The sequence below is a fragment of the Streptomyces sp. NPDC001507 genome (assembly GCF_042894765.1).
Lineage (GTDB): Bacteria > Actinomycetota > Actinomycetes > Streptomycetales > Streptomycetaceae > Streptomyces.
This window is the reverse complement of the sequence record NZ_JBIAVV010000002.1, coordinates 228472-283579: the sequence shown is the minus strand read 5'-3', so window position 1 is coordinate 283579 and position 55108 is coordinate 228472. Positions and strand designations below refer to the sequence as shown.

The 55108-nt window shown below is 72.8% G+C and carries 54 protein-coding genes and 2 riboswitches (1 of these 56 cut by a window edge); of the genes, 28 read left to right on the top strand and 26 right to left on the bottom strand.

Going from position 1 to position 55108, the window contains the following annotated elements:
- The 3 genes from ACFY0K_RS07480 to ACFY0K_RS07470 all read left to right on the top strand — a co-directional run.
- Nucleotides 1-148: the final stretch of an FAD-dependent monooxygenase gene (locus ACFY0K_RS07480; protein WP_390639042.1), read on the top strand. Its footprint begins 1454 nt before the window's first position; 148 of the gene's 1602 nt are visible here — the last part of the coding sequence; its start codon lies beyond the left edge, outside the window; the stop codon is at nt 146-148.
- A 136-nt stretch (nt 149-284) separates the two neighbouring features.
- Complete coding sequence (locus ACFY0K_RS07475) at nt 285-1037, top strand: MerR family transcriptional regulator (RefSeq protein ID WP_390639041.1); 753 nt, start codon at nt 285-287, stop codon at nt 1035-1037.
- Nucleotides 1034-1708 (top strand): hypothetical protein, encoded by a 675-nt coding sequence (locus ACFY0K_RS07470; RefSeq protein WP_390639040.1) that lies wholly within the window; start codon nt 1034-1036, stop codon nt 1706-1708. The genes ACFY0K_RS07475 and ACFY0K_RS07470 overlap by 4 nt, the downstream gene beginning before the upstream one ends.
- On the opposite strand, the gene ACFY0K_RS07465 is transcribed toward ACFY0K_RS07470, so the two are convergent.
- Nucleotides 1599-3035, bottom strand: a complete 1437-nt coding sequence (locus tag ACFY0K_RS07465) for an RNB domain-containing ribonuclease (protein ID WP_390639039.1) — start codon at nt 3033-3035, stop codon at nt 1599-1601. The genes ACFY0K_RS07470 and ACFY0K_RS07465 overlap by 110 nt on opposite strands.
- A 99-nt stretch (nt 3036-3134) precedes the next feature.
- On the opposite strand from ACFY0K_RS07465, the gene yaaA reads away from it, so the two are divergent.
- Both yaaA and eda read left to right on the top strand, forming a co-directional pair.
- A complete protein-coding gene (yaaA, locus tag ACFY0K_RS07460; protein ID WP_351954717.1) occupies nt 3135-3917 on the top strand; it encodes a peroxide stress protein YaaA in 783 nt (260 codons plus the stop codon).
- A 74-nt stretch (nt 3918-3991) separates the two neighbouring features.
- Nucleotides 3992-4612 (top strand): bifunctional 4-hydroxy-2-oxoglutarate aldolase/2-dehydro-3-deoxy-phosphogluconate aldolase, encoded by a 621-nt coding sequence (eda, locus tag ACFY0K_RS07455; protein WP_390639038.1) that lies wholly within the window; start codon nt 3992-3994, stop codon nt 4610-4612.
- A 13-nt stretch (nt 4613-4625) separates the two neighbouring features.
- Here eda and ACFY0K_RS07450 read toward each other — a convergent pair whose 3' ends face one another.
- From ACFY0K_RS07450 to ACFY0K_RS07440, 3 genes are read right to left on the bottom strand one after another with little or no spacing between them, the layout of a single operon-like run.
- Nucleotides 4626-5951 (bottom strand): bifunctional RNase H/acid phosphatase, encoded by a 1326-nt coding sequence (locus ACFY0K_RS07450; RefSeq protein WP_390639037.1) that lies wholly within the window; start codon nt 5949-5951, stop codon nt 4626-4628.
- Nucleotides 5952-5970: 19 nt separating this feature from the next.
- Nucleotides 5971-6714 (bottom strand): zinc ribbon domain-containing protein, encoded by a 744-nt coding sequence (locus ACFY0K_RS07445; protein ID WP_390639456.1) that lies wholly within the window; start codon nt 6712-6714, stop codon nt 5971-5973.
- The gene (locus ACFY0K_RS07440) at nt 6711-7550 is read right to left on the bottom strand and encodes a Nif3-like dinuclear metal center hexameric protein (protein ID WP_390639036.1); all 840 of its coding nucleotides are present in this window, start codon (nt 7548-7550) and stop codon (nt 6711-6713) included. The genes ACFY0K_RS07445 and ACFY0K_RS07440 overlap by 4 nt, the downstream gene beginning before the upstream one ends.
- 188 nt (nt 7551-7738) lie before the next feature.
- Here ACFY0K_RS07440 and ACFY0K_RS07435 point away from each other — a divergent pair, with 188 nt between their 5' ends.
- The gene (locus ACFY0K_RS07435; RefSeq protein WP_390639035.1) at nt 7739-8953 is read left to right on the top strand and encodes a hypothetical protein; all 1215 of its coding nucleotides are present in this window, start codon (nt 7739-7741) and stop codon (nt 8951-8953) included.
- A 96-nt stretch (nt 8954-9049) separates the two neighbouring features.
- Nucleotides 9050-9202, top strand: coding sequence for a hypothetical protein (locus ACFY0K_RS07430; RefSeq protein ID WP_093503641.1), 153 nt, complete (start codon nt 9050-9052; stop codon nt 9200-9202).
- A 149-nt stretch (nt 9203-9351) separates the two neighbouring features.
- Here ACFY0K_RS07430 and ACFY0K_RS07425 read toward each other — a convergent pair whose 3' ends face one another.
- From ACFY0K_RS07425 to ACFY0K_RS07410, 4 genes are all read right to left on the bottom strand, one after another.
- Complete coding sequence (locus ACFY0K_RS07425; protein ID WP_351954723.1) at nt 9352-10467, bottom strand: SpoIIE family protein phosphatase; 1116 nt, start codon at nt 10465-10467, stop codon at nt 9352-9354.
- Between the two features lie 129 nt (nt 10468-10596).
- Nucleotides 10597-11541, bottom strand: coding sequence for a 3-oxoacyl-ACP reductase (locus ACFY0K_RS07420; protein WP_390639034.1), 945 nt, complete (start codon nt 11539-11541; stop codon nt 10597-10599).
- An 11-nt stretch (nt 11542-11552) separates the two neighbouring features.
- On the bottom strand, nt 11553-12629 hold the full coding sequence (locus ACFY0K_RS07415) for a Zn-dependent alcohol dehydrogenase (protein WP_390639033.1): 1077 nt from the start codon (nt 12627-12629) through the stop codon (nt 11553-11555).
- A 29-nt stretch (nt 12630-12658) separates the two neighbouring features.
- The gene (locus ACFY0K_RS07410) at nt 12659-13516 is read right to left on the bottom strand and encodes a MaoC/PaaZ C-terminal domain-containing protein (protein ID WP_390639032.1); all 858 of its coding nucleotides are present in this window, start codon (nt 13514-13516) and stop codon (nt 12659-12661) included.
- A gap of 320 nt (nt 13517-13836) precedes the next feature.
- On the opposite strand from ACFY0K_RS07410, the gene ACFY0K_RS07405 reads away from it, so the two are divergent.
- A complete protein-coding gene (locus tag ACFY0K_RS07405) occupies nt 13837-15108 on the top strand; it encodes a sensor histidine kinase (RefSeq protein ID WP_390639031.1) in 1272 nt (423 codons plus the stop codon).
- Here the strand turns inward: ACFY0K_RS07405 and ACFY0K_RS07400 are convergent.
- Nucleotides 15086-16657 carry an alpha-L-arabinofuranosidase B gene (locus tag ACFY0K_RS07400; RefSeq protein ID WP_390639030.1) on the bottom strand — a complete coding sequence of 524 codons (1572 nt, stop codon included), beginning with the start codon at nt 16655-16657 and terminating at the stop codon, nt 15086-15088. The genes ACFY0K_RS07405 and ACFY0K_RS07400 overlap by 23 nt on opposite strands.
- A 262-nt stretch (nt 16658-16919) precedes the next feature.
- Here ACFY0K_RS07400 and ACFY0K_RS07395 point away from each other — a divergent pair, with 262 nt between their 5' ends.
- Nucleotides 16920-17552: a response regulator transcription factor gene (locus tag ACFY0K_RS07395; RefSeq protein WP_351490902.1), complete on the top strand. Its 633-nt coding sequence runs from the start codon at nt 16920-16922 to the stop codon at nt 17550-17552.
- Nucleotides 17553-17586: 34 nt separating this feature from the next.
- Here ACFY0K_RS07395 and ACFY0K_RS07390 read toward each other — a convergent pair whose 3' ends face one another.
- The 4 genes from ACFY0K_RS07390 to ACFY0K_RS07375 all read right to left on the bottom strand — a co-directional run bounded on the left by ACFY0K_RS07390 (nt 17587) and on the right by ACFY0K_RS07375 (nt 21724).
- The gene (locus ACFY0K_RS07390; protein WP_390639029.1) at nt 17587-18399 is read right to left on the bottom strand and encodes a hypothetical protein; all 813 of its coding nucleotides are present in this window, start codon (nt 18397-18399) and stop codon (nt 17587-17589) included.
- Nucleotides 18399-18938: a SigE family RNA polymerase sigma factor gene (locus ACFY0K_RS07385; protein WP_390639028.1), complete on the bottom strand. Its 540-nt coding sequence runs from the start codon at nt 18936-18938 to the stop codon at nt 18399-18401. Before ACFY0K_RS07385 ends, ACFY0K_RS07390 begins: the two co-directional genes overlap by 1 nt.
- Nucleotides 18939-19012: 74 nt before the next feature.
- Nucleotides 19013-20461 carry an MFS transporter gene (locus ACFY0K_RS07380; protein ID WP_390639027.1) on the bottom strand — a complete coding sequence of 483 codons (1449 nt, stop codon included), beginning with the start codon at nt 20459-20461 and terminating at the stop codon, nt 19013-19015.
- Nucleotides 20462-20524: 63 nt separating this feature from the next.
- Nucleotides 20525-21724, bottom strand: a complete 1200-nt coding sequence (locus tag ACFY0K_RS07375; protein ID WP_390639026.1) for a lipid-transfer protein — start codon at nt 21722-21724, stop codon at nt 20525-20527.
- Between the two features lie 193 nt (nt 21725-21917).
- Between ACFY0K_RS07375 and ACFY0K_RS07370 the strand changes: the two genes are divergently transcribed.
- Nucleotides 21918-23672 (top strand): MFS transporter, encoded by a 1755-nt coding sequence (locus tag ACFY0K_RS07370; RefSeq protein WP_390639025.1) that lies wholly within the window; start codon nt 21918-21920, stop codon nt 23670-23672.
- Nucleotides 23673-24065: 393 nt separating this feature from the next.
- On the opposite strand, the gene ACFY0K_RS07365 is transcribed toward ACFY0K_RS07370, so the two are convergent.
- Entirely contained in the window at nt 24066-25133 is a 1068-nt protein-coding gene (locus ACFY0K_RS07365; RefSeq protein ID WP_390639024.1) for an aldo/keto reductase, read from the bottom strand.
- A gap of 181 nt (nt 25134-25314) precedes the next feature.
- Here ACFY0K_RS07365 and ACFY0K_RS07360 point away from each other — a divergent pair, with 181 nt between their 5' ends.
- From ACFY0K_RS07360 to ACFY0K_RS07345, 4 genes are all read left to right on the top strand, one after another.
- On the top strand, nt 25315-25968 hold the full coding sequence (locus tag ACFY0K_RS07360) for a class I SAM-dependent methyltransferase (protein WP_390639023.1): 654 nt from the start codon (nt 25315-25317) through the stop codon (nt 25966-25968).
- 22 nt (nt 25969-25990) lie between these two features.
- The gene (locus ACFY0K_RS07355) at nt 25991-26920 is read left to right on the top strand and encodes an N-acetylmuramoyl-L-alanine amidase (protein WP_390639022.1); all 930 of its coding nucleotides are present in this window, start codon (nt 25991-25993) and stop codon (nt 26918-26920) included.
- Nucleotides 26921-27064: 144 nt separating this feature from the next.
- The gene (locus ACFY0K_RS07350) at nt 27065-27871 is read left to right on the top strand and encodes a hypothetical protein (protein WP_351954737.1); all 807 of its coding nucleotides are present in this window, start codon (nt 27065-27067) and stop codon (nt 27869-27871) included.
- A 95-nt stretch (nt 27872-27966) separates the two neighbouring features.
- The gene (locus ACFY0K_RS07345) at nt 27967-28977 is read left to right on the top strand and encodes an LLM class F420-dependent oxidoreductase (RefSeq protein WP_390639021.1); all 1011 of its coding nucleotides are present in this window, start codon (nt 27967-27969) and stop codon (nt 28975-28977) included.
- Nucleotides 28978-29216: 239 nt separating this feature from the next.
- On the opposite strand, the gene ACFY0K_RS07340 is transcribed toward ACFY0K_RS07345, so the two are convergent.
- Nucleotides 29217-29780: a hypothetical protein gene (locus tag ACFY0K_RS07340; protein WP_390639020.1), complete on the bottom strand. Its 564-nt coding sequence runs from the start codon at nt 29778-29780 to the stop codon at nt 29217-29219.
- Between the two features lie 136 nt (nt 29781-29916).
- Here ACFY0K_RS07340 and ACFY0K_RS07335 point away from each other — a divergent pair, with 136 nt between their 5' ends.
- Nucleotides 29917-30204 (top strand): hypothetical protein, encoded by a 288-nt coding sequence (locus ACFY0K_RS07335; RefSeq protein ID WP_351954740.1) that lies wholly within the window; start codon nt 29917-29919, stop codon nt 30202-30204.
- Nucleotides 30205-30295: 91 nt separating this feature from the next.
- Here ACFY0K_RS07335 and ACFY0K_RS07330 read toward each other — a convergent pair whose 3' ends face one another.
- From ACFY0K_RS07330 to ACFY0K_RS07320, 3 genes are read right to left on the bottom strand one after another with little or no spacing between them, the layout of a single operon-like run.
- On the bottom strand, nt 30296-31366 hold the full coding sequence (locus ACFY0K_RS07330) for a prenyltransferase/squalene oxidase repeat-containing protein (RefSeq protein ID WP_390639019.1): 1071 nt from the start codon (nt 31364-31366) through the stop codon (nt 30296-30298).
- A complete protein-coding gene (locus tag ACFY0K_RS07325) occupies nt 31363-32115 on the bottom strand; it encodes a class I SAM-dependent methyltransferase (protein WP_093503605.1) in 753 nt (250 codons plus the stop codon). Before ACFY0K_RS07325 ends, ACFY0K_RS07330 begins: the two co-directional genes overlap by 4 nt.
- Complete coding sequence (locus ACFY0K_RS07320) at nt 32109-33518, bottom strand: glycosyltransferase family 4 protein (protein WP_390639018.1); 1410 nt, start codon at nt 33516-33518, stop codon at nt 32109-32111. The genes ACFY0K_RS07325 and ACFY0K_RS07320 overlap by 7 nt, the downstream gene beginning before the upstream one ends.
- 220 nt (nt 33519-33738) lie before the next feature.
- On the opposite strand from ACFY0K_RS07320, the gene ACFY0K_RS07315 reads away from it, so the two are divergent.
- Both ACFY0K_RS07315 and ACFY0K_RS07310 read left to right on the top strand, forming a co-directional pair.
- Nucleotides 33739-34368, top strand: coding sequence for a TetR family transcriptional regulator (locus ACFY0K_RS07315; protein ID WP_390639017.1), 630 nt, complete (start codon nt 33739-33741; stop codon nt 34366-34368).
- Between the two features lie 18 nt (nt 34369-34386).
- A riboswitch (TPP riboswitch) is annotated at nt 34387-34568 on the bottom strand.
- A gap of 141 nt (nt 34569-34709) precedes the next feature.
- A complete protein-coding gene (locus ACFY0K_RS07310; RefSeq protein ID WP_390639016.1) occupies nt 34710-35339 on the top strand; it encodes a 1,4-alpha-glucan branching protein in 630 nt (209 codons plus the stop codon).
- Here ACFY0K_RS07310 and ACFY0K_RS07305 read toward each other — a convergent pair.
- The 3 genes from ACFY0K_RS07305 to ACFY0K_RS07295 form a co-directional block, all read right to left on the bottom strand.
- Nucleotides 35336-35569, bottom strand: coding sequence for a ferredoxin (locus ACFY0K_RS07305; protein ID WP_351954746.1), 234 nt, complete (start codon nt 35567-35569; stop codon nt 35336-35338). The genes ACFY0K_RS07310 and ACFY0K_RS07305 overlap by 4 nt on opposite strands.
- A gap of 9 nt (nt 35570-35578) precedes the next feature.
- On the bottom strand, nt 35579-37036 hold the full coding sequence (locus tag ACFY0K_RS07300; protein WP_390639015.1) for an aldehyde dehydrogenase: 1458 nt from the start codon (nt 37034-37036) through the stop codon (nt 35579-35581).
- Between the two features lie 453 nt (nt 37037-37489).
- The gene (locus ACFY0K_RS07295) at nt 37490-38134 is read right to left on the bottom strand and encodes a hypothetical protein (RefSeq protein ID WP_390639014.1); all 645 of its coding nucleotides are present in this window, start codon (nt 38132-38134) and stop codon (nt 37490-37492) included.
- A gap of 144 nt (nt 38135-38278) precedes the next feature.
- Here ACFY0K_RS07295 and ACFY0K_RS07290 point away from each other — a divergent pair, with 144 nt between their 5' ends.
- Nucleotides 38279-39655, top strand: coding sequence for an IS1380 family transposase (locus ACFY0K_RS07290; protein WP_390639013.1), 1377 nt, complete (start codon nt 38279-38281; stop codon nt 39653-39655).
- Nucleotides 39656-39815: 160 nt separating this feature from the next.
- On the opposite strand, the gene ACFY0K_RS07285 is transcribed toward ACFY0K_RS07290, so the two are convergent.
- The 4 genes from ACFY0K_RS07285 to ACFY0K_RS07270 form a co-directional block, all read right to left on the bottom strand.
- On the bottom strand, nt 39816-39998 hold the full coding sequence (locus ACFY0K_RS07285) for a hypothetical protein (RefSeq protein ID WP_382734942.1): 183 nt from the start codon (nt 39996-39998) through the stop codon (nt 39816-39818).
- A gap of 15 nt (nt 39999-40013) precedes the next feature.
- Nucleotides 40014-40802 (bottom strand): hypothetical protein, encoded by a 789-nt coding sequence (locus ACFY0K_RS07280; RefSeq protein WP_390639012.1) that lies wholly within the window; start codon nt 40800-40802, stop codon nt 40014-40016.
- A 306-nt stretch (nt 40803-41108) separates the two neighbouring features.
- The gene (locus tag ACFY0K_RS07275; RefSeq protein WP_390639011.1) at nt 41109-43304 is read right to left on the bottom strand and encodes a prolyl oligopeptidase family serine peptidase; all 2196 of its coding nucleotides are present in this window, start codon (nt 43302-43304) and stop codon (nt 41109-41111) included.
- Nucleotides 43301-43873, bottom strand: coding sequence for a GNAT family protein (locus ACFY0K_RS07270; RefSeq protein ID WP_351954749.1), 573 nt, complete (start codon nt 43871-43873; stop codon nt 43301-43303). The genes ACFY0K_RS07275 and ACFY0K_RS07270 overlap by 4 nt, the downstream gene beginning before the upstream one ends.
- Nucleotides 43874-44022: 149 nt before the next feature.
- Between ACFY0K_RS07270 and ACFY0K_RS07265 the strand changes: the two genes are divergently transcribed.
- Together ACFY0K_RS07265 and ACFY0K_RS07260 are read left to right on the top strand one after the other, a co-directional pair.
- Nucleotides 44023-45093 (top strand): MBL fold metallo-hydrolase, encoded by a 1071-nt coding sequence (locus ACFY0K_RS07265; RefSeq protein ID WP_390639010.1) that lies wholly within the window; start codon nt 44023-44025, stop codon nt 45091-45093.
- A gap of 40 nt (nt 45094-45133) precedes the next feature.
- Nucleotides 45134-45610, top strand: coding sequence for a nuclear transport factor 2 family protein (locus ACFY0K_RS07260; RefSeq protein ID WP_390639009.1), 477 nt, complete (start codon nt 45134-45136; stop codon nt 45608-45610).
- 18 nt (nt 45611-45628) lie between these two features.
- Here ACFY0K_RS07260 and ACFY0K_RS07255 read toward each other — a convergent pair whose 3' ends face one another.
- Complete coding sequence (locus ACFY0K_RS07255; protein WP_351954752.1) at nt 45629-46210, bottom strand: XRE family transcriptional regulator; 582 nt, start codon at nt 46208-46210, stop codon at nt 45629-45631.
- A gap of 266 nt (nt 46211-46476) precedes the next feature.
- On the opposite strand from ACFY0K_RS07255, the gene ACFY0K_RS07250 reads away from it, so the two are divergent.
- The 8 genes from ACFY0K_RS07250 (at nt 46477) to ACFY0K_RS07215 (ending at nt 54888) form a co-directional block, all read left to right on the top strand.
- Nucleotides 46477-47517 carry a hypothetical protein gene (locus ACFY0K_RS07250; RefSeq protein ID WP_390639008.1) on the top strand — a complete coding sequence of 347 codons (1041 nt, stop codon included), beginning with the start codon at nt 46477-46479 and terminating at the stop codon, nt 47515-47517.
- A 156-nt stretch (nt 47518-47673) separates the two neighbouring features.
- Nucleotides 47674-48054 carry an antibiotic biosynthesis monooxygenase family protein gene (locus ACFY0K_RS07245; RefSeq protein ID WP_390639007.1) on the top strand — a complete coding sequence of 127 codons (381 nt, stop codon included), beginning with the start codon at nt 47674-47676 and terminating at the stop codon, nt 48052-48054.
- Between the two features lie 259 nt (nt 48055-48313).
- Nucleotides 48314-48443, top strand: a riboswitch (cobalamin riboswitch).
- A gap of 107 nt (nt 48444-48550) precedes the next feature.
- Nucleotides 48551-49768, top strand: coding sequence for a prenyltransferase/squalene oxidase repeat-containing protein (locus ACFY0K_RS07240; RefSeq protein ID WP_390639006.1), 1218 nt, complete (start codon nt 48551-48553; stop codon nt 49766-49768).
- Between the two features lie 2 nt (nt 49769-49770).
- The gene (locus tag ACFY0K_RS07235; RefSeq protein ID WP_390639455.1) at nt 49771-50403 is read left to right on the top strand and encodes an SCO2322 family protein; all 633 of its coding nucleotides are present in this window, start codon (nt 49771-49773) and stop codon (nt 50401-50403) included.
- Between the two features lie 193 nt (nt 50404-50596).
- A complete protein-coding gene (locus ACFY0K_RS07230; RefSeq protein ID WP_390639005.1) occupies nt 50597-51688 on the top strand; it encodes an energy-coupling factor transporter transmembrane component T in 1092 nt (363 codons plus the stop codon).
- A complete protein-coding gene (locus ACFY0K_RS07225) occupies nt 51685-53295 on the top strand; it encodes an ABC transporter ATP-binding protein (RefSeq protein WP_390639004.1) in 1611 nt (536 codons plus the stop codon). Before ACFY0K_RS07230 ends, ACFY0K_RS07225 begins: the two co-directional genes overlap by 4 nt.
- A gap of 23 nt (nt 53296-53318) precedes the next feature.
- Entirely contained in the window at nt 53319-54137 is an 819-nt protein-coding gene (locus ACFY0K_RS07220; protein ID WP_390639003.1) for an ECF transporter S component, read from the top strand.
- Between the two features lie 337 nt (nt 54138-54474).
- A complete protein-coding gene (locus ACFY0K_RS07215) occupies nt 54475-54888 on the top strand; it encodes a transglycosylase SLT domain-containing protein (RefSeq protein WP_351954760.1) in 414 nt (137 codons plus the stop codon).
- Nucleotides 54889-55108 lie beyond the last annotated feature (220 nt).

Genomic DNA, 55108 nt, shown 5'->3' with positions numbered 1-55108 from the left:
GGACGTCGTCACCGCGGGCTGCCCGGGACGGCCGGAGCTGACCGGTCTCCTGGTACGGCCCGACGGGTTCGTGGCCTGGGCCGCGGACGGGGACGACCGGGGAGACGACCTCGACGACGCCCTGACCCGCTGGTTCGTCGCCGCGTGAGCCCGCGGGAGCCCGCAGCCCGGCGGGAGCCCACAGCCACGCGGGAGCCCGCAGCCACGCGGGAGCCCACAGCCCCGCGGGAGCCCGCAGCCCGGCGGCTTGACCCTGCCGCGACGTCAACGTCTCTACTGGTCCCATGCGGATCGGAGAACTCGCCGCCGCCGTCGGCGTCACCACGCGCGCGGTGCGGCACTACCACCACCAGGGCCTGCTGCCCGAGCCCGAGCGGCTCTCCAACGGGTACCGCGACTACACGCTCCGGCACGCCGTCGTCCTCGCCCGCATCCGGCGGCTGACGGAGCTCGGGCTCGGGCTCGCCGAGGTGCGGGACGTGCTCGCGGACGACGCCGGCAAGGACCTCGTGGAGGTGCTCACCGAGCTCGACGCGGACCTCGCCCGGCAGGAGGCGGAGATCCGTGGGCGGCGGCAGCGGCTGCGGGCCCTGCTGGACGCGGGCGAGCTGCCCGCCGAGGGGCCCGTCTCGCCCGAACTGGCCGCCCTGTTCGCCGAGACGGCCCCGCGGTTCGCGGGCTCCCCGATGGCCGCCAGGGACCGTGAGGTGTTCGCCCTGCTGGACACGGTGGCCGACCCGGCGGCCCGGAAGCGGCTGATGTCCCTGGCCGCCGCCGTCGCCGGGTCGCCGCGGGCCACGGCCCGCGCGAACGAGGCCTACGCGCTGCTCGACGCGCTCGCCGACGCGGACCCCGGCGACCCGCGGGTGGCCGAGGCCGCCCGGGTCCTGGCAGCGGCCATCCCCCGGGACGTGGTCCCCGCCGGAGCCGTCGACCACGAGGACGGCTTCCTGCGCGCCCTGTACGCCGACCTCGCCCCGGCCCAGGCCGCGGCGATCCGGCGGGCGCTGGACATCGTCAGCGGACAACGGCCGTGAGGGCGGCGTACGCCGTGCTCCGGCACGAGGCGCGGCTGCTGGCGAGCCTGGTGCTGTGGGCCGCACGGCGGACCAGCGGGGCGGGGGTGCGCTTCGGGTACGCCCGGGGGCAGGGCGCCATGACGGCCGGGCTCGCGTTCGTCTGCGTGGTCGAGACCATCGGCATGTCCGTCCTGCTGCGTGGCTGGCCGGCCGTGCACCTCGTCGTCCTCGTCCTGGACGTGTACACGGTCCTCTTCGTCGTCGGCCTGCACGCAGCCGCCGTCGTCCACCCGCACCTGCTGACCCCGGACGCGCTGCACGTCCGCGGCGGTGTGCGGCTCGACCTGCGCATCCCGCTGGACGCGATCACGGCCGTACGGCGCGAGACGCGCTACCGGCACGAGAAGAGGGCCGGCGAGCTCGACGTGCCCATCGGCTCGCAGACCTCGGTGACCCTCGAACTGGCCGGGCCCGTCGCCCACTTCGGCCTGCTGGGCGGCCGGCAGGAGGTGCGCGTCGTCCGGTTCCACGCCGACGACGCCACCGGCCTCGTACGACAGCTCACCTCGGCACGGCAGCTCACGCGGGCGCGAACCGTACCTTCGTCGTCCCCGGGTCGGCCTCCGTCAGCCGCACCGGCAGCCGCTCGCCCAGCGGGAGAGGACCGGCGGCCTCGATCCGGCCTATGACGGCGGGCTGCTGCAACAACACCTTGCCCACGGTCGGCCGGCGCGCCTCGACCTCCACCACGCACCCGTCGAAGACCTCCCCGACCCGGTCCTTGAGCAGGGCCGCCTCCACGATGTCGACGCACTCCCGCTCCACCGTGCCCGAGCGCCGCGCGCCTTCGGCCATCTGCTTGGGGAGCGTGTCCAGCGCCATCAGCACCCAGTCCGGCGGTTCCTCGCCGGCGGCCGCCGCCAGGCACAGCTCCGAGGCGTAGCGGTCGGCCAGGCGGCGCAGTGGCGCGGTGCAGTGGGCGTAGGGGGCGGCGACGGCCGCGTGGGTGGTGTTCGAGGGGAGGACACCGTCCCGGAAGACGGTGTAACCGGCGCCGCGCAGCAGCGTCGTGCACTCCTGGAGGAAGGCCGCGTGGCGGGGGCGGCGCGGGTTCAGGGAGCGGATCAGCTCGGCGTACGAGACGTGGTGCGGCCACTCGATCCGCAGTGCGTGCGCGGTGCGGCGCAGGCGGGCCACCGCGCCGTCAGGGGCGGTCGGGAGGGTGCGCAGGACGCCGGTGCCGTAACCGAGCATCAGATCGGCCGCGGCCATGCCGGTGAGCAGGGAGATCTGGGCGTTCCAGGCGTCGGCGGGCAGCGGGGCGCGGTAGGTCAGCTCGTAGGTGTGGTCGTACTCGACGATCTCCTGTTCCGGCACGTTGAGGGAGATGCCGCCGCGCGCCACCTCCAGGCGTTCGCGGGCCTCGCCGATCTCCCTGAGCAGGGCGACGGGCTCCTCCGCGGTCCCCTCGTCGATCCGCTTCTGCACGCCCGCGTAGTCGAGCTTGGCCCGGCTGCGGACGAGGGCCCGGCGGACGTCGGCGGTCACGGTCCGGCCCTCCCCGTCCAGGTCGACGGTCCAGAGCACGGCCGGGGTGGGCCGGCCGGGCAGCAGGCTGGCCGCCCCCTCGCTGAGCACGGGCGGGTGCAGGGGGACCTTCTCGTCCGGGAAGTAGAGCGTGTTGACGCGGTGGTGCGCCTCGGAGTCCAGAGCGCCGCCGGGTACGACGAAGGCGGCGACGTCGGCGATGGCGTACCGGACGCGGTAGCCGCCGTCGTGCCGGGAGAGGTGCATCGCCTGGTCCAGGTCGTTCGCGGTGGGCGGGTCGACCGTGAAGAAGGGGATGTCCGTCGCGTCGTGGCCGGGTACGGCCGGGAACCTGGCGGTGCTCTCGGCCTCCGCGAGGACCTCGGACCGGAAGGTCTCGGGGACGCCGAGGTCGGCCCGGAGCGCGGCGAGCGCGGCCCGGAGGGGAGCCTCTGGGGCACCCTTGACGCGGATGTGGCGGCTGGGCATAGGACGAGCGTAGTCACATCGCACCGCTCCGGCGCTTTACGCTGGCGCGAAGCGTTGATGACGAACGCCGATGAACGTCGTTGGTGAAGAGGAGTACCCGTGCTGGTCCTGCTGCCGCCCTCGGAAGGCAAGGCGTCCTCGGGGCGTGGGGCTCCGCTGAAGCCGGAGTCGCTGTCCCTGCCGGGGCTCGCGGCCGCGCGCGAGGCGGTGCTCGGCGAGCTGGTCGACCTGTGCGCCGGGGACGAGGAGAAGGCCCGCGAGGTGCTCGGGCTGAGCGAGGGGCTGCGCGGCGAGGTCGCGAAGAACGCGGCGCTGCGGACCGCGGGCACCCGGCCGGCCGGGGAGATCTACACCGGGGTGCTGTACGACGCCCTCGGCCTGGCCTCCCTGGACGCGGCCGCGAAGCGGCGGGCCGCGCGGTCGCTGCTGGTCTTCTCGGGGCTGTGGGGCGCGGTCCGGGTGACGGACCGGATCCCGTCGTACCGCTGCTCGATGGGGGTGAAGCTGCCGGGGCTCGGCGCGCTGGGCACACACTGGCGGGGGCCGATGGCCGAGGTGCTGCCGGAGGCGGCCGGGACGGGGCTGGTGCTGGACCTGCGGTCGGCGGCGTACGCGGCCGCGTGGAAGCCGAAGGGCGAGGTGGCCGGGCGGACGGCGACCGTGCGGGTGCTGCACGCGCCGACGCGGAAGGTGGTCAGCCACTTCAACAAGGCGACGAAGGGGCGGATGGTACGGAGCCTGCTGGCCGCCGGGATCGCGCCGGCCGGTCCGGCCGAGCTGGTGGAGGCGTTGCGGGAGCTGGGGTACGAGGTGGAGGCGGAGGCGCCCGTGAAGGCGGGGCAGGCTTGGGCGCTGGACGTGCTGGTGACCGAGGTGCACTGAGTCACCCGTGCGCGTTGTTGCAGCATGTGCAATGTCCTTTGCGCGCTCTGCATCGCCTGGGCAGGATGTTCGTCATGCCCACCTCCGTGCTGGATCTCGCGCCCGTCGTGCCCGTCGTCGTGATCGAGGACGCCGCCGCTGCCGTGCCGCTGGCGCGGGCACTGGTGAAGGGCGGGCTGCCCGTCATCGAGGTGACGCTGCGGACGCCGGCCGCGCTCGACGCGATCCGGGCCGTCGCCGCCGCGATGCCGGAGGCGGTGATCGGTGCGGGGACCGTGCTGACGCCGGAGCAGGTGACGGAGTGCGTGGCCGCCGGCGCGCGGTTCCTGGTCAGTCCCGGGTGGACGGACGGGCTGCTGACGGCGATGGCCGCGTCCGGGGTGCCGTACCTGCCGGGGGTGTCGACCGCCACGGAGGTGGTGGCGCTGCTCGAACGCGGGGTGCAGGAGATGAAGTTCTTCCCGGCGCAGGCCGCGGGCGGCACGGCCTACCTCAGGTCGCTCGCCGGTCCGCTGCCGCAGGCCCGCTTCTGCCCCACCGGCGGGATCGGCCCGGCCAACGCCCCGGAGTACCTCGCCCTGCCCAACGTCGGCTGCGTCGGCGGCACCTGGATGGTCCCGGCGGACGCGGTCGCCACCGGGGACTGGGACCGGGTCCGGGAACTGGCCCGGACCGCGGCGGGGCTCAGGGCCTGATCCGGGTCCTGGCTCAGGGACGCAGGTGGGACGTGTCGTTGAAGAGCCGTACGCTCGCGTTGCCGTCCGCGTAGTACGCCACCGCCGACAGCGAGGCCGCCGACAGTTCCATCCGGAACAGCGACTGGAGCGGGGCGCCGAGGGCGAGTTGCACGAACGTCTTGATCGGCGTGACGTGCGTGACGAGCAGGACCGTGCGGCCCGCGTAGGCCGCGATCAGCTTGTCGCGGGTGGCCGCGATGCGCGCCGCCGTCTCGGCGAAGCTCTCGCCGCCGCCGGTGGGGTGCGCCGACGGGTCGGCGAGCCAGGTGGTCAGGTCGTCGGGGTAGCGCTCGCGGACCTCGCCGAAGGTGAGGCCCTCCCAGGCGCCGAAGTCCGTCTCCTTGATCCCCTCCTCGATCGTGACGTCGAGGCCGAGGCGCTCGGCGACGGCCGCGGCAGTCTGCCGGGTGCGGGTGAGGGGGGAGGCGAGGATCGTCTCGATGGTGCCGCGGCGGGCGAGGGCGTCGGCGGCGCGCTGCGCCTGCTCCAGGCCGACGGGAGACAGTTCCGGGTCGGTGCCGCCGCTGCCGGAGAAGCGTTTCTGGGGGGTGAGGGGGGTTTCGCCGTGGCGGAGCAGGACGAAGGTGGCCGGGGCGCCGAGGTCGGGGGTGGAGCTCCAGCCGGGGGTCGCTACGTGGCTCGCGGCGCGGGTGTCGGCGGTGGTCTTGTCGGCCGTCGTCACAGTGCCGGCCGGTGGGGGCTGGTCGCGCAGTTCCCCGCGCCCCTTACGGGGCGCTGCCAGTGCCGCACGTGCCTTCGCGGCGCCCGCCACCGCATTCCCGGTCACGCCCGGCCGCTCAGCCCCGGGCCCCTTTCGGGGCGCTGCACTCGCCGCGGCTCGAACGTCGAGCTCCGCCGTGGACGCTGCAGCCGACCACTGCTCGCCCCGCTTCCCCGCGTCCATCGCCTCGTTCGCCAAGCGGTCGGCGTGTTTGTTCTCGGCTCTCGGGATCCACTCGTACGTGACCTGGCCCGGCGGGAAGACCCGGGCCGCCTCCGCCGCCAGGGGCTTCATGTCGGGGTGCTTGATCTTCCAGCGGCCGGACATCTGCTCGATGACCAGCTTGGAGTCCATGCGGACGTGGACGGTCGCGGCGGGGTCGAGGTCCCGGGCCGCGCGCAGGCCCGCCAGCAGGCCGCGGTACTCGGCGACGTTGTTGGTGACGACGCCGAGGTACTCGGCCGCCTCCGCGAGCGTCTCGCCGGTCGCCGCGTCGACGACCACCGCGCCGTAACCGGCCGGCCCCGGGTTGCCCCGGGAGCCGCCGTCCGCCTCGACGATGAACTCCCTTGCCACGTACGCCCCTTAAATGTTCCTACAGACCCGACTCGGACGTGCGCACCAGGATGCGGCGGCAGTTCTCGCAGCGCACCACGGTGTCCGGCGCGGCCTTGCGGACCTCGGCCAGCTCGGTGATGGCGAGCTCCTGGCGGCAGCCCTGGCAGGTGCGGGCGTACAGCTTGGCCGCGCCGATGCCGCCCTGCTGCTCGCGCAGCTTGTCGTAGAGCTTGAGGAGGTCGGCGGGGACGGAGGCGGCGATGACCTCGCGCTCCTTGGTGACCGTGGCCGCCTCGGCGTCGATGTCCCCGGACGCGGCGTTGCGGCGGGCGGTCGCCTCGTCGATCCGGCCCTGGACGGCGCCGACCCGCTCGGTCAGCTCGGCGACCCGCTCCTGCGCGGACTCGCGGCGCTCCATGACCTCCAGGACGACGTCCTCCAGATCGCCCTGGCGCTTGGCGAGGGAGACGATCTCCTTCTGGAGGTTCTCCAGGTCCTTCGGGGAGGTGACCGCGCCGGAGTCGAGGCGCTGCTGGTCGCGGGCGGCGCGCTGGCGCACCTGGTCCACGTCCTGCTCGGCCTTGGTCTGCTCGCGGGCGGTGTCGCTCTCCTCGGTCTGCGCGGCCACGAGCAGGTCGCGCAGCTGGGTCAGGTCTTTGGTCAGCGACTCGATCTCGGCGTGCTCGGGCAGCGACTTCCGCTTGTGCGCCAGCTGCTGGAGGCGTACGTCCAGGGCCTGGACGTCAAGGAGTCGGATCTGGTCGGCGGGCGCTGCGTTCAGTTGGGGGCTCCAAGGGACGGTGAGTGGCTGGTCCAGGGGTCGGTGACCGTCTTGGAGACGTGCACGCGGAGGTCCCAGCTGTGGCGGTCGGAGATTTCGTCGAGCTGGGTGGCGGCCAGCTCGCACCAGGGCCATTCGGTGGCCCAGTGCGCCGCGTCGAGCAGCGCGAGGGGGCTGTGGGCCACCGCCTCCGACGCCGGGTGGTGGCGCAGGTCGGCGGTGAGGAAGGCGTCCACGCCGGCGGCGCGTACGACGTCGAAGAGGCTGTCGCCGGAGCCGCCGCTGACGGCGACCGTGCGGACGAGGGCCTCGGGGTCGCCGGCGACGCGGATGCCCTGCGCGGTGGCGGGGAGCCGGGCGGCGGCCCGGTCGGCGAGCTCGCGGACGGTCACCGGGTGGTCCAGCTCGCAGACGCGGCCGAGGCCCCGGCGGCCCTCCGGATCGGTGGGGTCCGGGGCCAGGGGGCGTACGACGCGCAGGTCCAGGGCGCCCGCGAGGGCGTCGGAGACGCCCGGGTCGGCGGTGTCGGCGTTGGTGTGGGCGACGTGCAGCGCGATGTCGTTCTTGATCAGGGTGTGCACGACCCGGCCCTTGAAGTGGGAGGCCGCGACCGTCGTCGTCCCGCGCAGGTAGAGCGGGTGGTGGGTGACCAGCAGGTCGGCGCCGAGCTTCACCGCCTCGTCGACGATGTCCTGGACCGGGTCGACGGCGAAGAGGACCCGCGTGACCTCCTGGCCGGGGTCGCCCACGACCGTACCGACCGCGTCCCAGGACTCGGCCCGCTCGGCGGGCCACAGGTTCTCCAGCGCGGCGATGACTTCTGACAGACGGGGCACGGGGAAAAGGCTACCTGCCTGTTCCGCGGGGCCGTACCTGCTCGCCCGCCGGAGGCAACCCGCAGCACACCCGCCCCCGTTTCCTCAGGCGAATCGTCGAGTGTGCACACGTATGTGTGAAGCCGTCGGCAGCCGGTGCCCCGCCTGTGCGTGCGAAAACTAGCTTCGTGGCCGGAGGTGACCGAACGATGACGGCCTGTGCGATCGAACCCTCGGCAGCGGACGAGGAAGACAGCGCGCCGGGGGCGGGCTGCACCATCACGGTGGACGGGGCGTACGCGGCCCGGCTGGCTCAGCAGGATGGTTCCTGCTTCCCGGAGCGGTGGACGCTGGACGGCCCCGAGCCGTACGCCGTACCGCTGCCCGGCAACCAGCCGGAGGAGCCGGGCACGGAGGTGCAGCCGCTGGGTGACGGGCGGGTGCTCATCCGCCGGCTGGTGGACGGGCGGCACCACTTCGCCCTCCTGTATCCGACCGGTCCCGGCACCGGTGAGCTGCCGCTGGGCGCGGTGGAGTGCCCGGACGAGGGGGCCGTGCTGCGGCTGCTGCCGCCGGCGCCGGGGGGTGTGCTCGCTTACGCGCTCGCCGTGGGACCGCGTTCCTCCGCCGTCTGGCTGGTGGCGGGCGGGGCCTTCGGTCCTGAGCAGGTCGCGGTGGTGCCGGGGCGGTGTGCGGGCGGGGTCTGGCTGGACCGGGCCGGGCGGATGCTGGCCCTGGACCGGGAGCTGGGCGGGCGGACCAAGGCGGTCGTGGTCGATCTGGAGCGCGGCGGCGAGGTGTCGCCGCTGCTGCAGATCGCGGCGGACAGCGACGACCGGCTGCTGCTCGCCGACCCGGACAGCGGGCTGATCCTGGTCGGCTCGGACGCGCCCAGCCCCGGGCAGGAACGGTTGGGCTGGGGTGTCCTCGGCTCCACGCTGCCGGTGCGCTTCCCGGAGAGCCTGCGGGTGCCGGAGTGCCCGGACTGCGTGGTGACGCCGTTCGCCGCCCAGCCGGGGCAGGTGCTGGTGCCGGAGAGCTGCGGGGTGGCGCTGCGGATCGACGGTCCGCTCGGCAGCTGGGTGGGGGTCTGGCGGCCCAGAGCCCGCAGGATGTGCCATCTCCCGGCGCCCGAGGGGTGGTTGACGGGTGCCGGGGTGTGGACGCAGGACGGGGTGCTGCGGCTGCCGTACGCCACGGGGGAGGTCCCGTGCGGCGTGGCGGCGGTGGCGGTGCCCTGGGGGGAGACGGGGGAGTACGGGGGGCCGGGGGACGCGGGCCCGGCGGATCCGGTGCGGGACGGCACGGCTGCCGGGGCGTCGGGTACGCCCGGGGAGCCGGCGGAACCGGATCCTCCGGTACCTGTCGTGGCCCGGCCGGTACCCCTCCAACAGGCGCCACTTGCACGGCTTGTAACGAACTAGTAGCGGTCGGCGTGGCCGCCTGGATTCGCCCCGTGGTGGGCCGGTTAGACTCGCCGCGCTGTAAGAAAGATCATGTTGACGGGGTGAATTCTTCCGATGAGCGACGCCAGCACGTCCCAGCACCTGTCCGCCGAGGCCCAGGAGACGGACGGCCACGGCAAGCACCGTGGCCACGTCTCGGCCCAGGACAGCGAGACGGCCCCCAGCGGCCGGCACCGCAAGCCGGAGCCGGCCGAGGTGGCAGCCTGACGGTAGGTGAGGGAGAGGGGCCCACCGGGTGACCGGTGGGCCCCTTTTCCGTGCCGTCTACCGTGCCGTCGCGGCGGCAGCCGGTGCGGCTTCCGTGCCGTCGCGGCGGCAACCGGTTCGGCGCGGGGCGTGCGGGGGCCGGGCCGGGCTCACAGGCCCAGGATGACCAGGGCGGTGTCGTCGGTGGCGTCACCGGGCGGGAGCAGGTCGGCGAGCACGGCGTCGGCGAGGGCCTCGCATCGGAGGGCGCGGTTGCGGACCAGGGAGTCGGCGAGCCGGGCGAGGCCCTTGTCGATGTCCTCGCCGCGGCGTTCGATCAGGCCGTCGGTGTAGAGCACTAGGACGGAGTCCTCGCGGAAGGACATGACGGCCTGGGTCCGGGGGCCGTGCTGGGGGCGGGCGGCCAGCGGCGGGTCGGTCGCCTGGTCCAGGAACTCGACGGTCCCGTCCGGCCGGAGAACCGCCGGTGGGGGGTGGCCGGCGCTGCTGTAGGTGATGGTGTCGTTCTCCCAGTCGACGAATGCCGTCGCCACGGTGGTGTTCTCGGCGCCGTCGACGGTGCGGGCGTACTGCCCGAGGACCTCAAGGGCGCGGGCGGGGCCCTCGGGGACGAGGGAGGCGGCGGTGAGGGCGCTGCGCAGTTGCCCCATGACGCAGGCCGCGGGCAGACCGTGGCCGACGACGTCGCCGACGGCCACGGCGATGCGGTCGCCGGGCAGGTCGATCAGGTCGTACCAGTCGCCGGCCACGTTGAGCGCCTCGGCGGCGGGCCGGTAGCGGACGGCCGCCGGGTGCCGGCCGATCTGGCGCGGGGCGGGCAGCATGGCTTCCTGCAGGGTCAGCGCGACCTCACGGGCACGGATGAGTTCGGTGACGTCCTCCAGCCGGTGCAGCAGCAGCGTCACCTGCCCGTCGTCCCCGAACACGGGAATGTTGGTCACGTTGAAGTACCGCTCGTGCCACACCCCGGGCTGGTCCGGGTCCTCCCTGTCGAAGCGCTGCAGCGCAACGACGCTGCGCTCGCCGGTGTCCGCCGCCCGGCGCAGGGACGCCAGAACCCTGAGCAGGAGAGGCTCGGCGGACTCGTTCTCGATCTCGATGCTGTCCTCGGGCAGGAAGCGCCCGATCATCTGCTCCCGGGGCAGGCCGCGCAGGCGCTCGAACTCGGCGTTGGCGTCGGCGTAGATCAGCTGTGGGGTCACCAGCGCCGCGGCCCCGGGAAGGGCCTGGAACACCGCCGCGTAGTCGACCGCCGGACCAGCCATGATCTTCCTTGCTCACCCCGCTGCTCGCTCGTCTTTTCACGGTACGAGGTCTTTTCACGATACGAGCAGGTGGTCGCGGCTCGCACCACGAGGCCGCGGCGCCGCCCACGGCGCCGCGGCCGGCCGGTGTCACCCGCGCTTCAGCCCCAGCACCTCCGCCGCCGCGAACGTCTCCCCCGCCGGTCGCTGCGCGTAGTGCGGTGTGAGCGCGGCGTCGAGTTCGGCGTAGTCGAAGGTGTCCTGCTTGCTGTCGAACCTGGCCTGCACGCGCGGGCGTTCCACGACGGCGACCATGCCGCCGTGGACCACGAGCAGCTGGCCGTTGATCCGTCCGGCGGCCGGGGAGGCCAGGTAGCCGACGAGCGGGGCGACGTGCTCGGGGGCGAGGGGGTCGAGGCCCTCGGCGGGCTGTTCGAAGCCGGCGAAGACGTCCTCGGTCATCCGGGTGCGGGCGCGCGGGCAGATCACGTTGGCGGTGACGCCGTACTTGGCGAGGGCGAGGGCCGTGGAGGTGGTCAGGCCGACGATGCCGCCCTTCGCGGCCGCGTAGTTGGGCTGGCCCGCGGAGCCGGCGAGGAAGGCCTCGGAGGAGGTGTTCACGATCCGGCCGTAGACCTTCTCGCCGCCCGCCGCCTTGGAACGGTCCCGCCAGTGCGCGGCCGCGAAACGGGTGGTGTTGAAGTGACCCTTGAGGTGGACCCTGATCACCGAGTCCCACTCGTCCTCGGTCATGGAGAAGACCATGCGGTCGCGCAGGATCCCGGCGTTGTTGACGAGGATGTCCAGCTTTCCGTAACGGGTTGTCGCAAGCGTGAGAAGGTCTCGCGCCTGCGAGAAGTCGGCGACGTCTCCGGTGTGGGCGACGGCCTCGCCGCCCGTCGCACGGATCTCCTCCGCGACCTGCTCGGCGGGTGCCGAGGAGCCCTCCCCCGAACCGTCCCGGCCCGGCCGGCCGAAGTCGTTGACGACGACGGCCGCGCCCAGCCGGGCCAGCTCCAGCGCCTCGGCCCGGCCGAGGCCCCGGCCGGCCCCCGTGACGACGGCGGCCAGCCCTTCCAGCGGCCTCTCCGGCATACGGCGGCCCCTCAGATCTCTATGCAGGTGCGCAGGGCGGTGCCCGTGCGCATCTGGTCCAGGGCCTCGTTGATCCCGGCCAGCGGCACCCGGTGGGTGATCAGGCCCTCCAGGTCAATCCGTCCCGCCCGCCACAGGGCGATCGTCCGCTCGTAGGAGCGGACCACGTCTCCGCCGCCGTACATGGACGGCAGGATCCGCTTCTCGTCGAAGAACAGCTCGAACATGTTGAGCTGGAGGAAGTCGTCCATGGCGCCCGCGCCGACGACCACGAGGGTGCCGCCGCGCCGGGTGTTCTCGTACGCGGTCCGGGCGGTGGCGGACCTGCCGACGACCTCGAAGACGTAGTCGAAGCCCTCGCCCGCGGTGACCTCCTGCTTGACGCCCGGCAGTTCGTCCGGCGAGACCGCCCGCGTCGCCCCGAACCCGAGCGCCGACTCGCGCCGCGACTCGACCGGGTCGACGGCGACGATCTCGGCCGCGCCCTTGAGCCGCGCCCCCTGGATCGCCGAGATCCCGACGCCTCCGCAGCCGATGACGGCGACCGACGAACCGGCCTCCAGATCGGCCGTGTTGAGGGCCGCACCGAGCCCGGTGGTCACTCCGCAGCCGATCAGCGCGGCGATGTCGAAGGGCACGTCGTCCGGGATCGGCACCGCGCACCCGGCGTCGACCACGACCTCCTCGGTGAAGGTGCCGGTGCCCGCGAAGCCGAAGACGTCCTGGCCGGGGCGCCGGAAGTTGGGGGTGCCTGCGTTCATGAAGCCGGCGAGGCACAGCTCGGTCTGGCCGCGCCTGCAGGCGGGGCAGGCGCCGCAGGCCGGGAGCCAGCAGACCACCACCCGGTCGCCGGGCTTCACCCGGGTGACGCCCTCCCCCACCTCCAGGACCTCGCCCGCGCCCTCGTGGCCCGGTACGAACGGTCCCGGCTGCGGCAGCACCCCGCTCATCGCCGACAGGTCCGAGTGGCACAGCCCCGTGGCGCGCACCCGGATGCGGACCCTGCCGGGCCCGAATCCCACCGCCTCGACGTCGTCGAGGACGTCCAGTTTCTCCTGGCCGATCTCGTGCAGTACGGCTGCGCGCATGCTGCGGCTCCCCTCAACTGCCTACTGGATCAAAGGTGTCCGACGATCGTGTCGGCGAGGACGGGCGCGTCCTCGCGCTCTGCGGCGCTCACGGCGACCCGGACCCGCCCGTCGCCCCGCCACATCCGGATGCGCAGGGTCTCCCCCGGGTACACCACCCCGGCGAACCGCGTCGTGTACGACCGCACCCGGCTCACGTCCCCGCCGAGCAGTGTGTCCACGACCGCCTTGAGCGTCATGCCGTAGGTGCACAGCCCGTGCAGGATGGGCCGGTCGAAGCCGGCGAGCTTGGCGAACTCGGGGTCGGCGTGCAGTGGGTTGTAGTCGCCGGAGAGGCGGTAGAGCAGGGCCTGGTCCTCGCGGACCGGGCGCTCGACGGTCCGGTCCGGCTCGCCGGCCGGTGGGTCGAGCCGGGTCGAGGGGCCGCGGTCGCCGCCCCAGCCGCCCTCCCCCCGTACGAAGATCTGGGCGTCGTTGGTCCACAGCGGGCCGTCGGCGTCCGCGACGTCGGTGCGCATCACCAGGACGGCCGCCTTGCCCTTGTCGTACACCGCGGCGATACGGCTCGTGGCGGTGGCGGTGCCCGCGGGCGGGATCGGGCGGTGCAGGGTGAGGGACTGGCCGCCGTGCAGCACCTTGGCGAGGTCGACGTCGATGCCGGGCATGGACAGTCCGCCGATCACCCCGGGTGAACCGGCGCCCGCGACGGTGGCGAAGCTGGGCAGGACGTGCAGCCGGGTCTCCAGGGTGTAGCGCAGTTCGTCGGGGTCCGTGGCGGGGCGGCCCGCGCCGATGCCGAGGTGGTAGAGCTGGACGTCCCGGCGCTCCCAGCGGATCTCCCCGGACCTGGGTTCGGCGGCGAGGGCCTTGGCGGCGTCGATGGGCATACGGCTCCTGAGGTGTCTCAAGACCCCGGCACGGCCGTCCGCACCGTCGGCCGCACCGAGGTCGTCCACGGGTGCAGATCTAGAACGCGTTCCATTCCAGCGCACCTTGTATAGCCCAGCCCTCCGCACTTGTGAAGGCTCCTGACGTCGCGTCAGATGCAGCGGTGCCGGACCATGACATTTGTCCTGCCCACGGCCGTACATCCGCCTCTGCCGAACCGGCGCCGCCTTCCGTAGGGTCGTAGCGCCGGACAGTACGGCCGGACGGAACAGAACACAACGAACAGGTACGGATCCACACCGATCGGGGGAAGAGTGACATGGCGTGGTGGCAGCAGGTGAAGTGTCAGGCGGACGGGTGGCGGACGGCCCGTGCCCAGTGGCGGGAGGAGATGGCCCGCTTCAAGGAGCAGCAGAAGGCCGCGCGGAAGAACGGGGAGGTGCCCGACCACGCGGGGCCGCCGCCCTCCGGGTTCGCCCTGCTCCCGTGGCTGCTGATGGGGCTGGGCTCGCTCTCCAACCTGCTCCAGGGCAAGACGGCCAACCCGTGGATCGGCGGGATCGGCCTGCTCGCCTTCAACTCGCTGTACATCTACGTGACCTTCCGCTCCTTCCGCAAAGAGGCCAGGGAGGCCGTCTCCACCCGTGTCGCCCTGCTGCTGATGGGCCTGCTGACCACCGGCCTGGCCCTCGGCTACGGCGGCAACTGGCTGATGTTCTTCCCGCTGCTCGGCCTCGCCACGGGCGCGGCGCTGCGCGGCCCCTGGCTGGGCCGGACCGGCATCCTGCTGGCCTGCTTCGCGGGCGCGGCCTCCTGGTACCGGGACGGCTCCGACGCCATCACCATCGCCTACGGCACCTTCCTGTCGACGATGATCACCGCCGCGATCCTCTCCCTCTCCGAGGCCGTGCGGGAGCTGCGCGCGGCCCGCGAGGAGCTGGCCCGGCGGGCGGTGGAGAAGGAGCGGCTGCGCTTCTCGCGGGATCTGCACGACCTGCTCGGCCACACCCTCTCCGTGATCGTCGTGAAGTCGGAGGCGGCCCGGCGCGTCGCGCCCCGGGACCTGGACGCGGCGCTGACCCAGATCTCCGACATCGAGTCGGTCGGCAGGCAGGCGCTGACCGAGATCCGCGAGGCGGTGACCGGCTACCGGGAGGGCAGCCTGGCCGCCGATCTCGTCCGGGCCCGGTCGGCCCTGACGGCGGCCGGCGTCGAGCCGGTGGTCCGGCAGTCGGGGGCGCCGCTCGTCCCGCAGACCGAGACGCTGCTCGGCTGGGTGGTGCGCGAGGCGGTCACCAACGTGGTCCGGCACAGCGACGCCACGCGCTGCGAGATCGCCGTCGACAGCGCCGCCGGGCGGGCCCGGCTGACGGTCGCCGACAACGGCTCGGGCGCGGTGTCCGCCGAGCCCTGCCGGGAGGGCATCGGCGGCACCGGCCTGCAGGGTCTGACCGAGCGCCTCGCGGCGGCGGGCGGCTCCCTCACGGCCGGCCCGGCGCCGCGCGGCGGCTTCACGGTCACCGCGGAACTTCCCACCGAGGCGCTGGAACTGCTGGCCCCGGCGGCCGCTACGGCGCCCAGGGCGAGCTGACGGCCCAGCTGACGTCGTCGGTCCAGGACGTGGCGCTGTCCCAGGCGTTCGAGCCGCCGTCGCTCGCTATGTAGAGGTCGTAGTTGTAGTGGCGCAGGTATTTCGTCGGATAGTTGTACGAGGCGAAGGACGTGCCCGTGCCGCTCTTCCCGGTCGTCGGACAGAAGGTCGCGTCCTGCCGATACGTCGTGGTGCCGTCCATGGGCTGCCGGTAGATCTTGTAGTTGTAGTGGCGCAGGTAGTCGCCGGGGTAGTTCCGGGACTCGAAGGAGACGCAGGAGCTGCTCGCGAGGCCGGGGCGGACGATCCAGGTGGCGTCGTTCTTGTCGAGGGCGGAGCTGCTGGAGGTGATGGCCGACAGCACGCCGGCGTTGTTCTGGTGGCGGACGTAGTCGGTGGTGCAGCAGGACGTGGTGGCCTTGAGGGAGATCTCCGAGGCGGAGTTGAGGCTGCCGGTGGAGCCGGTCGCGCCGCCGTAGCCGACGGAGACGATGTTGGACTGGACGGCGTCGTCGGCGGCGTCGGTCGGGATGCCTGAGGTCATCACGCCCTCGAAGAACGAGCCGATGGAGCCGTTGCTGTTGTCGCCGCCGGTGCCGAGGACGATCGCGCCCTCCTGGTGCATCGGCGAGTAACCGCTGCTGGTACTGGGCTCACCGCCGGAATAGGTGGTGGTGAGACCGCCTGATTGTGCGTTTCCCCATTTCAGTGCGAAATGGTCCTGTCCGTTGTTCTTCAGCAGCGCGGTGACGAACGGTATCGCGCCGGTGCCGGTGTTGGAGGAGTTGGTGCTGTAGCCGAGGTTGGACTCGAACAGCCCGTTCTCCAGGTCCGCCTGGACCCAGGGGCCGGAGCCGTAGCAGGGCGAGAACCAGCACTCGGTGCCGAAGTTGATGGCGTCCATGTGGCCGTTGCCGGTGTCCTTGTTGTTGGTCTCGGCGTTGCCGTAGTCGAAGCAGCAGCTGCCGTTGACATGGGTGCCGGAGGTGACCATGTACATCCCCTCGGCGGCGCCGTTGGTGGCGACTCCCGAGGTGGAGTTGTCCCGGTAGCCCATGCCGGCCGAGATCTCCAGGCCGTACACCTGGTGCCCGCCCACGGTCACCGGCAGCGCGTCCGCCGGGGCCCCGACATCGGCCGCGCCGGCCCCGCCGGCGCCCTCGACGGTGAGGTCGTTGTGCTTGCCGGACTGGTCGTAGATCCTGGTGACGATGCAGGTCGTACCGGCGCAGAAGGAGTTCTGCGCGGCCGCGTTGGCGTAGCCGCCGGTGGCCAGCAGCCCTATGCCGGCCGTGGCGCCGTCCGAGGCGCGCTGCACCTGGTAGAGGGAGCCGCCGTACGACGAGTACAGCGCCCGGACCATGCTGTGCGCGGCGACGCACGGGGTGCCGGCGGCGGCGTAGACGTCACACGGCAGCGAACCGGCGGCGGACGCCTCGGGGGCGCCGGCCCCGACGACGAGCGCGGCGACGGTGGCGAACGCGGCGAGCACGGACAGGACGGCTCTGCGGACGCGCGGCGGACAGGAGCGCAGGGCTCGTACAGGCACTGAGAACACGGTGCACCTCTTCCTGGTTCCTCGTAGGGCGGTGCGGGTTCCTGACGTCCGGTATCCCGAACGTCGTTCGATCGAAATACCGAACTTATTCAGCTGTCGAAATACCGACCATTCGCCGGCCATTCAGGGAATTGCAGAGGTGATTGTTTGAGCATGGTCAACCGCCGTCAAGACCTGCGGCGCGGAACAATGGCCATTCTTTAATTGCCGGGCGCGACGCTACGCTTGGGCTGTGTACGAGCCTGCGAACGAGATGCCCCGGGACCACCGGCCCGCGAAGTCCATCAGGGTGCTGCTCGCCGAGGACCAGGGGATGATGCGCGGGGCTCTCGCCTTACTGCTCGGGATGGAGCCGGACATCGAGGTCGTCGCCCAGGTCGGGACGGGCGACGCGATCGTGGACGCCGCGCTCGTCCACCGGCCCGACGTGGCCCTCCTCGACATCGAACTGCCGGGCATGAGCGGCCTGGACGCGGCGGCGGAGCTGCGTGAACAGGCGCCGGACTGCCGGGTGCTGATCCTGACCACCTTCGGCCGGCCCGGCTATCTGCGCCGGGCGATGGAGGCCGGGGCGGCCGGGTTCCTCGTCAAGGACGGGCCGGTGGAGGAACTGGCCCGGGCGATCCGGCGGGTGCTCACCGGGGAGACCGTGGTCGACCCGGCGCTCGCCACCGCCGCGCTCAGCGCCGGGCCGAACCCGCTCACCGCCCGCGAGTGCGACGTGCTGAAGGCGTCGGTGGACGGCGCGACCGTCGCCGACATCGCGGCGAAGCTGCATCTGTCGGAGTCGACGGTCCGCAACTACCTCTCCGCCGCGATCGGCAAGACCGGCACCCGCAACCGGGCGGAGGCGGTACGGGAGGCCCGGCAGCAGGGGTGGCTGTGACCTCCCGGGCGTCCCGGCGAACCGGCCGAGTGCCTTACCTCGTCACCTCCGCCGACTTGTAGACCGTGCCCTGCGGAGCGACGCAGACGAACCAGTTCGCCGCCGGGAAACCGTCGACCGTACGGATCGCGTTGCCGTCGTCGTGTGCCGAGAAGCCCACGAGGGGGTGGGCCACGCCGGTCCGGCCGTCCTTCCAGTCGCAGGTGACCTCCTGGGCGGTCCTGGCGACCATGCCGATCACCAGCCGCCCCGAGCTCGCGGGGTCGGACGAGAACCGGGTCGCGATGGCCTCCATGTCCGTGCCTGCGTAGGACTCCGGTGTGCGGACGGTGTTGAACATGACCTGCTGGGCGTGCTCCTCCCCCCAGCCCCGGGTCGCGAAGTAGGAGATCTTGCCGATCAGATCGGCAGCCTTGCGCACGTCCGCCGGCTTCAGTCCCAATGCGTCCATGCGGTCGAACTGCCGGTCCGCCTCAGCCTCGTTGCGCGGCGCTCCCCACACCTGGACGCTGACGCTCCACTCCTTGCCCCGGTAGGTCCCTCGGGACAGCTCGGTCCGCTGCGGCTCGTAGACGTGCCGCGCCTCGGGAGATGCCGGGGGTGCCGCCACCTCCGCCCGATGCTCCCCGGGCAGCCCGGTGACCGCCAGTGTCCCCCCCGCCGATCCCGCCAGCACCGCGACCGCCGTGGCCGTCGCCACCGCCCACCGCCGGGCCCTGCGTCGGCGGCCGCCGCGCATGACCGCCTGCACCGGGGCTATGCCGATCTCGACCTCGTCCGCGGCGTCCGCGAGGAGGAGGGCGATGTCCGTCTGTGTCATGTCGTGGTTCTCTCGGTCCGCGCTCATCAGTTACGCCCTCCCTGCGTCGCCATGTCGGCCAGTCCCGGTATGGCACGGAGTTTCGCGATCCCCTTGGCCGCGTTGCTCTTGACCGTGCCCGCCGAACAGCCCATCGCCCGCGCCGCCTGGGTCTCCGTCAGGTCATCCCAGTAGCGCAGCACCACCGCCTCCCGCTGCCGTGGCGGCAGTTGGGCGAGCGCCTCGAGGAGGGCGCTGCGGTCGTCGGCCTGGGCGATCCGGTCCCCCGTGTCCGGTACCTCGCGCACCAGGCCCGAGTCGTCCTTGGGCGCCAGGAACTCCTTGAGTTTCCTTCTGTGCCTGCGCGCGTGCGCGTTGATCATCACGCGCCGCACGTACGCCTCCGGGTCGTCGGCCGAGCCGACCTTCCGCCAGGCGGCGAAGACCTGTTCCAGCGTCGACTGGACCAGGTCCTCGGCGGCGTGCTGCTCCCCCGTGAGGAGAAATGCCGTACGCATCAGCCGCGGCCAGCGGCCGATCATGAAGCTCTGGAACTCCTCGTTCCGAGCGTCCTTCCGCTCCCCCATGGGCACCTCCTAGATACAAGAAGGAGTCCACGAGCCGCCCGGACCGTTGCCTGCCGTCCCGGAAAAATTCCGGCCTACCTCGCGGAGACGTTCCGCTTCGCGGGGACGTTCCGCCGCGGCAGCCACAGCAGCATCAGGAGCGCCCCGGCCAGCAGCACCCCGGTGCTGGTGCGGAAGGCGGCCGCGTACCCGTCCGTGAGGGCGGCCGCGCCGCCGCCGCCGTCGGTCCGGGCCGCCGCGATCGTCGACATCACCGCGAGCCCCAGCGAACCGCCCATCGTGCGCGAGGTGTTGATCAGCCCCGAGAGCAGTCCGGCCTCGGCCGGCGCCGCCCCCGCCGTGGCCAGTGCGGCCAGCGGGGTCGCGGCCAGACCCGCGCCGAGCATCATCAGGATGCCGGGGAACATGATGGCCGTCGCGTAGGCGCCGTGCGGACCCATCGTCGACTGCCAGGCGAACCCGGTCGCGGCGACCAGCGTGCCGGACACCGCGACCGTCCGCGCCCCCGCGCGCCGCATCAGCCGGGGCGCCGTCTTGGAGCCGACGAGCACCGCGACCGAGCTGGGCACCAGGGCGAGACCGGCCTCCAGCGGGGTGTAGCCGAGGACGTTCTGGGCGTAGAGCGTCATGAAGTACCACATGCAGAACATCGCCGAACCGGAGACCAGCATGGCCGCGTTGGCCGACGCCACCGGCCGCCGGCCGAGCAGTCCGAGCGGCATCAGCGGGGCCGCCGTACGCGCCTCGACGGCCAGGAACAGGCCGAGCAGGGCGAGCCCGGCGGCGAGCGGGAGCAGGGTGGCGGACGCCGTCCAGCCCTCGGCCTCGGTCTGCGAGATGCCGTACGCCAGGGTGCCGAGGCCCGCCGTCACCAGCAGGGCGCCGGGCAGGTCGAGGCGCCGTCCGTCGCCGGCCCGGCTCTCCGTCAGCCACAGCACGGACCCGGCGAGGACGAGCGCGCCCACCGGCACGTTGATGAGCAGCACCCAGCGCCAGGACAGCACGTCGACCAGCACCCCGCCGACCAGTCCGCCGGCCGCGCCGCCTCCCGCACCCACCGCCGTCCAGGTGGCGATCGCCCGCGCCCGGGCCGGCCCCTCCGGCACCGCGGCGGTCAGCAGGGTCAGCGTCGAGGGGGCGAGGACCGCGGCGCCCAGCCCCTGCACGGCGCGGGCGAGCAGCAGCTGCCAGCCGTCCTGGGCGAGCCCGCCGCCGAGCGAGGCCAGCGTGAACAGGCCGAGCCCGACCAGGAACATCCGCTTGCGCCCGTACAGGTCGCCGGCCCGGCCGCCGAGCAGCATGAACCCGGCGAAGGCGATGGCGTACGCGTTGACCACCCACTGCAGGCCCGACGCGCTCAGCCCCAGGTCGGCACGCATCGACGGCAACGCCACGTTCACCACGGACACGTCGAGGACGACCAGGAACTGCCCGGCGCACGCCAGCGACACCACCAGCCAGGTGGGGGGCGCGGTGCGGCGGGATATGTGGGCGGTGTCCGCGGCTTCGAGCATGGGTGTCATGCTCTCAAGCCGGTTACGGTCCTTGCATCGGCTTTTCGGCCCACGTGGCCTCGGTCGTACGCCCTAAGCGCTCCGCCGAAGCAGCGTCACCACCGCCGCCCCGCCCAGCCCGATGTTGTGGGCGAGCCCCACGCGGGCCCCGGGCACCTGCCGGTCGCCGGCCGTGCCGCGCAGCTGCCAGACCAGCTCGACGGTCTGCGCGAGGCCGGTCGCGCCCAGCGGATGCCCCTTGGAGATGAGCCCGCCGGAGGGGTTCACCACCCACCGGCCGCCGTAGGTGGTCGCGCCGGACTCGACGAGCTTGCCCGACTCGCCGGCGGCGCACATGCCGAGCGCCTCGTAGGTCAGCAGCTCGTTGACGGAGAAGCAGTCGTGGAGTTCGACGACGTCGACGTCCTCGATGCCGAGGCCTGAGCGGTCGTACACCTGCCGGGCCGCGGCCCGTGACATGGGCTGCCCGACGACGTCGATGCAGGAGCCCGACGCGAAGGACTCCTCGGTGTCGGTCGTCATCGCCTGCGCGACGATCTCGACGAGACCGGTGAGGCCGCGGCGTTCGGCGAACCGTTCGGAGACGACCACGGCCGCCGCCGCGCCGTCGGAGGTGGGCGAGCACTGGAGTTTGGTGAGCGGGCGGTGGACGGTGCGGGCGGCGAGGATGTCGTCGGTCTCGTACACGTCCTGGAACTGCGCGTACGGGTTGAGGGCCGAGTGCCGGTGGTTCTTGGCGGCCACGGCGGCGAGCTGGGCCTCGGTCGTGCCGTACCGCTCCATGTGCTCACGGGCCGCGTCGCCGAAGATCTGCGCGGTGGGCGGCGTCGCCTCGAAGCCGTGCCGGGCGGCCATGACACCGTAGTGCCGGGCGACCGGGGAGGTGGAGAAGTCGCCGCCGTCGGCGCCGCCGCCGAGCGCGCCCCTCTTCATCTCCTCGAAGCCGAGGGCCAGGACGCAGTCGGCCGCACCGCCCTCGACCAGCTGGCGGGCGAGCATCAGGGCGGTGGCGCCGGTGGCGCAGTTGTTGTTGACGTTGTAGACGGGGACGCCGGTGAGACCCAGCTCATAGGCGGCGCGCTGGCCGGCGGTCGAGGGCTGGAAGCAGTAGCCGACAGGAACCTGTTCCACATCCTGGTAGGAGATCCCGGCGTCGGCGAGTGCGGAGCCGCCGGCCTCCCGGACCATGTCCCAGTACTGCCAGTCACGGCTCTCGGGCTTCTCGAACCTGGTCATCCCGACGCCGGCTAGGTACGCCTTCACAGCAGCCATGACGCGTGAGATTAGAACACGTTCCACAAACAGGCCAGACTTGACGGGAGATCAGAAACCCATGGGACGGTCAAGGATTCGTTAGCAGCTCGAAGCAACGGAATAGTTGCCTGTGCATACGAGGTTTACCGAGCACTTATTCCGCACGCATGCCGTACTTCCCGTCACTCTCTCGGCCCGGAGGCCACACTCAATGACGCACACGACGACCGACCAGCCCGCCCGGGGCGCGAGCGGGGCCGTGGTCCCGGTCCTCGCCTTCGCGGGCATCGTGGTCGCGGTGATGCAGACCCTGCTCGTTCCGGTCATCAAGGACCTCCCGCAGCTGCTGGGCACCGAACCCAGCAACGCCACCTGGGTACTGACGTCGACGCTGCTGTCGGGCGCCGTGGCCACCCCGATCATGGGGCGCCTCGGCGACCTCTACGGCAAGCGGCGGATGCTGATCCTGAGCCTCGCCGTGATGGTGGTCGGCGCGCTGATCAGCGCGCTCACCAGCAACCTGCTCACGATGATCGCGGGCCGGACCCTCCAGGGCTTCGCCATGGGCGCGATCCCGCTGGGCATCGGCCTGATGCGCGACATGCTGCCGCGCGAGAAGCTCGGCTCGGCGATGGCCCTGATGAGCTCCTCGATCGGCGTCGGCGGCGGCCTCGCGCTGCCCGCCGCGGCCCTGGTCGCGCAGCACACGGACTGGCACGCCCTGTTCTACGGCGCCGCCGGCCTCGGTGTCCTCTCCATAGCCCTGACCCTTCTCGTCGTACCGGAATCCCCGATGCGCGCGGAGGGCTCCTTCGACGTGCCCGGCGCGATCGGCCTGTCGGCCGGTCTGGTGCTGCTCCTGCTGCCCATCACCAAGGGCAGCGACTGGGGCTGGTCGTCCGGCACCACGCTCGGTCTGTTCGCCGCCTCGGTGGCCGTCCTCCTCCTGTGGGGCGTCTTCGAACTGCGCCACTCGGCCCCGCTGGTCGACCTGCGCACCACGGCCCGCCCGGCGGTGCTCTTCACCAACCTCGCCTCGATCATGGTCGGCGTCAGCTTCTACGTCGTCTCGCTGGTCCTGCCCCAGCTGCTCCAGCTCCCGAAGGCCACCGGCTACGGCCTGGGCCAGTCGATGGTCAGCGCCGGCCTGCTGGTCGCCCCGCTGGGTCTGACGATGATGTTCACGGCCCCCGTCTACGCCCGCCTCTCCGCCAAGTACGGCCCCAAGACCACCCTGATCCTCGGCATGGTGATCATCGGCATCGGCTACGGCGGCGGTCTCGGCCTGATGAGCGCGGCCTGGCAGAGCCTGGTCATCGCGGTCGTCCTGGGCGCCGGCATCGGCCTCGCCTACTCCTCCCTCCCTGCGCTCATCGTCGGCGCGGTCCCGGCCTCGGAGACCGGCGCGGCGAACGGCCTCAACACGCTGATGCGGTCCATCGGTACGTCCGTGTCCAGCGCCGTCATCGGCATGGTGCTGGCCAACACGGCGAACCACGTGGGCGGCGTCGCGATCCCGACCATGCACGGCTTCCGGGTCTCGTTCCTGATCGCCACCGGAGCGGTCGCCGCGGGTCTGGTCCTCGCCCTGCTGCTGCCCAAGCGGGGGCGGCCGGCCGAGGTCGCCCCCCAGCACACTCAGCTGCGGGCGAGCAGCGAGGAGGAGGCGGTGCTCGCGATCGCCGAGGAGGTGCTGCGCGGCTTCCGCGGGCGCGTCCTGGACGCCGCGGGCGTGCCGGTGGCCCGTGCCAAGGTGACCCTGATCGACCGGCGCGGGCGGCAGGCGGGGGCGACGCTGTCCGCCGAGGACGGCACGTACGCGCTCGCGGTGCCGGCCGAGGGGGCGTACGTACTGGCCGCGAAGGCGGCCGGCCACGGCCCCCTCGCCTCGTCGGCGACCCACACGGGCGCGGCCCGCGCGGTCGACCTGGACCTGGCGCTGCCCGGGGAGACGGTCAGCGCGTAGCACTCCGTGGGGGGCGGCCGCGAAAACGACGTGGCCGCCCTTCCCGCTTGCCGCGGGACCCCGCCCCGACTGCCGACTGCCACGCCGTCGTGGCCGGTCGCGCAGTTCCCCGCGCCCCCTTCGGGGCGCCGACGGACCCGCGTCAGGCCGCGGCCGCCCGCTTGCTGCGGACCCGCGAGCCCCGCTGCGCCGTCTGCCGACCGCGGCGCCGTCGTGGCCGGTCGCGCAGTTCCCCGCGCCCCCTTCGGGGCGCTGCCCGACCCGCGTCAGGCCGCGGCCGCCCGCTTGCTGCGGAACCCGCGTGCCCCGCTGCGCCGACTGCCGTCTTACGGCGCCGTCGTGGCCGGTCGCGCAGTTCCCCGCGCCCCTGAAGGGGTGCTGACGGACCCGGCGTCAGCCTGCGGCCGTTCGCTCTCCCGCCGGGCGCCTGCGGGTGGTCGGGTCCGTGAGGGACGGGGGCTGCCAGACGCCGTCGGCGCGGTAGAGGTCGGTGCCGGGGGGCACGATCTCGTCGACGCGGTCGAGGACCGCGTCGTCGAGGAGCAGTTCGGCCCCCTTGAGCAGCGCGGTGAGCTGGTCCATGGTGCGCGGGCCGATGATCACCGACGTCACCGCGGGGTGCACCAGGGGAAACGCGACGGCCAGCTCGGGCAGGGTGCAGCCCATCTCCTCGGTGAGGGCGACGAGCCGCTCGACGGCCGCGTACTTCGCGGCGTTGCCGGGTGCGGCGGGGTCGAAGCGGTGCGGGGTGAGCCTGGCCCGGCCGGTGGTGAGGTCGACGGGGCGGCCCTCGCGATGGGCGCCGGAGAGGAATCCGGAGGCGAGCGGCGACCAGGTCAGCACGCCCATCCCCAGACGCTGCGCGGTGGGCAGCACGGCCCGTTCGACGCCGCGGGCCAGCAGCGAGTACGGCGGCTGCTCGGTGCGCATCCGCATCAGCCCGCGCCGCTCCGCCACGTGGTGCGCCTCGACGAGGTCCTCGGCGGGGAACGTGGAGCAGCCGAACGCCCGGATCTTGCCCGCCGTCACCAGGTCGCCGAGGACGGACAGGGTCTCCTCGATGTCGGTGGTGTGGTCGGGGCGGTGCACCTGGTAGAGGTCGATCCAGTCGGTGTCCAGCCGCCGCAGGCTGTCCTCGACGGCCCTGACGATCCAGCGCCGCGAGTTGCCGCTGCGGTTGCGGCCCTCCCCCAGCGGGCCCTCCCCCAGCGGAAAGTGCACCTTCGTGGCGAGCACCACGTCGTCGCGCCTGCCCTTGAGCGCCTTGCCGACGATCTCCTCGCACTCACCGGCCGAGTACATGTCGGCGGTGTCGACGAAGTTGATGCCGGCGTCGAGCGCCGCGTTGATGATGCGGGCGCCGTCCTCGTGGTCGGGGTTGCCGACGCTCCCGAACATCATCGTGCCGAGGCAGTGGGTGCTGACCTCGATACCGGTCTTGCCGAGGACGCGATAGCGCATGCCGGAACTCCGTTGCAGGTGGGGCGGGTTGGCGGCGCCAGTGTAGGAGTTGGAGTGCGCTTGATGGCCAGCCCCCCGCGGCCGGCCGGGCCGGCGCACACCCTGTCGACGGGGCGGCGGAGCAGGTGCGGCAGCATGGACGCCCGGACAGTCGTACGAGTGAATGACGGAGAGGACGCCCATGACCGCGGCAGCCCCCAAGCCCGACATCCTGGCCGCGTTCGAGGCGGCGAAGGGGTTCATGCCCGCCGGCGAGGGACTCGCGCTGTACGCGGCCGCCGTCGAGGCGGGGCGGCTCGGCCTGCCGCTGCTGGAGGTTGGCACGTACTGCGGCCGCTCGACGATCCTGCTCGCCGACGCCGCCCGCGCGGCCGGGGTCACCGCGGTCACCGTCGACCACCACCGGGGCAGCGAGGAGCAGCAGCCGGGCTGGGACTACCACGACCCGGAGACGGTCGACCCGGAGCTCGGGCTGATGGACACCCTGCCCGCCTTCCGGCGCACCCTGCACCGGGCGGGCCTGGAGGACCACGTCGTCGCCGTCGTCGGCCGGTCCCCGCAGGTCGCGGCGTTCTGGAACTCCCCGCTCGGCTTCGTCTTCATCGACGGCGGCCACACCGACGAGCACGCCACCGCCGACTACGAGGGCTGGGCCCCCCATCTGGCCCAAGGCGGACTCCTTCTGATCCACGACGTCTTCCCGGACCCGAAGGACGAGTTCACCGGCCAGGCCCCTTACCGCGTCTACCTCCGCGCCCTGGAGTCGGACGCCTTCACCGAGGTCTCGGCCCACGACTCGCTGCGTGTCCTGCGGCGAACGGGGGCGGGGATCTGAGGACGCGGTTAGAGTCGCAGACGTGTCGTACACAGCCCCGGACTTCGATCCCCCGCAGCAGCGCCGGTTCCGGCGGGCGCCGCTCGCCGTCGGTCTCGCCGCGCTGGTGCCCGGTGCACTGCTCGGCTGGGTGGTCTACGAGGGGGTGGGCAAGCCCGGCGGAAACTCCGGCGGGGGCGGCGGGCAGGCGGGTGCGGCGGCACCCAAGTCGGCGGCCGCGACGGCGAGCGACGACGCCAAGGTGCCGGGCGCCGGTCCGAGCCCGAGCGCGGCCCGCCCGCTGCAGGGCAAGGTCGTCGTCATCGACCCGGGGCACAACCCGGGGAACTTCCAGCACACGTCCGAGATCAACCAGAAGGTGGATATCGGGACGAACTGGAAGGAGTGCGACACGACGGGCACCTCCACCAACGACGGGTACACCGAGGCCCGCTTCACCCTCGACGTCGCGCACCGGCTGCGCACCCTGCTGGAGCGGCAGGGCGCCACGGTGAAGATGACCCACGACGGGGACCAGCCGGCCTGGGGGCCGTGCGTGACCAAGCGCGCGGAGATCGGCAACGAGGCGCACGCCGACGCGGCCATCTCCATCCACGCCGACGGAGCACCCGAGGGCGACCGCGGCTTCCACGTCATCCTCCCGGCCTCCGTGCACGCGGGCGCCGCCGACACCCGCCCGATCGTCGACTCCTCCCGCACCCTCGGCGAGCACATCGAGAGCGACTTCGCGAGGGTCACGGGCAGCGCGCCGTCCAACTACGTCGGAGGCGGCACCGGCCTCGACGTACGCAAGGATCTCGGCGGTCTCAATCTGTCAACGGTTCCCAAGGTGTTCATCGAGTGCGGCAACATGCGCGACAGCAAGGACGCGGCGTTGCTGACCAGCGGGGCCTGGCGGCAGAAGGCGGCGCAGGGGATGTCTGAGGGAATCGTGAGTTTCCTGCACGGTTAGGCATCGGCGGGCCGGTCCGGGCGGACACCCTGATCGTTCGGGCGATAGTGTCGTCCCTGCGATTCCTACAATCGATTCCTACGATGAGGGGCACACCCTCGCGACGCCTCCTCCGCCGACGAGACGACCCACGAAGGACCTGAAGTGAATATCCGCTCCCTCACTAGAGGCGACGGCGCGGTGATCGGAGCAGCGGTGTTGCTGTTCGTCGCGTCGTTCCTCGACACGTTCGACAAGTCCGGCCCGAACGCCTGGGACAACCTCGGCCTCGTGATGAGCATGTACGTCGGCGGCATCGCCGGCGCGGTCCTGATCGTCCTCGCCCGCGCGCTGCCGCAGCCGTTCAAGTTCGCCGGGCTCGACCTGGGCCAGCTCGGCGTCGGCCTCACGGTGTTCTCCCTGTGGACCGCGTTCTGGTCGACCATCGACCCGCTGGGCGCGTTCTCCGACCAGTTGGGCGGCGCCGACGTCGGCGCGGGTTCCGGTCTGATCCTCGGCCTGATCGCGGCGCTGGTCCTGGCCGCGGCAGCGATCGCCACCCCGCTGGTCCCGGCGCTCCAGGCGGCCCTGATCCCGGCGCCCAAGCCGCAGGCCCCGCAGCCCTACGGCGCCCAGCCTCCCGGCGGCTACGGCTACCCGGGTGCCGGCGCCCCGCAGCCCGGTCAGCCCTACGGCGCGCAGCCGCAGCCGCAGCCCGGTCAGCCCTACGGCCAGCAGCAGCCCCAGGCCCCCGCGCAGCAGGCGCCGGCCCCCGACTTCTCGCCGTTCTGGTTCGCCGTGCCGGTGTCGCGGCCGCTGTTCGCGGAGGACGGCTCGTCCGCGCCGATCGCCGAACTCGCCCCCGGCACCTGGTACTTGGCGGTTGAGCAGCGCGGTGCCGCGCTGGTCGCGCAGACCCAGGACGGCCGCCGCGGCGTGCTCCAGGACACCTCCGGGATCCAGCGCGGCTGAACGGCCCCGCACCTACGGCCCCTTGCCCTTCCGGGTGCGGGGCCGTTGTCGTACAGTCGCCCGGCAGTTGTCTGACGTGATGTCAGGAGGCGGTCATGCGGCTCGGGTTGGCACTCGGTTACTGGGGGCGCGGACCCTCCCCCGACCATGTGCCGCTGGCGCGGGAGGCGGAGCGGCTCGGGTACGACTCGGTGTGGACGGCGGAGTCCTGGGGCTCGGACGCCTTCACCCCGCTCACCTGGATCGCCGCGCAGACGTCGACGATCAAGCTGGGTACGGCAGTTGCGCAGATGGCGGCCCGGTCGCCGGCCACCACCGCGATGCACGCGCTGACCCTGGACCACCTGTCCGGGGGCCGGGTGCTGCTCGGGCTCGGGCTGTCCGGGCCGCAGGTCGTCGAGGGCTGGTACGGCCGCCCGTTCCCGAAGTCGCCGCTGACCGCGACCCGGGAGTACGTGGACGTCGTACGCCAGGTGCTGTGCCGGGAGGGGCCGGTGACGGTGGACGGGCGTTTCCACCCGCTCCCGTACCGGGGGCCGGACGCAACCGGTCTCGGCAAGCCGCTGAAGCCGATCACCCATCCCCTCCGGGCCGGGCTGCCGGTCCTGCTCGGTGCCGAGGGGCCGAGGAACGTCGCCCAGACGGCCCGGATCGCCGACGGCTGGCTGCCGCTGTACTGGGCGCCGAGCCGCCCCGAGGTGTACGGCCCGGCGGTCGCCGGTCTCCCGGAGGGCTTCCTCGTCGCCCCCATGGCCCAGGTCAGGGTCTGCGACGACGTGGCGGCGGGGCTCCTCCCCGTCAAGGCCATGCTCGGCTTCTACATCGGCGGCATGGGCCACGCCGCCCGCAACTTCCACGCCGACCTCATGGCCCGCATGGGGTACGAGGAGGAGGCCCGGCGGATCCAGGAGCTGTTCCTGTCCGGGCGGCGCGAAGAGGCGGTGCTGGCGGTGCCGGACGCGTTCGCCGACGAGATCTCCCTGGTCGGTCCCCGCGAACGCATCGCCGAGCGGCTGGAGTTGTGGCGCAAGGGCCCGGTGACCGACCTGCTGGCCCTGTCCCCCGACCCGCACACCCTGCGGGTGCTGGCCGAGCTCAACTCCTAGGGGCTGTCCGGCGGATCATGCCGCAGACGCGGGGTCTGCCACGCCCGCCCGCGGCGTTGTCGTCGGTCGCCGACGTCCCCCAGCCTTCGGCCGGGAAGTGCCCCCACCGCGTCGACTCCCTCCTCCGCCTTGCAGTCGGACGCACCAGACCCCGCTCACCTCGGCCGATCAGTTACCGCCGCCTTCCTGCGACTTGATCCGCCGGACAGCCCCTAGCCGCCCGGCGGCGACCGCGGCCGTCAGTGGGTGAGCTGGGAGGCCTTGGGCACCTGGTCGGTGACCGGGGCGCCGGCGCTCTTGCCCGCGTCCTTCACGTTGTTGATGACGTCCTGGAACGAACTCGCCGCGTTCGTATCGCCCTTGCGGAGCTTGGCCGGCAGGTCCTTCAGCCCGTCGATCGCGGCGGTGAGCGGGGCGAGGGCCTTGGAGAGCAGCGGGTCGCCCTGGGCGTTGCGCTGGGCGGCCTTGAGCCGGTTGTAGGCGAAGGTGCCGGCCAGGCCGGCCTTGACCAGGGTGTAGGTGCGGCCGTGGGCGCCCTTCTTGAACTTTCCGGCCTTCCACGGTTTCACGATCCACTGGTAGGTCGCGCCCGCGGCGAGACCCGCGTTGGCGACGAACCGGGTCTTGGCGAACTTCTGCTTCTGCGCGGACGTGCTCGGACTGGGCGTGTCGGCCACCGGGGCCGCCGCTGCACCACGGTCGACGGACTTGCTCTGGACGCCGCCGGCGCAGGCGGTGACGCCGGCGACCAGGGCACAGCAGAGGGTGAGCGTGACGGCGAGGCGCCGTATCGGTACGGGCACGGGGTCCTCCCGTGTGTCTCGGTGTCCTCCCCGAGCGGGTTGCTTCCTCCGGCAGCGTCACCCAGATGGCGGCACCTCGCCACTCGGGGGAACGCTGTACAGGTTTCAAGGACCCTTCGGCGGCAAGGCGCAGGGTATGTCCTCTGAACGCGGTGCCAATCAGGCCGGTAGGGTCGTCGCGATCGTCGCCGACATCATGGCCCTCATCCTGGGCCTGTGGATCCTGATGTACCTGTTGGACGCGAACCGGGCGAACAGCCTGGTCCAGTTCGTCCACGACGCGGCCAGCTGGCTTGCCGGCTGGTCACATGACCTGTTCACCTTCGACGCGGCATGGGCGCGAGTGGTGGCCGGCTACGGCCTGGCCGCGGTGGTCTACCTGTTCGTAGGCCACGCGATCGCCAACCGCATGCACCGGCACTGAGGTAAGTGAAAGCGCCCCTTCAGGGGCGCGGGGAACTGCGCGAGCGACCACGACGGGCCCGCACCCGCGCTACCGCAGCTCCCCCGCCCCTTCAGGCGCAGCAGTCCACCTCGAGCCCGGAGGGAAGCTCCCCGCCTCCGAAAACGGCGCAGGTGGCGTCATGCCCCCCGAGCGCGGCCACGGCGAGCAGCAACGACCCCGCCGTCCACGTCGTCAGCTCCCGCGGCCACACCGCGTCGTCCTCGAAGACGTACCCGGTCCAGTACAGCCCCGACTCGGCGTCCCGCAGATGCTGGATGGACTGGAGGATCTCCAGCGCCCGGTCGGACTCCCCCACCGCCCACAGCGCCAGCGCCAGTTCGGCCGACTCACCGCCCGTCACCCACGGGTTGGGTACGACACACCGCACCCCGAACCCGGGCACGACGAACCGGTCCCAGTCCTTCTCGATCCGCGCGCCCGCCTCCGCACCCGTCAACGCCCCGCCGAGGACCGGGTAGTACCAGTCCATCGAGTACCGGTCCTTGTCCAGGAACCGCTCCGGGTGCCGACGTATCGCGTGCCGCAGCGCGCCCACCGCCAACTCCCAGTCGGGCTGCGGCTCCTCCCGCTGCTCGGCGATGGCGAGCGCGCAGCGCAGCGCGTGGTGGATGGACGAACTCCCGGTCAGCAGCGCCTCGTCGGTGGGCTTGCCGTCGTCCTCGCGGCGCCAGCCGATCTCGCCGCCCGGCTGCTGCAGCCGCAGCACCCATTCGACGGCCGCGTGGACGGCGGGCCACATCCGGTCCAGGAACGTGTCGTCGCCGGTGGAGAGGTAGTGGTGCCAGACGCCGACGGCGATGTACGCGACGAAGTTGGACTCGCGGGCGCGGTCGGTGACGTCGTCGTGCGCGCCGTCGGCGTAGGCGGCGTACCAGGAGCCGTCCTCGTTCTGGTGCCGGGCCAGCCAGCGGTACGCCCGCTCGGCCGCCGCGTGCTCCCCGGCCGCGTCCAGCGCCATCGCGGCCTCGGTGTGGTCCCAGGGGTCGAGGTGGTGGCCCCGGAACCACGGGATCGCGCCGTCCTCCCGCTGCACGGCGAGGATGCCGCGGACGGTCGCGGCGGCCTGCTCGGCGGTGAGGACCCCGGGCAGGACGAGGTGTTCTGTCCGGGGGGTGGTCACTTGGCGGCCGCCCCGGCCTCGTCGGACACCGCGGGCAGGTGCGGCTTGGTGGCGTAGACGACGAAGCTCTTGCCCATGACCGGGTTCAGCGCCTGTTCGGCGACCCGCGTGGCCAGCGGCTTCTTCATGATGTCCCAGACCAGCAGCTTGTGGTACGCCCGCACCGGCAGCGCCTTGTCGTTGTCGACGCCGAACGCGCACTTCAGCCACCAGTACGGGGAGTGCAGCGCGTGCGCGTGGTGGCTGCCGTAGGGCCGCAGCCCGGCTTCCCTGATCTTCCCGACCAGTTCGTCGGCCTTGTAGATGCGGATGTGGCCGCCCTCGACCTCGTGGTAGGCGTCGGAGAGCGCCCAGCAGACCTTCTCGGGGCCGTAGCGGGGCACGGTGACGGCGATCCGGCCGCCGGGCTTGAGCACCCGCACCATCTCGGCGAGCACGCCCTTGTCGTCGGGGATGTGCTCCATCACCTCGGAGATGATGACGACGTCGAAGGACTCGTCGGGGAAGGGCAGCGCGAGGGCGTCGCCCTCCATGGCGGTGGCGGTCGCGCCGGCCGGGGCCTCGCCGGCCTCCTTCATCGCCGCGAACCACTTGGCGACCTCGCGGATCTCCTCGCCGTTCTGGTCCAGGGCCACCACCTGCGCGCCGCGCCGGTAGCACTCGAAGGCGTGCCGGCCGGCCCCGCAGCCGAGGTCCAGGACGCGGTCGCCCGGCGCGAGCGGGAACCGGGAGAAGTCGACGGTCAGCACGTGGCCCTGCTTTCACTCTCGTGACGAACACCAGCTGAGGCCGCGTCGCGGCCGGGACTGCGGGGCGCGGCGGGGGCGACGGAGGCGGCGCCGGGGACGGCCGCGGTGCGGGCGATCGCCTCGCGGTAGCGGGCCACCGTGCCCTCCGCGGCACGCGCCCAGGTGTAGTGCCGCAGCACGCGCTCGCGGCCGGCCGCGCCCAGCCGCAGCCGCAGCTCCGGGTCGCCGAGCAGCCGGTTCAGCGCGGCCGCCAGCGCGCCCGCGTCGCCCGGCGGTACGGCCAGGCAGGTCTCCCCGTCGCGCCCGGCGACCTCGGGGATCGCGCCGCCGGTCGTGGCGACCAGCGGGGTGCCGGTCGCCATGGCCTCGGCGGCGGGCAGCGAGAAACCCTCGTAGAGCGAGGGCACGCAGGCGACCTCGGCGGAGCGGACCAGGTCGACGAGTTCGGCGTCGGAGATGCCCTTCACGAACTCGACGGCACCCACGAGGCCGTAACGTTCCATCGCCTGCGCGACGGGCCCCTCGGCGGGCCGCTTGCCGACCACGACGAGGTGGGCGGCGGGGTGCTCGGTGCGTACCTTGGCGAGGGCCTCGACGAGGTACACCAGCCCCTTGAGGGGCACGTCCGCGCTGGAGGTGGTGACGATCCGGCCGGGCACCTGGGGGACGGCCGGATTCGGCGCGAAGAGGTCGGTGTCGGCGCCGATGTGGACGACGTGCACGCGGTCCTCGCGGACGCCGAGGTGGTCGACGATCTCCTGGCGGGAGGTGCCGGAGACGGTGAGCACGGAGGGCAGCCTGCGGGCGACCCGCTTCTGCATCCGGGTGAAGGCGTACCAGCGCCGTACGGAGTACCGCCGTTTCCAGCCCTCGGCGGCGTCCAGCTCCAACTGCCGGTCGACGGTGATGGGGTGGTGGATGGTGGTGACCAGCGGGGCGCCGATGTCGCCCAGCAGGCCGTATCCGAGGGTCTGGTTGTCGTGTACGACGTCGAACTCCCCGGCGCGGGCGCGCAGATGGCGGCGGGCGCGCAGCGAGAAGGTCAGCGGTTCGGGGAAGCCGCCGGTCCACATGGTCGCCACTTCGAGGGCGTCGACCCAGTCCCGGTACTCGTCCCGCTTCGGCGTCCGGAAGGGGTCCGGGGAGCGGTACAGGTCGAGGCTGGGCAGCTCGGTGAGGGTGAGCCGGGGGTACCCCTCGTCCAGGACGGGGTACGGCTGTGACCCGATCACCTCGACCCGGTGCCCGAGCCGGGCCAGCTCGCGCGACAGGTGCCGTACGTAGACGCCCTGGCCGCCGCAGAACGGGTTCCCTTTATAGGTGAGGAGCGCGATGTCGAGCGGTCGCTCGCCGTCGGCGGCGGGTTCCTCGTCGGCACCCGCCCGACTGGCCTCAGCGGTCACTCCCGGCCCCCTTCTCCCTGCACTTTCCCGCGAGATTACGCCGGGACGCTAATCTAGAACAAGTTTCAGACTTGATCGTTCAAGAGCCTCTGAATCTACCGGCAGGTAGGGGCGGAGTGAGCAGCGCATCGGGTGATTCGCGCCACGGCGGGAACCCCTGCCATGCTGTCTGATCACTCGCCCTGAGCACTGCCCTCACCGACTGTCACGGACGGGACCCATGCCTGCGGAAGCCAAGGTGGACATCGGCGCCAGATCGGCCACTGCGCCGCTCACCGAGCGGCAGGAGGCCCGGCGCCGCCGGATCCTGCACGCGAGCGCCCAGCTGGCCAGCCGGGGCGGTTTCGACGCGGTGCAGATGCGGGAGGTGGCCGAGTCCTCCCAGGTGGCCCTGGGCACGCTCTACCGCTACTTTCCGTCCAAGGTGCATCTGCTCGTCGCGACCATGCAGGACCAGCTGGAGCACATGCACGGCACGCTGCGCAAGAAGCCGCCGGCCGGCGAGACGGCGTCCGAGCGGGTCGCCGAGACCCTGATGCGGGCCTTCCGCGCCCTGCAGCGGGAGCCGCACCTGGCCGACGCGATGGTCAGGGCCCTCACCTTCGCCGACCGCAGCGTCTCCCCCGAGGTGGACCAGGTCTCCCGGCAGACGACGGCGATCATCCTGGACGCGATGGGGCTTACCGACCCCACCCCGGCCCAGCTGTCCGCCGTCCGGGTGATCGAGCACACCTGGCACTCGGCGCTGATCACCTGGCTCTCGGGCCGCGCCTCCATCGCCCAGGTGAAGATCGACATCGAGACGGTGTGCCGCCTGATCGACCTGACGGAGCCGGCGGGGAAGCCCTAGGCGCCGCGGAGCATGGAAAGACCTACGAGACGGGTTCCCTTCGCCGGCATGGTCCGGATCAGGTCCTGGGGGTCGCCGTCCGGCTCAACTGCTGCCTTCCGGCCTCTCAGCCCGACCGTCGACGTCGGCACTGGCGGATGCCTCTGCATCTGCGTCACGCCTGAGTCGGCTACTCCGCTCGGACTCCCTCACTCGCCTCGTAGGCTGCTTCCAGCATAGAACGCCTGAAGCAGAAGAGAACCCCCAAAGATGGATTTTTTGGACTTTTCCTGGTAGGGGTGGCCGCCGGACGCCGGAAACCGCCTGGCGGGGCGCCGCCGCCCGAACGCAGAATCCTCCCCATGGCACTCATCCACCACACCACCCTCACGCCCACCAAGGTCGAACTCCTCGCCGGCTGGCTCCCCACCCGCCCCTGGTACCACGGCCCCGCCGCACCGGCGTTGACGAAGGCCGGCGGCTTCCGGCTGGACGACCCGGCGGGCGAGGTCGGGATCGAGTTCATGGTCGTCAGGGACGGCTCGGCGGCCTATCTCGTACCGCTCACCTACCGCGGCGCCCCGCTGCCCGGCGCCGACCACGCGCTCGTCGGCACCATGGAGCACGGGGTGCTCGGCACCCGCTGGGCCTACGACGGCTGCCACGACCCGGTCCTCACCGCCGGGCTGCTCGCCCTGATCGAGGGCCGCGCCGAGGCCCAGGCGCAGAGCATCACCGACACCCCCGACCGCGAGGTCGCCCGGTCCTACGCCGGCGCGGGTCCGGTGCCCGGCCTCGGTGCCCCCGCCGACACCGACCGGAGCACCGAGTTCGCCGTACCGGGCGGCGACGGCCTGGTGCTGCGGCTGCGGCGTGTGCTGACCGCCGGCTCTACGGCACCCGACGGCGCGCTCGGGCACGTCACCGGCGCCTGGGAACAGCCGGACGGCACCCGTGCCCGCGCGCTGTTCGCGACCCTCGAAAGGCGTTAGTCCTCCGGCGGGAACACCGGCTCCCCGCTGCCCAGCAGGGTGATCGTGATCGCTTCCACCGGGCAGTTCTCCGCCGCGTCGAGGACCCTTCCGCTGGCGTCCGTCTCCGGGTCCACGGGGTGGGACTGCATGGCGGAGTCGAGGCGGAAGGAGCCGGTGGCACGGTGGACGCACTGGGCCGAGCCGATGCAGATCGAACGGTCGACCTCGACGTGCCAGCGGTCACCCATGGCGGCCCCTCACCCCTCCCAGCCGGCCGGCAGGTGGATCATCTTGTGTTCGAGGAACTCGCCGTACCCCTCGGGACCGAACTCCCGCCCCAGACCGGAGTTCTTGTAGCCGCCGAAGGGGCCGAGCATGTCCAGGCTGAAGGTGTTCACGGAGTAGGTCCCGGTGCGGACCTGCCGCGCGACCTCGATGCCGTGCGCCACGTCCGCCGTCCAGACGCTGCCGCTCAGCCCGTACTCCGAGTCGTTCGCGATCTTCAGGGCCTCGGTCTCGTCGCCGTACGGGAGCAGGCAGATCACCGGGCCGAAGATCTCCTCGCGGGCGATCCGCATGGAGTTGTCGACGTCGCCGAAGAGGGTGGGCTCGACGTACCAGCCCTTCTCCAGACCGGCGGGACGGCCGCCGCCCGTGAGGATCTTCGCGCCCTCCTCCTGCCCGATGCGGATGTAGTCCAGGTTCCGCTGCTGCTGGCGGCGCGCGACCAGCGGGCCCACCTGGGTGGCCGGGTCCAGCGGGTCGCCGACCTTGAGGGCGCTCGCCGCGGCCGCGAAGGCGTCGGCGAACTCGTCGTAGCGCGAGCGCGGGACGAGGATGCGGGTCTGGGCGACGCAGGCCTGGCCGTTGTTCATCCAGGCCGCCGGGACGATGCCGGCGACGGCGGCTTCCGCGTCCGCGTCCGGGAGCACGACGGCCGCCGACTTGCCGCCGAGTTCCAGGGTCACCCGGGTGAGGTTCTTCGCGGCGACCTCCATCACGCGCCGGCCGGCGGCGACGGAGCCGGTGAAGGAGACCTTGTCGACGCCCGGGTGGGAGACCAGGTACTCGCTCACCTCGCGGTCCGCGGGGAGGATCGACAGCACGCCCTCGGGCAGCCCGGCCTCCTTCGTGATCTCGCCGAGGATGTAGGCGTCCAGCGGTGACTCCGGGGACGGCTTGAGCACCACCGTGCAGCCGGTGAGCAGCGCGGGGGCGAGCTTGGCGGCGGCCACGAACTGGGGCACGTTCCACGGCACCACGGCCGCCACCACCCCGGCCGGCTCCCGCCGCACCAGGATCCGCCCGAGCACGCCGTCGCGCGTCTCCTCGTACGTGAAGTCGCGCGCGACCCTGATCGCCGCGTCCCACACCATCATCGCGCCGAGCGCCTGCGCGAGGACGCTCCAGGAGTACGGCGAACCGTTCTCGGAGGAGATCACCCGGGCGATCTCCTCGTGCCGCACGGCGATCGCGTCCTTGATCCGGGTGACGACCTCGATCCGCTCCTCCGGCGTCATCCGCGGCCAGGGCCCCTCGTCGAACGCCCGCCGCGCCACCGCCACCGCCCGGTCCACGTCCGCGCGCGAGGCGTGCGGCACCCGCCCGAAGACCTCCTCGGTGTGCGGCGAGACCACCTCGATGACGTCCTTGCCCAGAGGGTCGGTCAACTCCCCGCCGATGAACAGCTGTCCGTGTTCCAGGAACTCGGTCATGGCGCCCCGCCACCCTTCCTGACGATGTTTCAGAACTGATACCAGTTCTAGTTGAAGTAAGCCAGGGGCAGGGCCGAATAGGCTCCCACCAGCGGTTTTGACGCTGAAGGGGATGCCGTCAGGCCGCACGAGCCGCCTGTGGGCCGTCACCGCTCCCTACGGCCATGCCGTCGACCGCCCTCCAGATGCATCTCCCGTCCAGGCGTGTAGTACCTGCGCAGCCAATGGACTGCCTCAGCTGGAGTAGCACAGCGAGCAGATCCCGCCCCGCACCACTTAACCTCGTGCTTTCACGAGATGGGATGTCCGGCAGGTGATCGGCTGAAGGAAAAGAGCCTCTGCCCAGCGAAAACGAGCATGGCCGAGGTCCTTCTTCCGCACCGGTCGGGAGCACTTCCCCGGTGAGCAACGGCTGTGCCGCCCGAACGTACGGCGGCTCGGCAGTTGACCCAGTTAGAACGGCGGCGACCATCGACCTGCCCAGGCCGCTGTGTATCCGGCTTCGTCTGAAGGCCAGACGCGTACTCCGGGGAACGATGGGTGGGGCCACATGTGGCCCACCCACTCGCATTCCGGGATCGCGCCTTCCCAGTCGTCGACGCAGCGATCGGCCCAGTCGCGGCCGATCAGCACCGGCCGGGTCACCAGTCCGCGTGCCGTGTCTTGCACTCGCAGGACCAGGCCCAAGTCGTTGATCCCGGGGTTGCCGCGCGGTCCATAGGACACGCCGCCCATCGAGTCGGGGAGATTGAACAGCCAATTCTCCAGCTCAGCCGGGTCGCCGCCGGCCAACTCCATCCCGTTCAGCATGATCTGCGGCCCGCGAACGGCATCAGTCGCAACGCAGAACAGTCGGCAGGAGCCATCGAAGTACTCGTAGACGGTGGGTTCCGCCGGACTGAGCCCCAACTGGATACCCACGACCTCTGGGCGAAAGGGTTCCGCCTGGAACCGGCGCAGCTCATAGGCCTCCGGCAGCGCCGTCGCGGCCTCATCCATGCTCATGCCGAACCGCAACGGCCCGACGCTCTCCAGCGGTGTGAGCGTCCATACCGACCGAGCCCTTGCGGCGGCCTCTTGAGAGCCTTGCGACGTCATCGCGCCTATCCCCCTCTACCCACCCCGCGCCTCGACGAGGTGAACTGTCCGGCAGGTGATCAGCTAACCGAAAAGTGCCTCTGACCTGCAAGAATGAGGATTGTCGAAGTCCCTGTTCCCGCACCGGCCGGAGGCACTTCTCAGGTGAGCAAGCGTATCGGTTCCTACCCGCGGCTGCGGGTGTCGGGTGGCGGCAACGGGGTGATCACGCAGGGCGGCGGGGTGCTGCTGGTGGAGACCGCCCGCCGGACCGGCTTGGACGCCGCGCTGTCGGCGGCGCTCGCGCCGTGGCAAAGGCCGCGGGCGGTGCACGATCCGGGCAAGATCCTGCTTGACCTTGCCCTGGCGGTCGCGCTGGGCGGTGACTGCCTGGCGGATGTGGCGATGCTGCGGGCGGAGCCTGGAATGTTCGGCCCGGTCGCTTCGGACCCGACTGTGTCCCGGTTGGTCGACACCCTCGCCGCTACCGGTCCCGGTGGACTGGTGGCCTTGCGGAAGGCACGGGCCGAAGTCCGCGAGCGGGTCTGGACGTTGGCCGGTGAGGCGGCGCCGCACGCAGGCGGCCAGGTGATCGTGGACATCGACGGCGTGCTGGTCCTGGCCCACTCGGAGAAACAGGACGCCGCCGCGACCTGGAAGAAGACCTTCGGACACCACCCGCTGTTCGCGTTCGTCGACCACGGTTCCGAGGGCTCCGGCGAGCCGGTCGCGGGCCTGCTGCGGCCTGGCAATGCAGGCAGCAACACCGCCGCCGACCACATCGAAGCAGCCCGCCTGGCGCTGGCTCAGCTGCCGAATAGGCACCGGCGCGGGCGACGGACCCTGATCCGCACCGACTCCGCCGGCGGCACCCACGACTTCCTGAACTGGCTCACCGCACGGGGACGTTGGCTGTCCTACTCGGTCGGGATGGTCATTACCGACGCGATCCACCAGGCCGTCCTCCTCGTCCCCGCCGCCGCTTGGACGCCCGCGATCGAACCGGACGGCAACGTACGCGACGGAGCCTGGGTTGCAGAGCTCGCGGGCGACGTGCTCAACGGCTGGCCGAAGGGCATGCGGTTGATCGTGCGCAAGGAACGACCGCATCCGGGCGCCCAGTTGCGGATCACCGACGCCGACGGCATGCGGATCACGTGCTTCGCGACCAACACGATCGACGTTCCGATCGCGCGGCTGGAGCTGCGGCACCGCCAGCGGGCCAGGGCCGAGGACCGCATCCGTGCCGCCCGCGACACCGGACTGCGCAACCTCCCTCTGCACGACGCCGCCCAGAACCGCGTCTGGCTGGAGATCGTCCAGATCGCTCTGGACCTGCTCGCCTGGCTGCCGATGCTCGCCCTCAGCGGCGCAGCCCGCCGATGGGAGCCCAAGCGATTGCGGCTGCGGCTGTTCTCCGCCACCGCTCAGCTGGTCACCACCGGCCGCCGCCGCTGGCTCCGTCTGGCCCGCCACTGGCCCTGGACGCACGTGATCACCACCGCGTTCGAGCGGCTCCAGGCGCTGCCGAACCCCGGCTGACCAGCAACGGCGCCCCGTCCCGACGAGACACCCCCTGCCGGAGCCGTGGAATCCGGCGCCCACCCGACGCGACAGCCGGGCCGCAGCCATGCCCACCATCAGCCCGAACGGCCGAAACGGCCCGCATGGCAGACCGACGGACGGTCACGAAAGATCAAGGCTAATCCCTCCGCTTTACCCAGCCGAGCGCAAAGAAGATAGCCCCCGCGACAAAGGCGGCTGCTCCGAAGATCTTCGCATAGTTTTCCGAGGAATGCAGTTGAGCGAAGAACGAGATTAGAGCGAGGAGGGCCAGAATTCCAACGATCGTCGTGGCAACGACCTGCTTTACTGCTGGACTCATCAGAGTTTCTCCATGTTAGCCAAACGGGTTACACACGAACGCGGTAGGGACAATTGAGCCGAGCCAGTACAGGATTGTCCAGCCGTCCTTGTGCTGGCAGACCTGTATTGCGCCCGCAGCAGTCCCCAGCGCCGCCGCCACGAGAGAGGCGGTCCGTCCCCCACCAAGCAGGCTGGCAAGCGTCGCGAGCCCGGCGCCGGTCCAGGCACCGCCTTCCACCTTGTTGGTCAGCCAGCTGTCCAGTCCCACCTCGACGCCGTACCAGTGTGACTTGATGTACCCGTGGCCCTTGGATTGTGCGGCTGCCTGCTCGACAGCCGAGGCGTTGCGCGCGGGTGCCTCGCTCGGAGCACTTTCCGCCACACCCTCGGCAGACATCACGAGATTGCCACTCTTGATGTCACCGTTCACGGCGTCGATGTAGGCGTCGAGCTTGTCGAGGTCGGCCTGCGGAACCTCGGCCAGCACGGAGGCTGGGGCGTCGATGCGGTAGCCGTCTTGTGAATATGAGACGTAGCCGTTCAGTGCGTGCAGCGGACTGGAGGAAGGTGCGGCGTCGGTCGAGGCAACAGGCGTGAGTGAAGTCCGCTTGTGCCGGGTTTCAGCGGTGGTGATGCGAGTGGCCTTCGACGCCGCGATTGCCGCGCTGGCGGATCCCCCGATAAGCGCGCCCGTCATCGCTACGGCCATTGCCAGTACGGCGGCACGCGAAACCTTCGTATTCAAATGTATTCCTAGCTGTCTACTGAAAGCACCTTTCGATGATTTCAGTTGCGGCCTATGACGGCTGGTCAGACTCGTCATGCACCCGCCATATTGGGTGCGACAGGGATCCTGGCATGCCGCGAAAGGGTGAGTCAAGGATGGCGATTCCTGAGCCAGGCCGATGAACTCCCGCACCAGCGTCAGCTGTTCAGCGCGCCGAGCCTCAGCCAGCTTAGTACTCCAGAACGCGCAGCGCGGCGGGCCCAGGCCGGGCCGTCTCTGGGCCGTCCGACAGCGACCGGAGACGACCAACAACGACAAACACCCACGGCTCCGCCGCTGGTCAGAGCCACCTCGAGTGAACTTCTCCTGAGGTCATCCGACGAGAAACCCGTTCTAGTTGAACTAAGCCAGGGGCGTGCTGGCCGGGGTGGTCGTGGCGGGGCGGTCGGTCAGGTGGCGGCGGAGGAAGTCCAGTTGGTGGCCCAGCAGCCGGGCGAACGTGTCGTCGGCCGGTGCGGCGTGGGTCATGCCGCTCAGCGGCAGCACCTCGTGCGGTTTCCCGGCGGCCAGCAGGGCGGCGGACAGCCGCAGGGTGCCGGCCACGAAGACGTTGTCGTCGGCCAGCCCGTGCACCAGCAGCAGCGGGCGGCTGAGCTTCGGGGCGTCGGCGAGCAGCGAGGACGACTCGTAGTGCTCCGGGTACCGGTCGGGCAGGCCGAGGAAGCGCTCCTTCCAGCAGGCGTCGTAGAGCCGTTGGTCGGTGAGCGGGGCGCCGGACACCGCGGCGTGGAAGACGTCGGGCCTGCGCAGCACCGCGGCGGCGGCCAGGATCCCGCCGAACGACCAGCCGCGGATGCCCACCCGGCCGAGGTCCAGCTCCGGGTGGCGCTCGGCCGTCGCGTGCAGGGCGGTGACCTGGTCGTCCAGGGTCGGGCCGAGCAGGTCGCCGAAGATCTCCTTCTCCCAGCGCGGCCCGCGTCCGGGCGTGCCCGCGCCGTCCGCGACCAGCACCGCGAAGCCCTGTTCGGCGAACCACTGGGAGACGAAGGCGTGCGAGGCCTGTTCGGCCAGCACCTTCTGCATGGCGGGGCCGCCGTACGGGTCGACCAGCACCGGCAGCGGGGCGTCGCCGGCCCGGTGCCAGGAGGGCAGGAAGAGGTGCGTGCGCAGTTCGCGCCGTCCGACGACGGCGGACTCGACGCGCAGGCTCAGCAGGGGGCGCTGGGCGTGCGAGCGGATCTCGACGGGAGCGGGGCCGTCCGGCTCCGGGCTGCCGTCCGCGGTCAACCGGTGCACGGTGGTGTGCGAGCCCGGCAGTTCGGGCGTGCGCGTGACGCGGACGAACGTGCTGCCGCCGAAGGCGCCGGAGTGCACGCCCGGCCGCTCGGTCAGCCGGCGCACGCCCTGGCCCGGCCGGTATCTCCACACATGGCGCTCGGTGGGTTCCGCGGCCGCCGTGAAGAACACCGTCTCGCCGTCCACCGCGAGCACCTCGTGCAGGTGCAGGCCGTCCGGCGTGACAGGGGTGCCGTCGACGGTCAGGTGCCGCGTCTCGTCCCGGTCGAGGTAGTCGACGAGCCGGCCGGTGCCCGTGCGCGCGGGCACTCCCGGCACCAGCAGCTCCACCCAGCGCTCGTCGTGCCGCTCGGCCAGGAGGCCGGTCGAACCGTCCGCCGGATCGACGGCCAGCACCCGGAGGGAGCGCTGGTCGCGGCTGAGCACGACGGCGAACGGGCCCTGCCCGTCCCAGCCGGCCGCGGGCAGGTACTCGAAGCCGGCCCGGTCCCAGCGGACCTCGGTACGGTTGCCCGCCAGGTCGGCGATCCACAGGGTGACGTCGGCGTTGGCGGTACCGACCCGCGGGAAGCGGATCGTGCGCGGCGGCTTGGCGGGGTCGGCCGGGTCGGCGAGGTACCAGAGCGCGACCCCGCGGTTGTCCACCCGGGTGGTCAGCAGCCGCTCCCCGTCCGGCGCCCACCAGTACGCCCGGTGACGGTTCATCGACTCGCTCGCCACGTGTTCCGGCAGGCCGAAGAAGACGTCCGGGCCTTCGGCCGGCTCGGGCGCGGCCACCGCCCGGTCGCCGCCGCCGTCCGCGCCGATCACCCGGAGCGCCCCGCCGCAGACGTAGGCGACGTGCCGGCCGTCGGGGGACGGGCGCGGGTCCACCACCGGCTGCCGGGCGGGCAGTCGCCGTACGGCGCCGGAGCCCGTGTCCACCACCCACAGCTGTCCGGAGAGCGCGAACGCGGCCGTCCGGGCGGCCGCGTCGGTGGCGTAGTCGGTGATCCCGGCGGACTGCTGCCTGGCGCGCTCGCGCCGGATGCGCTCCTCCGGCGGCACCTCGTCGGCCGCGTCGCCGAGCAGTCCGGCGGGGTCGGCCAGCAGCCGCTCCGTGCCGGTCGCCGGGTCGAGCGTCCACAGGCACCCGGCCGGATCGTCGCCGGCCCGGCTCCGCAGGAACAGGACACGGGCGCCGTCCGGCGCCACGGTGGGACGGGCGGGTGCGCCGAGGGTGAAGCGGCGGGTGCGGGCGACCTGGCGCAGGAGTGGGGAAACCGCCGTGTCCGCCACTGCGCCGTCGGCAGCGGGCCTCATGCGTCCGTCCGCCCGTCGCTCCGGGCGTGGGTCCCCGCGGCCGGCCGCCACTCCGCGGCGAGGAGCCCGAGCAGCACCTCGTCCAGGAACCCGCCCATCACCCAGGCCGAGGAGCGCAGCACGCCCTCGCGGACGAAGCCGTTGCGCTCGGCGGCGCGCAGCATCGCGGCGTTGTCGGACAGGGTCTCGATCTGCAGGCGGTGCAGGCCGCGCACGACGAAGCCGTAGTGGCACAGGACCGCGACCACGTCGGTGCCGTAGCCCTTGCCGCGGGCGGCGGGCAGCAGGCCCAGCCCGATGTGCGCGAGGCGGTTGTGGGTGTCGATGCCCCACAGCGTGGCACTGCCGACCAGCGTGCCGCGCGCCAGTTCCACCACGGAGAACCTGACGCTCTCGTCGTCCTCGTGGTCCACCGTGAGCCGCGAGTCCGTCGAGCCGGGTGACACCGGCCGCCACGGCCCGCTGCCGGCCTGCGTGGAGTAGACCACGTCGTCGTAGAGCTCGGCCCGCAGCACCGGGATGTCCTCTTCGTACCGGGCCCTGAGCCCGACCGTGTCACCTCTGAGCATGCCCGCTTCCTATCCGGCCGGTCCGGCCGGCGGCAATCCAATATGCGGTCGCACCGGCCCACGCCGACCATCTGACGGATCATCAGCTCTGGTTATAGTGGGAAGCGGCCGTGGGGCCGGCGGGACCGGACGGGGGCGGAGGAAGGCTGATGGCGGACAGTCTGGGCGAGTCGGCACAGGCAGGGCCGGAGGTGGCCGTGCGGGATCTCGGCGGGGGCGTGCGGTCGGTCGCGGTGCCCATACCGGACAATCCACTCGGCCACACCCTGGTGTACGTGATGGACACCGACCGGGGGCCGGTGCTGGTCGACACCGGGTGGGACGATCCCGGGTCCTGGGACGTGCTGGCGGCGGGGCTCGAGGCGTGCGGTACGGGCGTCGGCGAGGTGCACGGGGTCGTCATCACGCATCACCATCCCGACCACCACGGGCTGTCGGGGCGGGTGCGCGAGGCGTCCGGGGCCTGGATCGCGATGCACGCGGCCGACGCGGCGATCGTGCGGCGGGCGCGGGAGACCCGGCCGGAGCGGTGGTTCACGTACATGGCGGCGAAGCTGACGGCAGCCGGGGCGCCGGACGAGCACGTGGCGCCGTTGCGCGAGGGACCCCGCCGCCGGAGCGCCCCGCCCGGTCTTGCCCCCGCCCTTCCCGACCGCGAGATCCTCCCCGGCGAACTCCTCGACCTCCCGGGCCGCCGGCTGCGTGCCGTCTGGACGCCGGGGCACACGCCCGGCCACGTCTGCCTGCACCTTGAGGAGGAGCATCCTTCGCGACTGCCGGGCCACGGACGTCTGTTCTCCGGCGACCACCTCCTCCCGGAGATCACCCCGCACATCGGCCTCTACGAGGACCCCGACGACGCGACCGTCACCGACCCCCTCGGCGACTACCTCGACTCCCTGGAGCGCGTCGGCCGCCTCGCCCCCGCCGAGGTCCTCCCGGCCCACCAGCACACCTTCACCGACGCACCGGGGCGGGTCCGCGAACTGCTCGCCCACCACGAGGACCGCCTCGCCGGCCTGCTCTCCCTCCTCCGGCAGCCGCTCACCCCGTGGGAACTGGCGGTACGGATGGAGTGGAACCGCCCGTGGGACCAGATCCCCTACGGATCGAGGAACATCGCCGTCTCGGAGGCCGAGGCCCACCTGCGCCGCCTGGTGAAACAGGGCCGCGCGGAGGCGGTACCGGGGAGCGAGCCGGTCACGTACGTGGCGGTGTGAACAGTTCGGCAGACACCACCTCCGGCTGCTAGACAGCCTCATGGACTCCTTGCAGCGACTCCTCGCCGAACATGCCTGCGAGCGTCTCGTCATCGACTTCGTCCGCCGCCTCGACCTGGGTGAACCGTCGTCCGTCGCCGAGTTGTTCACCGAGGACGGGTGGTGGGAGTGGCCGCCGCCCGGGGACGGGCGGCGGGCCGAGGGGCGGTCGGCACTCGCCGCCTACTTCGGCTCCCGGCCGCCGGGCCGCCTCTCCCGGCGTGTGATGTCCAACATCCTCGTCACGGTGACGGGACCGGACACGGCGACCGCGACGTCGTACTTCCAGACGTACCGGGTCGACGGTCACCCCACGGGACGCGAGGGGGGATCCGGCGGCGGAACGGTTCCGGCCGGGCCGCCCGTCCAGGTCGGTCACTACGACGACCGGTTCCGGCGCGTCGACGGGCGATGGCTGCTCGCGTCCCGGTCCCTGGTGCTGCCGTTCGGTGGGCCGACTCCCCTGGCGAGTGGCTGAAGCACGCCTGCGGGAAACTCAGTTGACCGCGCTCTCGGCCGTGATGAGCATCTCCGCGAGGTCGGCGAGGGTGGCGAGTTGACGGGGGTTCATGTGGGGGGCCCGGGCAGCGAGGCGGACGAGGCCGCTCTCGCGGAGGCGGGAGAGCGGGTCGGCCTGGGCCTGCAGGCCCTGCAGCACCGGCTGGAGGGCCTCGTACAGCGCCTCGGGCTCGTCGGCGGTGAAGAAGCCGGGCGGGAGGCCGAAGAACCGCCGCAGCCGGTCGGTGTGTTCGAGGCTCGGCAGCCCGCTCTTGCGCCACTCGCTCAGCCACTGCCTGCTGGTGCCGGCGATCGCCGCGAGCTCGCCCAGCGAGTACCGCTTGCCGTCCGGCCGGCGTCGGTTCTCGCGGATGAAGTCCAGCCGCTGCCGGACCCGTTCGGCGAGCCCCGCCTCGGGCGCGGGCCCGCCCGCGAGGAGTTCGGCGACCACCCCGACCGGAATGCCGGTGCGGTACGACAGGTCGGCCACGTCCAGGACCTCGCAGAGCCGTCCGGGGCGTCCGGTCAGCTCCCCGAGCCGCTCCAGTACGCCGGTCAGCGGGGCATGGGCGTCACTCACCAAGGTCCCCCTGCACACGCGTGATCGGCCGGCCGACCTAGCGGGCCGGGCAGACGCGAGGCTATCGAATCACCGGTCCCGCCCACCAGACATGACAAGTACCACTGCACAAGTAGGCAGCAATTGTTGACATATGACGGTTCAACAGGAAAGGATCACGTCACCAGGCCACGGTCGAACCGACCCGCCCCGGGTGCCGCCTATGGGGGAGCGGCATCCGGGGCGACCAGCCGCCCCGCCTCCTCCCCGGAAGGTGAGGCGAACCGATGCCGCAGCCCGTCCTGCTCCTCGGCGCCGGACGCCGTTGCGCGTACGACGAGTTCGTGCTGGCGCGTGTCGCCGCGGCCCGCCCGGTGCTGCTGGTGGACGCCGCGCCGCCCGCCTGGGCACAGCCGTGCCTGGCCGGACGACTCGCGGCGGACCCCGGCAAAGGCGGCGCGACGGCGTCGGCGGTGGTTCGGTTCGCGGCCCGGCACAGAGTCCGCGGCGTGCTGACCTTCTCGGGCGAGTACGCGGTCGCCGCCGCGAGGATCGCCGGGCAGTTGGGGCTGCCCGGCCCCTCCCTCGCCGCGGCCGAGGCCTGTACCGACCCGCCCGCACTGCACGCGCTGCTGTCCGCCCACACCGTTCCCACCGGCGGCCCCGACGACCCCGGCACGCCCCGCGTCTCGGCCGAGACGGTCGTCCTCGACGGCGAGATCCGCATCGCCGCCATCACCCGTACGGCCCTGGGCCCGGCGCCCGCCCGGCAGCCGCTCCGGCACACCGTGCACGCCCACGACGGCCTGCTGCACAACCGTTTCCTGCGCCTCGCCGTCGACCGCACCGTGCACGCCCTCGGTCTCGACCGGGGTGTCCTGCACATCGGCCTCACCCTCACCGACCGCGGCCCCCGGGTCACCGACGTCGCCCCGCACCTCCCGGGCGACCTGATCCCGCTCCTCGTCAGACGGGCCACCGGCGTCGACCTCGCCCGGGCCGCGGCCGCCCTCGCCACCGGCGAGGTGCCCGACACGACGCCCACCCGGCAGCGGGCGGCCGCGATCCAGTTCGCGTACCCGGCCGCCACCGGCCGCCTCGACCACCTGGACCTCTCCCCCGACGCCGCCCACGAGCCCGGCGCCGACCGCATGCTCCTCACCCAGCACACCGGCAACCACGTCACCGCGGGCCCGCACGCCACCGCCGCCGACCGGCTGGCCCTGTGGGTGGCGGTGGGCGAGACCCCGGACGCCTGCGACGACGCGCTGCGCCGCATGGGCCGCCATCTGTCGGTGGGCATCGCGCCGCTCGCGGACGCGGCTTGAACGCTCCGCCGGAAGTGCCGCGAGGTGCCGTCAGCCGGCTGCGGCGCCGTCCTGTTCCTCCCCCGGCCTTCGGCCGGGGTACCCCCAGCGCCCCTTACGGGACGCTGCCCCGAAAGGCGCTGGATCACCGGGCATGTTCCGCTCTACGGTGCGGCCATGAGCGATCACCCCGAAGCGTCCGTCGTGCCCGTCCAGGCCTATGAACCCCCGTACTACGTGGCCGTCTTCACCACGATCCGGACCCAGGACCAGAGCGGCTACGGCGAGACCAACGCGCGCATGGAGGAACTGGTGAAGGACATCCCGGGGTACCTGGGGATGGACCACGCGCAGACCCCCGGCGGGCTGGGTATCACCGTCGGGTACTTCCGCGACGCCGACGCCCTCACCCGGTGGCGGACCGACGCCGAGCACCGCGCGGCGCAGCGGCGCGGGCGGGCCGAGTGGTACGAGAGCTACACCCTGCACGTGGCGAAGGTGGAGCGGAGCCACGGCTTCACGCGGGGGCAGTCCGCGGAGACGGCGCCAGAACGCTAGAAGGCGACCGACCGTATCAACTGGCCGTCCCTGTCCGGCACTTCGACTTCCGCTCGGCTCATCGCCGGATGGGCCGCGCGCCGGCGCAGGGCCGCCGTCGGTCCGTCCTCGGTCGGTCCGCCGGGCTCGGCGAGCGGGGCCGTGAGCAGGGTCGGTCCGGACAGCCGCTCCGTGCACGCCCCGCCCCGAGCAGTCTCCCCGTCATGGCGCGACCCTGACGGAACGGTCCCCGCACAGCCCCCTCTCAGCTTCCTCGGGGCGGCCGGTAAAGTAGCCGGGTCGTCATCACCCGTACGGGGGGAAGCCGGTGCAATTCCGGCGCTGACCCGCAACCGTGAGCCACCTGCCGTGGCAAGCCGGACCGCCGCGCCCGGGACGTTGATCGGCTCATGTGCGCCGGCGCCCGTCGTCGCACGGCACCGTCGAGGTTACGGAGCCGAGCCGCCGGGGTCTCCCGCGCTGCCCGGCTCCCCGCAGGGAGAGGCACCCGCCGATCATGACCGTCCTCCGCCGCACCGCCGGGGCGCTGGCCGCCACCGCCGTCATCGGTGCCGCCATGCCCGCGACGACCGCGCTGGCCGCCGGCACCACGTCCCCGTCGCCGTCCGCGTCGTCGGTGCTTCCGTCGGGGCTGTACGGCGGTTCGGACCCCAAGTTCGACGGCGTCTGGCGCCAGTCCCTCGCCCTGCTGGCCCAGCGTGCGGTGGGGGTGACCCCGGCCGCGAAGGCGGTGGACTGGCTGGCCGGGCAGCAGTGCGCGAACGGCGCGTTCGCCGCCTTCCGCGCGGCGCCGGCGGCGGCCTGCGACGCCAAGGTGACGGTCGACACGAACAGCACGGCCGCCGCCGTACAGGCGCTGAAGGCGGTCGGCGGGCGCGACGCCGCCGCGACCAGGGCGGTGAGCTGGCTGAAGTCGGTGCAGAACAAGGACGGCGGCTGGGGCTACACCCCCGGCTCGCCCAGTGACACCAACTCCACCGGCGTGGTCGTGGGCGCGCTCGCGGCGGCCGGCGCGAGCGCGGACAGGTCGCCGTACGACCTCCTCGCCAAGTGGTCCCTCCCGTGCGGCCAGGACGGCGGCGGTGCCCTCGCCTACCAGCCGGACAAGCAGGGGAAGCTGGCCGCCAACGCGGACGCGACCGCGGCCGGGGTGCTCGGGGCCCTCGGCAAGGGGTTCGTGACGACGGCCGGCAAGGCCCGGGCGAAGGATCCCGCCTGCGCCGGCTCCGGCACGGCGCGCACGCGGGAGGAGGTGGCCCGCAACGGCGCCGCGTACCTGGCGGACGCCATGTCGAAGAGCGGCCACCTCGTCTCCGCGCTCGCCGGTGCCGAGCCCCAGCCGGACTACGGCAACACCGCCGACGCGGTCGTCGCCCTGGCCGCGCAGGGCTGGACCGGGCAGGCGAAGAAGCCGTACGCCTGGCTGGAGGCGCACGCCGCGCCGTGGGCGGAGCAGAGCGGGCCCGCGGCCTACGCCGAACTGATCCTCGCCGCACACGCGATGGGTGCGGACCCGCGGGACTTCGGCGGCACGAACCTGGTGACGGCGCTGAACGCGACGGGACCGGCGCCGCGGGCCGCCGGCGCTGTCGCGAAGCACGCCGAGGAGAAGAAGTCGGGCAACAGCGTGTGGTGGATCGTCGGTACCGGGCTCGTCGCCGGTGTCGGCATCGGCTTCCTGTTCAGCGGCCGCCGGAAGCAGCAGCAGCTGTGACCGTGACCGCGGTCCGCCGTGCGGGGCTGCTGCTCCTGGCCGCGCTGACGCTGTGCGCGACGGCCGCGGGGCCGGCGGCGGCCACCGGCTACCGCTACTGGTCCTTCTGGGAGCGGGACGGCGCGCGCTGGACGTACGCCACGCAGGGCCCCTCGACCGCGCGGCCCGGCGACGGCTCGGTCGAGGGCTTCCGTTTCGCGGTGAGCGAGGACTCGTCGGACGCGTCGCAGCCGCGCGGCACGGCCGGCTTCGGCACGATCTGCGCGGACACGCGTGCCGTCGGGGGCCGGAAGCGGGTGGCGCTGGTCGTCGACTTCGGCACGGCGGCGGACGCGCCCGCCGGAGAGAAGCCGCCCGCGCGGCGCACCGCCTGCGCGGTGGTCCCCGAGGACGCGACGACGGCGAACGCCCTGGCGACGGTGGCGAAGCCGCTGCGGTACGACACGAACGCGTTGTTGTGTGCGATCGGGGGGTATCCGGCGCGGGGGTGCGGCGAGAAGGTGACGGCAGGGGCGGGGGCGGCCGGGGGCACGTCGGACGGCGGGCCGTCGGTTGGCCTGGCGGCCGGCGTGGGAGTGGTCGTCGTGGTGGCCGCGGGTGCCGTCTGGCAGGCACGGCGGCGGAAGAATGCGTGAGCGCCACAGCGCGGGCCGGTGGGGGTTGCCCGCGCAGTTCCCCGCGCCCCTGACAGGGCACGCCCCAGCCGCGGGCAGTCGTGCCACCGCGGGCCGGTCGGGGTTGCTCGCGCAGTTCCCCGCGCCCCTTACGGGGCACGTCCCAGCCGCGGGCAGTCGTGCTGCTGGGGTGGCACCCCGTAAGCGCGGGCGAGTGACGGGCCCCGTGCCCCGGCAGCAGCGCCGCTCCCCCGTCCACCCCGGCGCCTGGTGGCTCTGGTCCCTCTCGCTCGGGGTCGCCGCGTCGCGGACGACCAACCCGCTTGTGCTCGGGCTGCTCATCACCGTCACCGGTTACGTCGTGGCCGCCTGCCGCAGCCGGAGCGCGCCCTGGTCCCGCTCCTACGGCGCGTTCGCCAGGCTCGGTATCGCCGTGCTGGTCGTGCGGCTCGCGTTCACCGTCTTCCTCGGCTCGCCCGTCCCCGGCGCGCACACCCTCGTCACCCTCCCCGAGATCCCGCTCCCGCACTGGGCCCAGGGCATCCGCCTCGGCGGGAAGGTCACGGCCGAGGCGCTCGTCTTCGCGCTCTACGACGGGCTCCGGATCGCCACCCTCCTCATCTGCGTCGGTGCCGCGAACGCGCTCGCCAACCCGGCCCGGCTGCTCAAGTCCCTGCCCGGCGCCCTGTACGAGCTGGGCGTGGCCGTCGTCGTCGCGCTCACCTTCGCACCGCACCTGGTCGCCGACGTGCAGCGGCTGCGGGCCGCCCGGCGGCTGCGCGGCCGGCCCGACTCCGGCCTGCGTGGCCTGCTCCAGGTCGCCCTCCCGGTGCTGGAGGGCGCGTTGGAGCGGTCGGTCGCCCTGGCCGCCGCCATGGACGCACGCGGGTACGGCCGCAGCGCCGACGTCCCGGCCCGGGTCCGCCGTACGACGGCCGCGCTCACCCTCGGCGGCCTGCTCGGCGTCTGCGCGGGGCTGTACGGGCTGCTCACCACCGAGGGCGGCGGCTACGGGCTGCCCGTGCTGCTGGCCGGGGTGGCCGCCGCGCTGGCGGGGCTGCGGCTCGGCGGCCGGCGTTCGCCGCGCACCCGGTACCGGCCGGACCCGTGGGACGCGCGGGCCTGGCTGGTGTCCGGTGCGGGCGCCGCCGTCGCCGCCCTGCTCACCCTGGCGTCCGTCCGCGATCCCGCCGCCCTGCAGCCCGGTGTCGTACCGCTGGTCTCCCCCACGCTTCCGCTGTGGCCCGCGGCCGCCGTGCTGCTCGGTCTGCTGCCCGCCCTCGCCGTGCCGAAGGAGCCGTCGTGATCCGCTTCGAGGACGTCTCCGTGACGTACGAGGGCGCGGCCGGGCCCGCCGTCCAGGGCGTCGACTTCGAGGTGCCGGAGGGTGAACTCGTCCTGCTGGTGGGCCCGTCCGGGACCGGGAAGTCGACGGTGCTGAACTCGGTGAGCGGGCTCGTGCCGCACTTCACCGGCGGCACCCTGCGCGGCCGGGTGACGGTGGCCGGCCGGGACACCCGCAGCCACCGGCCGCGTGAACTCGCCGATGTGGTGGGCACGGTGGGTCAGGATCCGCTCGCCCACTTCGTGACCGACACGGTGGAGGACGAACTCGCCTACGGGATGGAGTCGCTGGGGATCGCCCCGGCGGTGATGCGGCGGCGGGTGGAGGAGACGCTGGATCTGCTGGGGCTCGCCGAGCTGCGGGACCGGGCGATCGCCACGCTCTCCGGCGGGCAGCGGCAGCGGGTCGCGATCGGGTCGGTGCTCACCCCGCATCCCGCGGTCCTGGTGCTCGACGAGCCGACCTCCGCGCTCGATCCGGCCGCCGCCGAGGAGGTGCTGGCCGTGCTCCAGCGGCTGGTGCACGACCTGGGCACGACGGTGCTGCTGGCCGAGCACCGGCTGGAGCGGGTCGTGCAGTACGCCGACCGGGTCGTGCTGCTCCCGGGGGACGGGGCCGCGCCGGTGTGCGGGACGCCCGCCGAGGTGATGGCCGTGTCGCCGGTGTGCCCGCCGGTGGTGGAGCTGGGGCGGCTGGCCGGGTGGTCGCCGCTGCCGATGACGGTGCGGGACGCCCGGCGCCGGGCGACGGCGACCGGGCTGCGGGAGCGGCTCGCCGGGCGGGTCCCGGAGCAGCGGGCCGCCACCGGTCCCGCGGCTCCCCTCGCCGAGGTGCGCTCCCTCGGCGTCCGCCGGGGCCGGGTCGACGCGCTGCGGGGCGTGGATCTCACCGTCGCCGCCGGGGAGACCGTCGCCCTCATGGGGCGCAACGGCGCCGGGAAGTCCACGCTGCTGGGCGCCCTGGTCGGGCTCGTCGAACCGGGCTCCGGCACGGTCCGGGTCGGCGGCGCGGCCCCGCACCGCACCCGCCCGCGCGACCTCGTACGCCTGGTCGGGCTGGTCCCGCAGGAACCCCGTGACCTGCTGTACGCCGACACGGTCGGTGCCGAGTGCGCGGCCGCCGACCGGGACGCGGGGGCGGCGGCGGGTACCTGCCGCGGGCTGGTGTCCGAGCTGCTGCCGGGGGTCGCGGACGGCACGCACCCCCGTGATCTCTCCGAGGGGCAGCGGCTCGCCCTCGCGCTGGCCGTGGTCCTCACCGCCCGGCCGCCGCTGCTCCTGCTCGACGAGCCGACCCGGGGCCTGGACTACGCGGCGAAGGCCCGGCTGGTGGGCGTGTTGCGCGGGCTGGCCGCCGACGGGCACGCGATCGTGCTGGCCACGCACGACGTGGAGCTGGCCGCGGAGCTGGCGCACCGGGTGGTGCTGCTCGCGGAGGGCGAGGTCATCGCGGACGGGCCCACCGACGACATCGTCGTCTCCTCGCCGTCCTTCGCGCCGCAGGTGACGAAGATCCTCGCGCCCGAGCGGTGGCTCACCGTGGCCCAGGTCCGCGAGGCCCTGGCGTGACCGGCCCGGCCCCTGCCGGGGCGATGTCCCGCGCAGCGGACCCCGTGCGGCTCGGCCCGCGCTCCCTGGCCGCTCTCCTCCTCGTCAGCGCGGTCGGGGTGGTCGCCGTCGGCTGGCCGTTCCTCGCTCCGCCCTCCTCCCGGATCGCCTCGCACGCCCAGGACGCGCCCTGGCTCTTCGCAGGCCTGCTGGTGCTGCTGGTCGCCGTGCTGGCGGCGACGATCGCCGAGTCGGGGCTGGGTCCGAAGGCGGTCGCGATGCTGGGCGTGCTGGCCGCGACCGGGGCGGCGCTGCGGCCGGTCGGCGCCGGGACCGCCGGGATCGAGCCGATGTTCTTCCTGATGGTGCTGAGCGGGCGGGTGCTCGGGCCGGGCTTCGGGTTCACGCTCGGCTCGCTCACCATGTTCGCGTCGGCGCTGCTCACCGGCGGGGTCGGGCCGTGGCTGCCGTTCCAGATGCTGGCGATGGCCTGGTTCACGATGGGGGCCGGGCTGCTGCCGGGCGCGGGGCGGCTGCGCGGCCGCGGCGAGCTGGCGCTGCTGGCGGGGTACGGCTTCCTGGCCGCGTTCGGCTACGGCCTGGTCGTCGACCTGGCGGGCTGGCCGCTGCTGGCAGGCAACGCCTCGAACCTCTCCTTCGACCCGCATGCCGGGCCCGCCGCCAACCTGGCCCGTTTCCTCGCCTACAGCCTGGCCACCGCCATGGGCTGGAACCTGGGCCGGGCCCTGTGCACGGCCGCCCTGACCCTCCTGCTCGGTCCGGCGCTGCTGCGGGCGCTGCGCCGGGCCACCCGGCGGGCCGCGTTCGAGACCGCGGTCACATTCGACGGCCCCGGGACGTGAGGGGCCGTACGCGCCCGGTGACGGGACCGGTGAAGCGCCCCACATGACGCACGTCACCTACGATCCGGAACAGTAGACAGACTTTTCCGCTATGACCGTTTCGCCACCCCGTTGACCTGCGGTTTGAGAGCCACGCCACACAACGGACCAAACCCGCCTATGCGACCACCACTAGTAAAAGGGGTGATTGCGGACGGCTTTCCCGGCTGCTTCTCTGGACGACGTCGCCAGGCGCCACGAGCCCACAGCGGGCCGCGGCGCCGACGCACGCGGACGGCCCCCACGGGTGGTTCCGGAGCACACGGCGACTCCCTGTCCCCGACGAACGAGGTTCTCCGTGTCCGTGTCCTTCATCCGCCGCATCGCTTCCCCGAAGAAGGCCCTCACCACCGCCGCCGTGGCCGCTGCCGCCGCCGGCCTGGCCCTGACCGCGGCGCCCGCCCAGGCCGCCACCACGTCGGCCTCCTCCGCCCAGGCGATCGCGCACAAGATGATTCCGGACGCCGCGCAGTTCAACGCCTTCAGCAAGATCGTCTCGCACGAGAGCGGCTGGAACCCCTCCGCCACCAACTCGTCCTCCGGCGCCTACGGCCTGGTCCAGGCCCTGCCCGGCTCGAAGATGGCGTCTGCCGGCTCCGACTGGAAGACCAACCCCGCCACCCAGATCAAGTGGGGTCTGGACTACATGAACTCCCGCTACGGCAGCCCGACCGCCGCCTGGAGCTTCTGGCAGGCCAACGGCTGGTACTGAGCCGGCCGGCCCGCGCGCACCCGCGGTCGATCGCGGCCGAGCCGCGCACCCGCCGCTGATCCCCGGCGCCGCGCGCCCCTGAACCCCGGCACCCTCGCCCCTTCCCCTGGGCGAGGGTGCCGTCGTATGTCCCGGCGCACCGCCGGAGCGGTGGTGAGCGGCGTCTCGGGGGAGGCAGGAACGGGGCGTAGGGAGGGGGTGCTCCTGCCTCCCTCGGGAC

Excerpts from the sequence above, each read along its gene's own strand:
- ACFY0K_RS07315 (WP_390639017.1), top strand. The coding sequence starts at position 33,739 with ATGCCTGCGGAAGCCAAGGTGGACATCGGCGCCAGATCGGCCACTGCG.
- ACFY0K_RS07260 (WP_390639009.1), top strand. The coding sequence starts at position 45,134 with ATGGACTCCTTGCAGCGACTCCTCGCCGAACATGCCTGCGAGCGTCTC.
- ACFY0K_RS07245 (WP_390639007.1), top strand. The coding sequence starts at position 47,674 with ATGAGCGATCACCCCGAAGCGTCCGTCGTGCCCGTCCAGGCCTATGAA.
- ACFY0K_RS07280 (WP_390639012.1), bottom strand. The coding sequence starts at position 40,802 with ATGACGAGTCTGACCAGCCGTCATAGGCCGCAACTGAAATCATCGAAA.
- ACFY0K_RS07385 (WP_390639028.1), bottom strand. The coding sequence starts at position 18,938 with ATGGGGGAGCGGAAGGACGCTCGGAACGAGGAGTTCCAGAGCTTCATG.
- ACFY0K_RS07430 (WP_093503641.1), top strand. The coding sequence starts at position 9,050 with ATGAGCGACGCCAGCACGTCCCAGCACCTGTCCGCCGAGGCCCAGGAG.
- ACFY0K_RS07370 (WP_390639025.1), top strand. The coding sequence starts at position 21,918 with ATGACGCACACGACGACCGACCAGCCCGCCCGGGGCGCGAGCGGGGCC.
- ACFY0K_RS07345 (WP_390639021.1), top strand. The coding sequence starts at position 27,967 with ATGCGGCTCGGGTTGGCACTCGGTTACTGGGGGCGCGGACCCTCCCCC.
- ACFY0K_RS07435 (WP_390639035.1), top strand. The coding sequence starts at position 7,739 with ATGACGGCCTGTGCGATCGAACCCTCGGCAGCGGACGAGGAAGACAGC.
- ACFY0K_RS07285 (WP_382734942.1), bottom strand. The coding sequence starts at position 39,998 with ATGAGTCCAGCAGTAAAGCAGGTCGTTGCCACGACGATCGTTGGAATT.
- ACFY0K_RS07275 (WP_390639011.1), bottom strand. The coding sequence starts at position 43,304 with ATGAGGCCCGCTGCCGACGGCGCAGTGGCGGACACGGCGGTTTCCCCA.
- ACFY0K_RS07335 (WP_351954740.1), top strand. The coding sequence starts at position 29,917 with ATGTCCTCTGAACGCGGTGCCAATCAGGCCGGTAGGGTCGTCGCGATC.
- ACFY0K_RS07410 (WP_390639032.1), bottom strand. The coding sequence starts at position 13,516 with ATGCCCATCGACGCCGCCAAGGCCCTCGCCGCCGAACCCAGGTCCGGG.
- ACFY0K_RS07415 (WP_390639033.1), bottom strand. The coding sequence starts at position 12,629 with ATGCGCGCAGCCGTACTGCACGAGATCGGCCAGGAGAAACTGGACGTC.
- ACFY0K_RS07395 (WP_351490902.1), top strand. The coding sequence starts at position 16,920 with ATGCCCCGGGACCACCGGCCCGCGAAGTCCATCAGGGTGCTGCTCGCC.
- ACFY0K_RS07405 (WP_390639031.1), top strand. The coding sequence starts at position 13,837 with ATGGCGTGGTGGCAGCAGGTGAAGTGTCAGGCGGACGGGTGGCGGACG.
- ACFY0K_RS07305 (WP_351954746.1), bottom strand. The coding sequence starts at position 35,569 with ATGGGTGACCGCTGGCACGTCGAGGTCGACCGTTCGATCTGCATCGGC.
- ACFY0K_RS07365 (WP_390639024.1), bottom strand. The coding sequence starts at position 25,133 with ATGCGCTATCGCGTCCTCGGCAAGACCGGTATCGAGGTCAGCACCCAC.
- ACFY0K_RS07420 (WP_390639034.1), bottom strand. The coding sequence starts at position 11,541 with ATGCCGGAGAGGCCGCTGGAAGGGCTGGCCGCCGTCGTCACGGGGGCC.
- eda (WP_390639038.1), top strand. The coding sequence starts at position 3,992 with ATGCCCACCTCCGTGCTGGATCTCGCGCCCGTCGTGCCCGTCGTCGTG.
- ACFY0K_RS07265 (WP_390639010.1), top strand. The coding sequence starts at position 44,023 with ATGGCGGACAGTCTGGGCGAGTCGGCACAGGCAGGGCCGGAGGTGGCC.
- ACFY0K_RS07390 (WP_390639029.1), bottom strand. The coding sequence starts at position 18,399 with ATGAGCGCGGACCGAGAGAACCACGACATGACACAGACGGACATCGCC.
- ACFY0K_RS07425 (WP_351954723.1), bottom strand. The coding sequence starts at position 10,467 with ATGGCTGGTCCGGCGGTCGACTACGCGGCGGTGTTCCAGGCCCTTCCC.
- ACFY0K_RS07360 (WP_390639023.1), top strand. The coding sequence starts at position 25,315 with ATGACCGCGGCAGCCCCCAAGCCCGACATCCTGGCCGCGTTCGAGGCG.
- ACFY0K_RS07375 (WP_390639026.1), bottom strand. The coding sequence starts at position 21,724 with ATGGCTGCTGTGAAGGCGTACCTAGCCGGCGTCGGGATGACCAGGTTC.
- ACFY0K_RS07240 (WP_390639006.1), top strand. The coding sequence starts at position 48,551 with ATGACCGTCCTCCGCCGCACCGCCGGGGCGCTGGCCGCCACCGCCGTC.
- ACFY0K_RS07250 (WP_390639008.1), top strand. The coding sequence starts at position 46,477 with ATGCCGCAGCCCGTCCTGCTCCTCGGCGCCGGACGCCGTTGCGCGTAC.
- ACFY0K_RS07380 (WP_390639027.1), bottom strand. The coding sequence starts at position 20,461 with ATGACACCCATGCTCGAAGCCGCGGACACCGCCCACATATCCCGCCGC.
- ACFY0K_RS07475 (WP_390639041.1), top strand. The coding sequence starts at position 285 with ATGCGGATCGGAGAACTCGCCGCCGCCGTCGGCGTCACCACGCGCGCG.
- ACFY0K_RS07220 (WP_390639003.1), top strand. The coding sequence starts at position 53,319 with ATGTCCCGCGCAGCGGACCCCGTGCGGCTCGGCCCGCGCTCCCTGGCC.
- ACFY0K_RS07300 (WP_390639015.1), bottom strand. The coding sequence starts at position 37,036 with ATGACCGAGTTCCTGGAACACGGACAGCTGTTCATCGGCGGGGAGTTG.
- ACFY0K_RS07310 (WP_390639016.1), top strand. The coding sequence starts at position 34,710 with ATGGCACTCATCCACCACACCACCCTCACGCCCACCAAGGTCGAACTC.
- ACFY0K_RS07465 (WP_390639039.1), bottom strand. The coding sequence starts at position 3,035 with ATGCCCAGCCGCCACATCCGCGTCAAGGGTGCCCCAGAGGCTCCCCTC.
- ACFY0K_RS07295 (WP_390639014.1), bottom strand. The coding sequence starts at position 38,134 with ATGACGTCGCAAGGCTCTCAAGAGGCCGCCGCAAGGGCTCGGTCGGTA.
- ACFY0K_RS07270 (WP_351954749.1), bottom strand. The coding sequence starts at position 43,873 with ATGCTCAGAGGTGACACGGTCGGGCTCAGGGCCCGGTACGAAGAGGAC.